Source organism: Candidatus Enterococcus courvalinii, assembly GCF_017315945.1.
GTDB classification, from domain to species: Bacteria; Bacillota; Bacilli; order Lactobacillales; family Enterococcaceae; genus Enterococcus_B; species Enterococcus_B courvalinii.
Genome location: NZ_JAFLWI010000006.1, coordinates 230,687 through 288,357, shown reverse-complemented (window position 1 = coordinate 288,357; position 57,671 = coordinate 230,687). Strand labels below are relative to the sequence as shown.

59 protein-coding genes, 1 tRNA gene, 1 other RNA gene and 2 pseudogenes (2 of these 63 running past the window's edge) are annotated in these 57,671 nt (G+C 35.9%); 18 read left to right on the top strand and 45 right to left on the bottom strand.

The annotated features are described in order from the left end of the window. Together pfkA and dnaE are read right to left on the bottom strand one after the other, a co-directional pair. Positions 1–470, bottom strand: partial view of a 6-phosphofructokinase gene (gene pfkA / locus JZO71_RS05740; RefSeq protein ID WP_067484127.1) — the 5' portion only. Its footprint begins 493 nt before the window's first position; 470 of the gene's 963 nt are visible here — the first part of the coding sequence; its start codon is at positions 468–470; the stop codon falls past the left edge of the window. Positions 471–636: 166 nt separating this feature from the next. Next, complete coding sequence (gene dnaE / locus JZO71_RS05735; protein ID WP_206898588.1) at positions 637–3,951, bottom strand: DNA polymerase III subunit alpha; 3,315 nt, start codon at positions 3,949–3,951, stop codon at positions 637–639. A 118-nt stretch (positions 3,952–4,069) separates the two neighbouring features. Here dnaE and JZO71_RS05730 point away from each other — a divergent pair, with 118 nt between their 5' ends. Continuing rightward, positions 4,070–4,258, top strand: a complete 189-nt coding sequence (locus tag JZO71_RS05730; RefSeq protein ID WP_206898587.1) for a YjzD family protein — start codon at positions 4,070–4,072, stop codon at positions 4,256–4,258. A 63-nt stretch (positions 4,259–4,321) separates the two neighbouring features. On the opposite strand, the gene JZO71_RS05725 is transcribed toward JZO71_RS05730, so the two are convergent. Together JZO71_RS05725 and JZO71_RS05720 are read right to left on the bottom strand one after the other, a co-directional pair. After that, positions 4,322–5,518: a multidrug efflux MFS transporter gene (locus JZO71_RS05725; protein WP_206898586.1), complete on the bottom strand. Its 1,197-nt coding sequence runs from the start codon at positions 5,516–5,518 to the stop codon at positions 4,322–4,324. Between the two features lie 234 nt (positions 5,519–5,752). Continuing rightward, positions 5,753–7,189 (bottom strand): NCS2 family permease, encoded by a 1,437-nt coding sequence (locus tag JZO71_RS05720; protein ID WP_206898585.1) that lies wholly within the window; start codon positions 7,187–7,189, stop codon positions 5,753–5,755. Positions 7,190–7,466: 277 nt separating this feature from the next. On the opposite strand from JZO71_RS05720, the gene JZO71_RS05715 reads away from it, so the two are divergent. After that, entirely contained in the window at positions 7,467–8,276 is an 810-nt protein-coding gene (locus JZO71_RS05715) for a Cof-type HAD-IIB family hydrolase (RefSeq protein ID WP_206898584.1), read from the top strand. A gap of 242 nt (positions 8,277–8,518) precedes the next feature. On the opposite strand, the gene asnB is transcribed toward JZO71_RS05715, so the two are convergent. From asnB to JZO71_RS05630, 17 genes are all read right to left on the bottom strand, one after another. Continuing rightward, positions 8,519–10,414 (bottom strand): asparagine synthase (glutamine-hydrolyzing), encoded by a 1,896-nt coding sequence (gene asnB / locus JZO71_RS05710; RefSeq protein ID WP_206898583.1) that lies wholly within the window; start codon positions 10,412–10,414, stop codon positions 8,519–8,521. A gap of 603 nt (positions 10,415–11,017) precedes the next feature. Beyond that, complete coding sequence (locus JZO71_RS05705) at positions 11,018–12,010, bottom strand: hypothetical protein (RefSeq protein ID WP_206898582.1); 993 nt, start codon at positions 12,008–12,010, stop codon at positions 11,018–11,020. Next, entirely contained in the window at positions 12,004–12,516 is a 513-nt protein-coding gene (locus JZO71_RS05700; RefSeq protein ID WP_206898581.1) for a Panacea domain-containing protein, read from the bottom strand. Before JZO71_RS05700 ends, JZO71_RS05705 begins: the two co-directional genes overlap by 7 nt. Positions 12,517–12,647: 131 nt before the next feature. After that, positions 12,648–13,235, bottom strand: coding sequence for a hypothetical protein (locus JZO71_RS05695; RefSeq protein ID WP_206898580.1), 588 nt, complete (start codon positions 13,233–13,235; stop codon positions 12,648–12,650). A 608-nt stretch (positions 13,236–13,843) separates the two neighbouring features. Continuing rightward, positions 13,844–14,281, bottom strand: a complete 438-nt coding sequence (locus tag JZO71_RS05690; RefSeq protein WP_206898579.1) for an ArpU family phage packaging/lysis transcriptional regulator — start codon at positions 14,279–14,281, stop codon at positions 13,844–13,846. Then, positions 14,278–14,535 carry a hypothetical protein gene (locus tag JZO71_RS05685; protein WP_206898578.1) on the bottom strand — a complete coding sequence of 86 codons (258 nt, stop codon included), beginning with the start codon at positions 14,533–14,535 and terminating at the stop codon, positions 14,278–14,280. Before JZO71_RS05685 ends, JZO71_RS05690 begins: the two co-directional genes overlap by 4 nt. Positions 14,536–14,675: 140 nt before the next feature. Continuing rightward, positions 14,676–15,272, bottom strand: a complete 597-nt coding sequence (locus JZO71_RS05680; RefSeq protein ID WP_206898577.1) for a positive control factor — start codon at positions 15,270–15,272, stop codon at positions 14,676–14,678. Positions 15,273–15,363: 91 nt separating this feature from the next. Continuing rightward, entirely contained in the window at positions 15,364–15,513 is a 150-nt protein-coding gene (locus JZO71_RS05675) for a hypothetical protein (RefSeq protein WP_206898576.1), read from the bottom strand. A 34-nt stretch (positions 15,514–15,547) separates the two neighbouring features. After that, entirely contained in the window at positions 15,548–16,096 is a 549-nt protein-coding gene (locus JZO71_RS05670) for a hypothetical protein (RefSeq protein WP_206898575.1), read from the bottom strand. A 2-nt stretch (positions 16,097–16,098) separates the two neighbouring features. Beyond that, positions 16,099–16,443, bottom strand: a complete 345-nt coding sequence (locus JZO71_RS05665) for a hypothetical protein (RefSeq protein ID WP_206898574.1) — start codon at positions 16,441–16,443, stop codon at positions 16,099–16,101. After that, positions 16,434–17,306, bottom strand: coding sequence for an ATP-binding protein (locus JZO71_RS05660; RefSeq protein WP_206898573.1), 873 nt, complete (start codon positions 17,304–17,306; stop codon positions 16,434–16,436). Before JZO71_RS05660 ends, JZO71_RS05665 begins: the two co-directional genes overlap by 10 nt. A gap of 2 nt (positions 17,307–17,308) precedes the next feature. After that, the gene (locus JZO71_RS05655; RefSeq protein WP_206898572.1) at positions 17,309–18,043 is read right to left on the bottom strand and encodes a DnaD domain protein; all 735 of its coding nucleotides are present in this window, start codon (positions 18,041–18,043) and stop codon (positions 17,309–17,311) included. Further along, positions 18,030–18,326, bottom strand: coding sequence for a hypothetical protein (locus JZO71_RS05650; RefSeq protein ID WP_206898571.1), 297 nt, complete (start codon positions 18,324–18,326; stop codon positions 18,030–18,032). The genes JZO71_RS05655 and JZO71_RS05650 overlap by 14 nt, the downstream gene beginning before the upstream one ends. Next, entirely contained in the window at positions 18,326–18,610 is a 285-nt protein-coding gene (locus JZO71_RS05645; RefSeq protein ID WP_206898570.1) for a hypothetical protein, read from the bottom strand. Before JZO71_RS05645 ends, JZO71_RS05650 begins: the two co-directional genes overlap by 1 nt. A 138-nt stretch (positions 18,611–18,748) precedes the next feature. Next, positions 18,749–18,916, bottom strand: coding sequence for a hypothetical protein (locus JZO71_RS05640; RefSeq protein ID WP_206898569.1), 168 nt, complete (start codon positions 18,914–18,916; stop codon positions 18,749–18,751). A 78-nt stretch (positions 18,917–18,994) separates the two neighbouring features. Then, positions 18,995–19,294: a DNA-binding protein gene (locus JZO71_RS05635; RefSeq protein ID WP_206898568.1), complete on the bottom strand. Its 300-nt coding sequence runs from the start codon at positions 19,292–19,294 to the stop codon at positions 18,995–18,997. Positions 19,295–19,305: 11 nt separating this feature from the next. Further along, on the bottom strand, positions 19,306–19,482 hold the full coding sequence (locus JZO71_RS05630; RefSeq protein ID WP_206898567.1) for a hypothetical protein: 177 nt from the start codon (positions 19,480–19,482) through the stop codon (positions 19,306–19,308). A 169-nt stretch (positions 19,483–19,651) separates the two neighbouring features. Between JZO71_RS05630 and JZO71_RS05625 the strand changes: the two genes are divergently transcribed. From JZO71_RS05625 to JZO71_RS05615, 3 genes are all read left to right on the top strand, one after another. Next, positions 19,652–20,449, top strand: a complete 798-nt coding sequence (locus tag JZO71_RS05625) for a helix-turn-helix domain-containing protein (RefSeq protein ID WP_206898566.1) — start codon at positions 19,652–19,654, stop codon at positions 20,447–20,449. Between the two features lie 73 nt (positions 20,450–20,522). Next, entirely contained in the window at positions 20,523–21,419 is an 897-nt protein-coding gene (locus tag JZO71_RS05620) for an Abi family protein (RefSeq protein ID WP_206898565.1), read from the top strand. 197 nt (positions 21,420–21,616) lie between these two features. Then, a complete protein-coding gene (locus JZO71_RS05615; RefSeq protein WP_206898564.1) occupies positions 21,617–22,765 on the top strand; it encodes a site-specific integrase in 1,149 nt (382 codons plus the stop codon). 104 nt (positions 22,766–22,869) lie between these two features. On the opposite strand, the gene JZO71_RS05610 is transcribed toward JZO71_RS05615, so the two are convergent. Next, positions 22,870–22,957, bottom strand: a tRNA-Ser gene (locus JZO71_RS05610). A 128-nt stretch (positions 22,958–23,085) separates the two neighbouring features. Then, entirely contained in the window at positions 23,086–23,652 is a 567-nt protein-coding gene (locus JZO71_RS05605) for a TetR/AcrR family transcriptional regulator (RefSeq protein ID WP_206898563.1), read from the bottom strand. 481 nt (positions 23,653–24,133) lie between these two features. Here JZO71_RS05605 and JZO71_RS05600 point away from each other — a divergent pair, with 481 nt between their 5' ends. Then, positions 24,134–24,730, top strand: coding sequence for a TVP38/TMEM64 family protein (locus JZO71_RS05600; protein WP_206898562.1), 597 nt, complete (start codon positions 24,134–24,136; stop codon positions 24,728–24,730). Positions 24,731–24,833: 103 nt separating this feature from the next. After that, positions 24,834–26,633, top strand: a complete 1,800-nt coding sequence (locus JZO71_RS05595; RefSeq protein WP_206898561.1) for a glycerophosphoryl diester phosphodiesterase membrane domain-containing protein — start codon at positions 24,834–24,836, stop codon at positions 26,631–26,633. 232 nt (positions 26,634–26,865) lie between these two features. Here JZO71_RS05595 and JZO71_RS05590 read toward each other — a convergent pair whose 3' ends face one another. Further along, the gene (locus tag JZO71_RS05590; RefSeq protein ID WP_206898604.1) at positions 26,866–27,078 is read right to left on the bottom strand and encodes a hypothetical protein; all 213 of its coding nucleotides are present in this window, start codon (positions 27,076–27,078) and stop codon (positions 26,866–26,868) included. A gap of 503 nt (positions 27,079–27,581) precedes the next feature. On the opposite strand from JZO71_RS05590, the gene JZO71_RS05585 reads away from it, so the two are divergent. Continuing rightward, positions 27,582–27,731 (top strand): hypothetical protein, encoded by a 150-nt coding sequence (locus tag JZO71_RS05585; protein ID WP_169819341.1) that lies wholly within the window; start codon positions 27,582–27,584, stop codon positions 27,729–27,731. A gap of 170 nt (positions 27,732–27,901) precedes the next feature. Here the strand turns inward: JZO71_RS05585 and JZO71_RS05580 are convergent, their stop codons facing one another. Continuing rightward, positions 27,902–29,248, bottom strand: coding sequence for a glucose-6-phosphate isomerase (locus JZO71_RS05580; protein ID WP_206898560.1), 1,347 nt, complete (start codon positions 29,246–29,248; stop codon positions 27,902–27,904). Positions 29,249–29,357: 109 nt separating this feature from the next. Then, the gene (gene gdhA / locus JZO71_RS05575; protein WP_206898559.1) at positions 29,358–30,707 is read right to left on the bottom strand and encodes an NADP-specific glutamate dehydrogenase; all 1,350 of its coding nucleotides are present in this window, start codon (positions 30,705–30,707) and stop codon (positions 29,358–29,360) included. 107 nt (positions 30,708–30,814) lie between these two features. Between gdhA and JZO71_RS05570 the strand changes: the two genes are divergently transcribed. After that, positions 30,815–32,086, top strand: a complete 1,272-nt coding sequence (locus JZO71_RS05570; RefSeq protein WP_488349795.1) for a BaiN/RdsA family NAD(P)/FAD-dependent oxidoreductase — start codon at positions 30,815–30,817, stop codon at positions 32,084–32,086. A 91-nt stretch (positions 32,087–32,177) separates the two neighbouring features. Here JZO71_RS05570 and ybaK read toward each other — a convergent pair whose 3' ends face one another. The 3 genes from ybaK to JZO71_RS05555 are packed head-to-tail and all read right to left on the bottom strand — an operon-like array spanning position 32,178 to position 34,666. Beyond that, entirely contained in the window at positions 32,178–32,663 is a 486-nt protein-coding gene (gene ybaK, locus JZO71_RS05565; protein WP_206898557.1) for a Cys-tRNA(Pro) deacylase, read from the bottom strand. 60 nt (positions 32,664–32,723) lie between these two features. Beyond that, positions 32,724–33,473, bottom strand: a complete 750-nt coding sequence (aroD, locus tag JZO71_RS05560) for a type I 3-dehydroquinate dehydratase (RefSeq protein ID WP_206898556.1) — start codon at positions 33,471–33,473, stop codon at positions 32,724–32,726. Between the two features lie 17 nt (positions 33,474–33,490). Beyond that, positions 33,491–34,666 (bottom strand): class I SAM-dependent rRNA methyltransferase, encoded by a 1,176-nt coding sequence (locus JZO71_RS05555; RefSeq protein WP_206898555.1) that lies wholly within the window; start codon positions 34,664–34,666, stop codon positions 33,491–33,493. Positions 34,667–34,902: 236 nt separating this feature from the next. On the opposite strand from JZO71_RS05555, the gene JZO71_RS05550 reads away from it, so the two are divergent. The 3 genes from JZO71_RS05550 to JZO71_RS05540 all read left to right on the top strand — a co-directional run bounded on the left by JZO71_RS05550 (position 34,903) and on the right by JZO71_RS05540 (position 38,411). Further along, on the top strand, positions 34,903–37,032 hold the full coding sequence (locus JZO71_RS05550; RefSeq protein ID WP_206898554.1) for an LTA synthase family protein: 2,130 nt from the start codon (positions 34,903–34,905) through the stop codon (positions 37,030–37,032). 154 nt (positions 37,033–37,186) lie between these two features. Further along, positions 37,187–37,915: a hypothetical protein gene (locus JZO71_RS05545; RefSeq protein WP_206898553.1), complete on the top strand. Its 729-nt coding sequence runs from the start codon at positions 37,187–37,189 to the stop codon at positions 37,913–37,915. Then, a complete protein-coding gene (locus JZO71_RS05540; protein ID WP_206898552.1) occupies positions 37,899–38,411 on the top strand; it encodes a hypothetical protein in 513 nt (170 codons plus the stop codon). The genes JZO71_RS05545 and JZO71_RS05540 overlap by 17 nt, the downstream gene beginning before the upstream one ends. An 89-nt stretch (positions 38,412–38,500) precedes the next feature. On the opposite strand, the gene JZO71_RS05535 is transcribed toward JZO71_RS05540, so the two are convergent. The 3 genes from JZO71_RS05535 to JZO71_RS05525 are packed head-to-tail and all read right to left on the bottom strand — an operon-like array spanning position 38,501 to position 41,008. Next, on the bottom strand, positions 38,501–39,961 hold the full coding sequence (locus tag JZO71_RS05535) for a sensor histidine kinase (RefSeq protein WP_206898551.1): 1,461 nt from the start codon (positions 39,959–39,961) through the stop codon (positions 38,501–38,503). Further along, the gene (locus tag JZO71_RS05530) at positions 39,961–40,677 is read right to left on the bottom strand and encodes a response regulator transcription factor (protein WP_206898550.1); all 717 of its coding nucleotides are present in this window, start codon (positions 40,675–40,677) and stop codon (positions 39,961–39,963) included. Before JZO71_RS05530 ends, JZO71_RS05535 begins: the two co-directional genes overlap by 1 nt. Beyond that, a complete protein-coding gene (locus JZO71_RS05525; RefSeq protein ID WP_206898549.1) occupies positions 40,658–41,008 on the bottom strand; it encodes an SdpI family protein in 351 nt (116 codons plus the stop codon). Before JZO71_RS05525 ends, JZO71_RS05530 begins: the two co-directional genes overlap by 20 nt. A 144-nt stretch (positions 41,009–41,152) precedes the next feature. Here JZO71_RS05525 and JZO71_RS05520 point away from each other — a divergent pair, with 144 nt between their 5' ends. The 5 genes and pseudogenes from JZO71_RS05520 to JZO71_RS12485 form a co-directional block, all read left to right on the top strand. Continuing rightward, positions 41,153–41,926 (top strand): Cof-type HAD-IIB family hydrolase, encoded by a 774-nt coding sequence (locus JZO71_RS05520; RefSeq protein ID WP_206898548.1) that lies wholly within the window; start codon positions 41,153–41,155, stop codon positions 41,924–41,926. A 229-nt stretch (positions 41,927–42,155) separates the two neighbouring features. Beyond that, positions 42,156–42,578, top strand: coding sequence for a MarR family winged helix-turn-helix transcriptional regulator (locus JZO71_RS05515; RefSeq protein WP_206898547.1), 423 nt, complete (start codon positions 42,156–42,158; stop codon positions 42,576–42,578). A 27-nt stretch (positions 42,579–42,605) separates the two neighbouring features. Beyond that, complete coding sequence (locus JZO71_RS05510) at positions 42,606–43,955, top strand: MFS transporter (RefSeq protein ID WP_206898546.1); 1,350 nt, start codon at positions 42,606–42,608, stop codon at positions 43,953–43,955. Between the two features lie 191 nt (positions 43,956–44,146). Continuing rightward, positions 44,147–44,514: a transfer-messenger RNA gene (ssrA, locus tag JZO71_RS05505) on the top strand. Between the two features lie 239 nt (positions 44,515–44,753). After that, positions 44,754–44,882 (top strand): annotated as a pseudogene (locus JZO71_RS12485) (IS3 family transposase); the annotation flags it as partial. A gap of 145 nt (positions 44,883–45,027) precedes the next feature. Here JZO71_RS12485 and JZO71_RS05500 read toward each other — a convergent pair. The 6 genes from JZO71_RS05500 to JZO71_RS05475 form a co-directional block, all read right to left on the bottom strand. Continuing rightward, positions 45,028–45,465, bottom strand: a complete 438-nt coding sequence (locus JZO71_RS05500) for a GNAT family N-acetyltransferase (protein WP_206898545.1) — start codon at positions 45,463–45,465, stop codon at positions 45,028–45,030. Between the two features lie 156 nt (positions 45,466–45,621). Beyond that, on the bottom strand, positions 45,622–45,858 hold the full coding sequence (locus JZO71_RS05495) for a hypothetical protein (RefSeq protein WP_206898544.1): 237 nt from the start codon (positions 45,856–45,858) through the stop codon (positions 45,622–45,624). Positions 45,859–46,127: 269 nt separating this feature from the next. Continuing rightward, positions 46,128–47,345, bottom strand: a complete 1,218-nt coding sequence (locus JZO71_RS05490; protein WP_001291561.1) for a tyrosine-type recombinase/integrase — start codon at positions 47,343–47,345, stop codon at positions 46,128–46,130. An 81-nt stretch (positions 47,346–47,426) separates the two neighbouring features. After that, positions 47,427–47,630: an excisionase gene (locus JZO71_RS05485; protein ID WP_000814511.1), complete on the bottom strand. Its 204-nt coding sequence runs from the start codon at positions 47,628–47,630 to the stop codon at positions 47,427–47,429. Positions 47,631–48,090: 460 nt separating this feature from the next. Next, positions 48,091–48,321 (bottom strand): helix-turn-helix domain-containing protein, encoded by a 231-nt coding sequence (locus tag JZO71_RS05480; protein WP_000857133.1) that lies wholly within the window; start codon positions 48,319–48,321, stop codon positions 48,091–48,093. Continuing rightward, the gene (locus JZO71_RS05475) at positions 48,318–48,740 is read right to left on the bottom strand and encodes a sigma-70 family RNA polymerase sigma factor (RefSeq protein WP_000804885.1); all 423 of its coding nucleotides are present in this window, start codon (positions 48,738–48,740) and stop codon (positions 48,318–48,320) included. The genes JZO71_RS05480 and JZO71_RS05475 overlap by 4 nt, the downstream gene beginning before the upstream one ends. 504 nt (positions 48,741–49,244) lie before the next feature. On the opposite strand from JZO71_RS05475, the gene JZO71_RS05470 reads away from it, so the two are divergent. Next, positions 49,245–49,598, top strand: a complete 354-nt coding sequence (locus JZO71_RS05470; RefSeq protein ID WP_001227347.1) for a helix-turn-helix transcriptional regulator — start codon at positions 49,245–49,247, stop codon at positions 49,596–49,598. Positions 49,599–49,657: 59 nt separating this feature from the next. On the opposite strand, the gene JZO71_RS05465 is transcribed toward JZO71_RS05470, so the two are convergent. From JZO71_RS05465 to tcpF, 7 genes and pseudogenes are all read right to left on the bottom strand, one after another. Next, a complete protein-coding gene (locus JZO71_RS05465; protein WP_000336323.1) occupies positions 49,658–49,825 on the bottom strand; it encodes a cysteine-rich KTR domain-containing protein in 168 nt (55 codons plus the stop codon). 118 nt (positions 49,826–49,943) lie between these two features. Further along, positions 49,944–51,863: a tetracycline resistance ribosomal protection protein Tet(M) gene (gene tet(M) / locus JZO71_RS05460; RefSeq protein ID WP_000691749.1), complete on the bottom strand. Its 1,920-nt coding sequence runs from the start codon at positions 51,861–51,863 to the stop codon at positions 49,944–49,946. A gap of 15 nt (positions 51,864–51,878) precedes the next feature. Next, positions 51,879–51,926 (bottom strand): annotated as a pseudogene (locus tag JZO71_RS12625) (hypothetical protein); the annotation flags it as partial. A 313-nt stretch (positions 51,927–52,239) separates the two neighbouring features. Then, complete coding sequence (locus JZO71_RS05450; protein WP_001224318.1) at positions 52,240–53,172, bottom strand: conjugal transfer protein; 933 nt, start codon at positions 53,170–53,172, stop codon at positions 52,240–52,242. Next, the gene (locus JZO71_RS05445; RefSeq protein ID WP_000769868.1) at positions 53,169–54,170 is read right to left on the bottom strand and encodes a bifunctional lytic transglycosylase/C40 family peptidase; all 1,002 of its coding nucleotides are present in this window, start codon (positions 54,168–54,170) and stop codon (positions 53,169–53,171) included. The genes JZO71_RS05450 and JZO71_RS05445 overlap by 4 nt, the downstream gene beginning before the upstream one ends. Next, on the bottom strand, positions 54,167–56,344 hold the full coding sequence (locus JZO71_RS05440) for a CD3337/EF1877 family mobilome membrane protein (RefSeq protein WP_000804748.1): 2,178 nt from the start codon (positions 56,342–56,344) through the stop codon (positions 54,167–54,169). The genes JZO71_RS05445 and JZO71_RS05440 overlap by 4 nt, the downstream gene beginning before the upstream one ends. 2 nt (positions 56,345–56,346) lie before the next feature. Further along, positions 56,347–57,671, bottom strand: partial view of a conjugal transfer ATPase TcpF gene (tcpF, locus tag JZO71_RS05435; protein WP_002338091.1) — the 3' portion only. Its footprint extends 1,123 nt past the window's final position; only the last 1,325 of its 2,448 coding nucleotides appear in the window; the start codon falls outside the window, past its right edge; the stop codon is at positions 56,347–56,349.

Here is a 57,671-nt window from a genome sequence, read left to right as displayed (position 1 = left end):
GCTGTGTCACGAATGCGGTCAATTGATTCAAGCACTGTATTGATTGCTGTATCAAAACCGATTGTGAAGTCTGTACCAGGAATATCATTATCAATTGTTCCAGGAATTCCCACTGCTGGGAAACCGCGTTTAGTTAAAGCCATCGCTCCGTGATAAGAGCCATCGCCACCGATAACTACTAATCCTTCAATACCGAATTTTTTCAATTGTTCGATACCCTTTAATTGTCCTTCTTCTGTAGCAAATTCTGGGTAGCGAGCAGAGTACAAGAAAGTACCACCGCGTTGGATTTTATCACCAACGTCAGCAACGTCAAGACGACGAATATCTCCGGCAACTAATCCGGCAAATCCGTAGTTGATTCCATAAACTTCTAGACCTTCATAGATTCCTTTACGAACAACTGCGCGAATCGCTGCGTTCATTCCAGGTGCGTCTCCGCCACTGGTCAAAATTCCGATGCGTTTCATATAAACATTCACCTCATTAAAATACTTTATCCTAAGAAGACTTAGGCTATAACCGTTTGTTTGCAATAACCACGTCTAACATTCTAACATTATTTTTCTAACTTGTCTTGGTTAATAGCTAAAAAAATGAAAAAAAATGAAAGCACGTAGTATTTTTTACCGTAACTTATTTGAAAACAACATTTTCCTCCTGAAGCAAATAAGAAAGCTGCCCTCTCAGACTCTTACTCCCATCTACCCAGTTTTCCTCTGATAACACAATTTTCCGTTGATTTTTTTCATAGTATAAAACAACTGGAATGTAGCCAGGGTGTTTCTGAAAAATTGTTTTCAATTGACGCATGGTTTCATGGTCTTCTTGTTTTTCCGTAATTCTTAAATAACAAGTTTGATCCGGAAACTGTTTTTCAAATTCTTTTGCATCTGCAAATGTTTCACCAATCAATTGTAACTCTTGGTTATATTGGCTTATTTCACTACGCCCTTGTACAAACAATACTCGATTCATCTCAAAAAGATTTCTGAATTGGCGATACAGCTTAGGAAAAACAGTGACTGTTACTTCGCCTGAGCTATCTGTCCCATCCACAAAGGCCATTCGTTCTCCTTTTTTTGTCCGAATTTCACGAATGCTTTTGATGTATAACAACAAACTTACTGTCTGTTGAGGCACGATTTCGGTAATCGATTGAATCCGTTTAGCTAAACGTAGTCGCTCATAGCCTTCCGTGGGGTGCCCGGATAAGTAAACACCTAGATATTCTTCTTCCAGGGCTAAACGTTCATCTAACGAATAGTCTGCAACTTCTTCTTCTTTCAACGCCATGATTTCCATAAGATCCAAACTGCCACTACTATATTGAACATTTTGAATTTTCCCCTCTAAATCAAGCATGAGCTGTTTTCGATTTTTTTCTAGCTCATCAAATGTGCCCACCGCAACTAAAGGTTTTAGAATCTCTTCTTTAAGCCAACGCTTATCTATACGAATCAAAAACTCATCAACAGATGTGAACGAGCCATTCGCCTTTCTTTCATTAATAATCTCTTCTACAAAGTCTCGCCGAACCCCTTTGACTGCTGTCAATCCAAAACGAATCATTTGTGAATCAACTAACTCAAACCCATAAGCACTTTGATTGATAGAAGGCGGACTTAATGTCAACTTGTTCTTTCTCGCCTCAGCAAGGTATTCTTTCAACTTGGCAGTATTGTGTCGAACAGCATTCATCAAGCTAGTAAAGAATGCGCCTGGATAATGTGCTTTAAGATAAGCCATTTGGAATCCAACAAATGAATACGCAAATGCATGCGACCGATTAAATCCATAATTAGCAAAACGTTCAATATAATCATAAACTTCAATCGCTTTTTCTTTAGAATAGCCCTGCTTTAGTGAACCAGCTACAAAATGTTCTCTTTCTCTATCAATAACTTCCTTTTTCTTTTTACTAATCGCACGACGCAAAATATCTGCTTGACCTAAAGAAAAACCAGCCATCGTTGAAGCAATCTGCATAATTTGCTCCTGATAAACAATGACACCATAAGTATTTTCCAGAATTGGTTTTAATGTGTCGTCCGGATACTTGATAAGTTCTTTTCCTTTTTTACGTGCAATAAATGTATCAATGTTTTGCATAGGCCCGGGTCGGTACAAAGCATTCACAGCAGCGATGTCTTCGATATTTTCAGGTCCTAATCGCCGTAAAACATTTCGAATTCCCGCTGATTCAAATTGAAAAACACCAGTTGTCTCACCTTTTTGAAATAAATGGAACGTTTTCGCATCGTTCAAAGGTATCTGTTTGAGTTGAAGATCAATTTTTTCTACACGTTTGATTGATTTAAGCGCATAATCAATAATTGATAAGTTCCGTAAACCTAAGAAATCCATTTTCAACAATCCGATTTCTTCCACAGCATTCATCGTGTATTGCGTTAAAAAAGCTTCGTCTGATCCCTGTTGTAAAGGAACCAGCTCTAATAGATTACGGTCGCTTAGTACCACCCCTGCCGCATGTGTCGAAACGTGGCGTGGCAATCCTTCTAAAATTGTTGCTGTTTGAAACAACAATTGATTTTTTTTATTTGCTTGCACCAATTCAACTAGTTTATTCGAGGATTGGTAAGCTTGTGACAAAGTGATTTTTAATTGATTAGGAATCGCCTTTGACCACCGATTTGCCTCACTTTGTGAAACACCAAACACTCGAGCAACGTCTCTCAATACCATTTTGGCAGCCATTGTTCCAAACGTTGCAATCTGTGCCATATGATACTGTCCGTATTTTTCTCGGACATAATTCAAGACTTCTTCACGTTTATTATCAGGGATATCCAAGTCAATATCAGGCATTGTGTAACGTTCTGGATTTAAAAAACGTTCAAAAAGCAAATGATATTTCAAAGGATCCACGTCTGTGATTGCTAAAACATAAGCAACTAATGAACCAGCTGCTGATCCCCGACCCGCCCCAGTAACGATTTTTTGTTTGTGAGCGAATGCCATCACATCCCATACAATTAAAAAGTAATCATCGAACCCCATTTGATGAATAATCGACAATTCATAGTCTAAACGTTCTTGATATTCTGGTGTCAAAGATTCCACTCTTTTTGATAACTGACTTTGGCATAACTGTTTGAGGTACACTGCTGCCGACTCATCATTTGGGACTGGATAATGTGGTAATAGCTTTTGATGAAATTGAAACTCAAAATTTACTGATTCAGCTAATTTTTGAGTTGTTTCAAGAACTTTGTGTGTATATCTCTCATTAAATTGCTGAATTCTCTTACTCTCTGGTTCAAGGAAATTTTTATTTTCTAATTGACTAACTTCTGCTAATTCATCAGGTGAAATCTGTGTTCCTTCTTTAATATGCTTCATTGTTTCTAATGCAAACAAATCTTCCTGATGCAGACTTGCAATTGGATGCAATGCACACAGTTGTTCCTCTTCAGTTAGCAAAAACTCATACCATTCTTGAGAAGTTGAAGGGGTTTGGACAGTCACACCTCCATAAAAATCTTGTGGGTGAACTTTTTCTTTTAGCATTTGCCAATGACTTGAAAAAGTTTCTCCCTTACCATAATCATTTGCAATAGAATGCTTATCCGGAACCACCAAGATTAAATGATCTGTTTTCGTCCACATGTTCAGTTCGATAGTACCTTCAATCATTTTTTTGCTTGATACATTCATCAATTGTTGGTAACCAATCTTGTCTTTTGCATAAACTAGCAGTCCGTAGTCATTGTCTTCAAAAGTATACTCAAGATGTACACCAATAATTGGTTTGATGCCCTCTTTGACACACTCTTGGTAAAATTCTGCAGCACCATACAAAACATCCTCATCCGTGATAGCTAAATAAGTGTAACCCAACTTTTTAGCCTCATGGACATATTCTTGGATGCGAATCGTGCTTTGTAATAAAGAATACGAAGTTCTCGTATACAGTTGTGGAAAAAACATCTTGCATTCCGCCTTTTTTTTCGTTAAAATTCACTATCGATAATACAATTAAGCCTTGTACCTTGCTTTACATTCAAAAAAATTCTGTTAAAATTGGGATAGAAAAGAGGTGTTCTTCATGCGATATATTGTAACGTTATTTTGGTCTCTAGTTTTAGGACAAGTTGTTGGTTACATTGGTGGTGCCTTGACACAAGGAACTTACGATTTTACTTTGACAGCAATTCTGTCATTAGTTACTGGTATCATTATCATCTTAATCGGTGCAGTTGCTCCAACAAAAAAAGAAGCCTCATCGCACTCATAGTAAATCAAAACAGATTGGGAAAGCAAGTTTTCCCAATCTGTTTTTTTGTCTACAATTCTTTTTTTAAAATTTACTACGCAAAACCTTTCTAAAATTAAAAAGCGAAAGGCCGATATTTGATAAGACAAAACAACTCGTTACTACGAAAACTGCACTGTAACCAAACGAGTGCGCTACAGTCGAACCAAGCATTGGGCCTAAAACCTGTCCAAAGTTACTAAACATTTGATTGTAACTATACACTCGACTTACACCCTCTTGAGGAGTGATTTTGCTAATCAACGTATTAATAGAAGGCATCAGCGCCCCAGTCGAAAAGCCCAAAATAAAACGTAATATCCCTAGCTGTAGTGGTGTTTGAACGAACGCCATAGGAAGGTAACAACAAAATGACAATACCAATCCAGCAAGCAACACCTTATGATTACCAATTCTATCGCCTAATTTTCCTAATTTAGGTGAAGATAACACCGCCGAAACCCCAGCAACTGAAACAATCAATCCACTAATAAAAAGAACATTATTGATATCCCCACTTAATTGACGAATATACAATGTTAAAATCGGACTGATACTAGTTACACCAATCTGTAAAATCAATGTGGTGATAAATAGTCCTACTAAAATAGAGAAGTGGTCCATTTTTGAAAAAATTTCTTTTGTGCTAACTAAATCTTTTTTCTCAACCGGATGAAAATCTTCTTTTACTAGAAAAATGGTTAATATCGTTGTTACTAAAAGTACCGCACCCGTGATAATAAACACATTTTCCATTCCAAACCATTGTGCTAATGCACCACCCATTGACGGACCAATCAAATTTCCTGCAATCGCTCCAGTCGAAAGTGTCCCTAGTGCCCAACCACTTTTTTCCTTTGGTGCTTGTGAGGCAATCATTGCTGTGGCATTTGGAATATACCCAGATAAAATTCCATTAAAGAAACGCATGATCAATAGCCAGTACACATTCGGAACAAAAGCCAGTGAGCCCATAGTGATCGTCATTCCCGCTGCCGCTCGAACCATCATAATTTTTCGCCCTTTTCGATCTGCTAAATTCCCCCAAACTGGAGCAACGATTGCTGCCGCAAAAGCAGTAACAGAAATCGCTAATCCAGAAAATAATTCAACTTGATCTTTAGGCGTCCCTAGTTGTTCGACGTAAACAGGAATAAACGGCATGACTAAACTAATACTTGCACCAGTGAAAAAACAACCAATCCATGCAATAATTAAATTTTTTCTCCATTTAATCCCCATTCATCATCCCTCTTTCATCTTTCTTCATCATACCTATTTTTAAAGCAACAAGCAACGAATGTGAAAGTAAAAATAAAAAAAGACAAAAAATTCTGACTTTTACAACTTTCAGCTAAAGAAAAAGACAAAAAGTAACGTCAGTAGACGCACCTTTTGTCTTAAAAGTTTTAACAAACAAAACATCATTCCTATTAATTTGTTTATTTTTTAATTGATTTGTTTAATTAAATTTAATTAGATAGTAGCTAAAATAATAAAGTTTAAGATAAACAAAATATCAACTACCCACAAAGCAAGAGATACTTCTTTTGCTTGTCCTTTAACTACCTTAACGATTGTATACATGATAAAACCAGCAGCAATCCCATAAGAAATACTATAGCAAAGTCCCATAAAAATTGAAGCAAAGAAAGCAGGTAGAGCTTCATCAAGATTTCCCCATTTGATATCCGCAAATGATGCCATCATCATCACACCTACTAAAACCAACGCAGAAGCAGTTGCTTGCGCCGGCACAATCGCGATCAACGGAGAAAATAAACTACTTAATGCAAATAAAATAGCCACAACTACTGATGTTAAACCTGTTCGTCCACCTGCCCCAATTCCAGCAGCAGATTCAACATACGTTGTTGTATTTGACGTACCAAATACTGCACCAACTGAAGTCGCAATTGCGTCAGCAAACAAAGCTTTATCCATTTTTGTTTTGAATCCTTTTCCGTCTTCCAACGCATCTTCATCTTCTTTTGAGAAAATGCCTGTACGACGTCCCGTTCCGATAAATGTACCGATCGTATCAAATGTATCTGATAAACTAAACGCAATGATTGTCATTAAAACTTGTGGAAGTCTTGAACTATCACTGAATAAAGATTGCATTCCCTCTGCTCCAAAAGCAGCACCAAAAGTTGTTCCTAATTCTTTAACTGAGTTTCCTAATGAATTAGCTTGCCAATCAATGGCTTGAAGATCAACCACGCCCATTAATACACCTAAGATAGTTGTCACAACAATACCAATCAACATTGCGCCACGAACATTCTTAACTACTAAAATTGCGGTAATAACTAACCCAATAACTGCTAATAAAATTGGTGCATTATTGAAATTGGCTAAAGCTGGTACGATTCCACCATTAATTGTTACGTTTGTTGCTTTGCCGCCTTCAACTACAGAACTCGTAATTGCTGATTGATCCGCACTGAAAGAAAGGAATCCAGCATTTTTAATACCCACATACGCAACAAAAATCCCAATACCGCCACCAATGGCATGTTGCAAACTTTCTGGAATTGCGTGAATAATCATTTTTCGAATTTTTGTTACTGTAATAAAAATATTGATCAAGCCACAAATAAAGACCATTGCCAAAGCTTCTTGCCAAGAATAACCAAGACCAAACACTACAGTAAAAGTAAAGAAGGCATTCAAACCCATTCCTGGTGCTTGTGCATAAGGAACATTTGCAAACAAACCCATTACTAACGTCCCGATAACCGAAGCGATAATCGTTGCCAAGAAAACTGCTTGAAACGGCATCCCTGAAGCTGATAAAATCGTTGGGTTAACAAAAAGAATGTAACTCATTGCAAAGAATGTCGTAACCCCCGCCATTATTTCTGTTGATACATTTGTTTTGTTTTCCTTCAATCCGAAAAACTTATCCATAAAAAATTCCACTCCCTGATTTTTTCTGATGAGGAAAGATAATAAATAAGACCAACAACTAATTTCCTCGAACAATTATTGATTATATAGTCGCTTCATTCGTTTTTCAACTAAAAAATGATATTTAAACATTAAAAAGCAAATAACGTTCGTGTTTTACGTCGGTTTTTTCAAAAAAAAATTATTTTTCATTCTTTGGTTATTGAGTTTGTCACTTGTTTATTACGGCAAATATGCTAGACTAAAACAAATATCAGCTGAGAAAGGACTATCGCCATTGAATAAAAAGCTAATTGCCATTGATTTAGATGGGACTACTCTGAATCAAGACTCTTTAATTACAACTAAAACCGAACAAACTTTAAAAAAAGCCATTGCAGCAGGTCACTATGTTAGTATCGCTACTGGCAGACCTTTTCGAATGAGTTATCAATTTTATCAACAGTTAGAATTAACGACCCCAATGGTTAACTTTAATGGGGCTCTTGTACACATTCCTAATCAACTTTGGAGTGGCGAAAAGGAATCACAAATCAACCGTGAGATTGCCTTTGAAATTGTCTCACAAAAAAAAGCATTGAATCTTGACTTCGTTGCTGCTGAAAATCGCGAAACATTTTTTATCGATAGCTTAGAATTTTTCGATGAAAAAATTTTTGCTTCTTCAAATCCAAGTGAAAAAAATCTGCTTTCTCCCCAAAACTTAATAACTAATCCGACTTCTCTATTAGTTCGTACAGAAAAACAATTTGCCGAGCAAGTATCAAATGAATTGACGCGGCAATTCGGTAGCTATGTAGATGTCCGCACTTGGGGTGGCCCAACAGCTATTCTAGAAATTGTTTCTAAAGGAATCGAAAAAGCAAAGGGCGTCCATCAAGTAGCTAATTATCTGGATATCAAACAAGAAGATGTCATCGCGTTTGGCGATGAACACAATGATCTTGAGTTATTAGAATATGCTGGTTGGGGAGTTGCTATGGCAAATGGCACAGACCAGCTAAAAGGAATTGCTAATGATATTACGGCAAAAACAAACCAAGAAGATGGTTTAGCTGACCATTTAGAAAAATTACTTCAACTATAATTTGTATCCATTAGAATAGATATAAAACAAAAAAGCCTAGGACAATCAATGGAGTAGCCTTCAAAAGTTAGACCAAACTCTAACTTTTGAAGGTCACTACATTCAATGCCTTAGGTTTTTTGTAATGAAAAACTAACTCATTAGAATAAATTCAAGTATTTCAACCATTGAAAAATAAGTTTTTCAATGGCTGAAATGCTTTTTCATTTATAAATAGTAACTCTCGTTTGTTTCTATCTTTCTTAAACAGTTACATAATCAATTGCTTCTGCTTGAGGGATTGTTTCATCAATGAAGTAAACTTTATACCAAGTCAAGAAGCTAAAAATAGTCCAAATCTTACGTTGCTCTTCTTTGATTCCTTCATGATGATTGTCTAATAATTCCATAATTTTATCTTGGTCAAAGAATTCTTTTGCAAAGTCTGCTTCAAATAAAGCTTTCACTTCTTGATAACCATGTTCTTCTTTTAACCAAGCTTTGATTGGTACAGGGAAACCTAATTTCACACGGTTTGACCATTCTTCTGGCAACTGTTTGTTTGCTGCTTGTCTGAAAATATCTTTCGTGTTGTTTTGGTTTAATAAATATTTACTTGGAATTTGTTGTGCTAATTTCATTACTTCGATATCCAATAATGGCACACGAACTTCCAAAGAACTTGCCATTGATAATTTGTCGGCTTTCAACAAAATATCTTTTGGCATCCATTGGTGCAGGTCAACATATTGCATTTTATTGACTTCATCCTTGATTCCATCCGTTTTTTCGTAATGGACGGTCATGATTTCATTCACAGATGGTGCATCCTGATAAGTCGCTGTCAATAAATCAGCAGCTTCCTTTTCCTCAAAGACACGTGCGTGACCAATGAAATATTCTTTAGCTGGCGCAAGCGATTCATATAAATGAATACGTCCGTGGAAGTTTTTCATTTTACCAATTTTACGGCCTAAACTATAGCGTGTTCCTTTTGGTAATTTTTTCAATCCTTGTGCAATCACACGAATAAATTTTGAATTTGTATGGAAACCATACGTTTGATAACCCGCAAATAATTCATCTGCTCCTTCACCGGATTGAACCACACGAACACTTTGTGAAGCAAGATTAGCTAAGAAATACAAAGGAACACAAGAAGGGTTTGAATCTGGCTCATCCAAATGATATTGGATTAATGGAAATGCTTTGAATGACATATCTCCGTCGATAACCGCCGCAGTATTATCTAAATCTAAAATCTCTGTCAATTTACGTGCTTCAATTGCTTCATTATATGTTTTATCATCAAAACCGATTGAAAATGAATGATCGGGTTTTAAAACAGAAGTTACGTAACTTGAGTCAACACCACTTGAAAGGAATGAGCCAACTTCAACATCACTGATTGTGTGTGCTTTGATTGAAGCTTTAACTGTTTCATCAATTTTGTCAATCCATTCTTGGCGAGAATGTGTACCTTTTGTTTCAAAATCAGCATCCCAATATTCTTGAATATCTAACTTGCCGTCTTTATAAGTAAAATAATGACCTTCTGGTAAACGGTATACGTCTTTAAAGAACGTTTCACCATTTAAAGGTGAATATTGGAAAGTCATATAAGGTTTCAACGCTTCCTTATTTAATTCTTTTTTAAAATCAGGATGTGGTAAGAAACTTTTGATTTCTGAGCCAAACATGAACGTGCCATTCATCTCTGCATAGTAATAAGGTTTGATTCCAAAATGATCACGGGCACCAAAAAGTTCATTTTTTTCATTGTCCCAAATAGCGAAAGCAAACATTCCACGAATTTTTTGTAATAATTCTGTTCCCCATTCTTCATAACCATGAAGTAGGACTTCCGTATCAGCATGTGTGCGAAAAACATGTCCTGCGGCAAGTAATTCTTCTCTCAATGGACGATAGTTATAAATCTCACCATTAAAGATAATGATCTTTGTTCCATCTTCATTATAAATAGGCTGTGTTCCGCCTTCTAAATCAATAATACTCAATCTTCTAAAACCTAAAGCAACGTGTTTATCGACATACTCACCAGAACTATTTGGTCCACGGTGTACAATGCGATCCATCATCGCGTTTACAACTGCACTCTTGTTATCTTTGTCATTGACAAAACCGACAATCCCGCACATTTAACTTTCACATCCTAATATAAATTACTTTTTCATTTTTTTATTTCATGCTTCTCATCTTAACACACTCGAAAAGTGCTTGCGAAAGGTTCTTCTCTAACAGTTTCGTCACATGAAAATAAGTCATGAAAACTTTTGCACATTTAATAAAAAGTTTTTCAATAACTAATTTAACATGTTTTCTTTTATGATGCTATCTTAATCACTCATGTTAAAAGAAATTTTTACTCTCTCATTTGTTCTATTCTATTTTTTTAATTACACGACGTCTAAAAAAGGATTTTTTTAACTTTCCCCTCATTTTTATTCTATTAAACCTGCATTTATTCACAATTATTTTTTGTTTAGTTGTTATGTGACAAAACAAAAAAGATTGAGACATGAGCCTCAATCTTTTTCTGTTTATTCTAGTGGCTTAAATAAGGAAGGTACAGGTTTAACTAAGAGCTTTCTCAGCTATACCCATACCTTCAAAAATCAGTATTCTAAAGCTATTTCAGTAAAACCGACATACCTGTATTTCTATCCACTGCAATCAAATGCAGTGGATATGCAGTAAAACTTCAATCTAACGTGGGGCGGCCGTTCACTTTGTGGGCGGTTTTATTTTTGCTTTCTGAAAGTTTTAAATAGATTAAAGTCCGGTTTTTTGAAAACTTCATATAAAACAAATATAATCATAATAATCATAACAATTGGAATTCCCCACGCTAGAACTTTAAACAGGTATTGGTGTGTTGCCTGAAACACATCAATTCCAGCAATATTTTCATAGGATTCAATATATTCGCCTATTAAAAACACAAATATGAAAGATAATACAAGTGAAAAGAGTGTTCTATGTCTTTGGAATAATGAATGTTCACATGGAAGACCTCTTTTATAGCAATCACATGATGTGAGTTTTCTATCAGTAATTCGCGCAACCCATTGTAATAATCCAAAAATCAATAAAGTTAAAGAAAGCATGATACCTGAGCTTATTATCAACATTCTTCCCATAGACCATTTACTTCCTAAACTTACTATGGCTTCAGACAAACCGTCAAAGCCACCAAACAATCCAAATATTAGAGCTGAAAAAATACCAAGTATAGCTATAAATTCAGTATAGATACTACCTTTTACTTGCTCCATTTTATCTATTTGCAATTCTGCATCAGATAATTTATCAGTAGCTTCTTTGATCTTTTCTTCTAAATTTAAAATTTTATCTTCTGCTTCTTTACTAATTTTAAGAGCTTCAAGTGAATTTTTTTTAATATACTCTTGCTGAATAACAGCAAGCCTGATATGTCTATTAATTGATTTAAAAAATAAATCAATATTAGGATGCAAACTGATATCATCTGGAATATCATCTTCATATAATTTTTGAGTAACATCAAAAAGAGCAATCAACTCATCTGGATTCTCTATTCCTTTTTCAAAAATATAGAGCGTTATCGCATCATAAGGTGACGGGCTTTTCTGGCTATCGATAGCTTCCAATATTTCTATAATGGCCTTTTTATTGGCAATAAGATAATTTTCATTTGAAGCTTCAAGAACTATTTCCACAAAGATTTTAGCTAAATCCTTATTTTCATTCACCATATTCTGGCTTCTTCATGTTCTATAAAATACTTTCTCATTAGCTCAGCATCATAAACCAAATGTTGCTCACCGTTCATAATCTTAGCTTCATCATTTCTCCATTCAGTATGCTTATGCGTTTCCTCAACTAGTTCAAATGGATTGAATGTTGATAAGTGCTCAATACTTTCATTTAAAATACTTTGCACATCTAATGGGATAGAATTAATATCAAATTCGTTAGCATTAAATAGAATGCCTTCATCTGTAATTTCAACACTCTCATGACTACTAAGTTCTGTAATCTTGTTTGCTTGACTATTTTTATACTCATGATAAACATCACTAACAACAGGACCAAACTTCCATTTTTCTAAAGGTTCTTCAAATAATGGTTCATTTCTTTCAAACAAAAATCTTGCATTTACAAAATATAAATATTTTTGTAACTCCAAATTTGAAATAGGCATCCCTGCATCAATTCTATTTTGTAAAATAAAATCAGCTATGTCCATTGCGCTAAACATAATGCATCACCTTTCTACTTTTCTTACTGTACATTTCATCTACACAAATAATATCACACAGTGTCAAGAAAGCATAAATGATATACGTTGTCAATGACTTAAAAAAGCCAGTCTCACGACTGACTTCGTACTTATTTTTGTAATACTTGGGTTTCTTTATTTTCAAGTTGATTATACCCATCAACTTTCCCTTGCATAAAATTTAAAGCAATCGTCAAACGTGTAGAAGTTCCACCAGAAATTGCATTAACTACACCTTGACCAGAATTCTTTACTCCATCCAAAAAATCCATTTCATTCATATACGTTTTACCAATAACTAAAAATCCTTTATCCTCAGCAATCTTTTCTAAACGGCGTAATGCTGGATAATTATCTCTAAATTTACGGAAATAAGCTCTCATCTCTGCTAAGTCTAGATTGCTATTCGCAATCATTTCTAACTCTCCAACGTGATTCGGTTGAATATCTGCAAAATACTTTTTATCTAATTCGTTTTGATAACCTGCTATTCCGTCATCTAAAAGTTGTTGTGCTCTTTCTTGTAACGCTGCTAATTTTTCTTTAGCTTCATTGTCAATTCTTTTATTTTCTTCCTGCAAATATTCACCTAAAAAACGTTGCATATTGATTTTAAGTTGTTCATCTAATTTTGTTGCTACTTCCTGTGCTTGTGTAGCGATATTAGCTAATACTTTATACATTGATTGATATTCCATTTCTATTCCTCTTTTCGTTTTATTAGGTTTTATTAGGTTTTCTATGTGCTGGTAATACAATTTAATACCATGTTTTACCAAGTTTTAGGTAAAGTTTAGTAAGGTTCGTTATGTGCTGGTACCATATTTCGTAATGCCGACATTTGCCTACATTTTATAAGGTTTAATGTCTGGTTTTCATTAAGTGTTTAAACGCTGGCTACATAGCTTTTTGCTCTAACATTTTCTAACATTCTAGACGCCGTCACTATAAGATTTAATAGTAGGTTTTCGTAGGTTCCATAAGTCCTAAAAACATAGGATTTAATGTCTGGTTTTGTCAGGTTTTAGGTAAGGTTTGGTAAGGTTCTTTATACGCTGATTCTATGGTCTTTGCTGACAGGTTTTGACAGGTTTTGACAGGTTTTGACAAGTTCCATCACCTCCTAAACTGTGTTTGTTTTGTAGATGCACATATGTTTGTTTTGAAACATTTGTTTTGTAATCACGACTGCTAACCAGTAAGCAGATGTTCTATTACCAAAGGATAGACAGAACTTTCAGCATAGTTGCATTCATTTTTTGTATGCAACCTTTTTGCAACCAGCCAATCAGAGCGCTCCGATTCACTATCCTGTAACGGAGCGTTCTTCTTCACACCACACAATAAGTTCTCCTGACTTATATGTCTCTGCAAAATGGATTAATGCCTGTGCTTTAAATCGTTGTACGCTTCTCTCGCTATAGCCTAGTTGTTGAGCGATTTGATAATTAGTTTGTGTATCTATTGCTAAAAAAGTTAAACGAAGGATTTCTCTCTCTTGTTCATCAAGACGATAGACTGCTTCAATAATCTCTTCACACTTCTTCTCAGCATCTAGTCGCCTAATTAACTGGTTTTCCATTGCATCATGTTTTGTTTGGCTCTTTGGCATATCGGATAGGTGTACACCTTGTAGCCTTACTCGGTGTCCGACTTGTCTTTCTAATCGTTTGTAATTTTTTAGTAGCTTCTTTGCTTTTGCCTTTGTTTCTTTCTCTTTGATCACACCAAACAATTCATTCAAGATGCATCATCCTTTTTTATTCTTTGAATCAACTCATTTTGCGTATGCTCAAATGCTTCACAAAGCGCCATGTAAGCCTGTTTAGGTTTTCTTAGAGATTTACCTATTCTTACGTCTATCTCTTTAGCAGTCAGTCGCCCTGGTCTCAAATCATCCGTAAGAAGATGAAAGGTCTCTTTTGGTTCATTGGGTAAGTAACTAACAATGTACTCAACTTGATTTAAGAAAGCCCAAAAGTTTAACTCAGTTTCCAACATAACTCGTTCTGTGGTGTACTTGTTTACTTGCTGGTAACGTTCATTTGCTTATTTTGAGTTATGATGTCGAACAAAACGCTTATACCTGATACAGGATTCTATGACCTCTTTCATCTTTTTACTGTCACCCAATCTACTCACCTCACACAATTGTTTTTTAATAAGTTCAATGGTTCATCATTAAAGTATTGATCCAGCTTATTTTTAATTCGTTGCGACGTTGATTTAACAGTTCCAAGAGCTAAATCCATTTCTTTAGCCGCTTCTCCATAGGTATATAAATCAATATGAATCAAATGAAATAGCAGTTTTTCTTTATCTGATAACGCTCCTTCTATCTCATTTAGTTGGGCTTTTATCCCTTCTTCTTTGAACTTGATTTCCTCCACTGGCTTATTCATCTCTTGCAGATAGACTTGATAACTCGTTTGATCAATGTCTCCCAGCTTCATTGCTCGTCTGTGCTTTGGAATCTTACTGGCTTGTTCTTGGTCATATGGTTTCTCAACGCCATGCTCCAGCCAATACAAAGCGTAGCGAGTAGAGGTGATTGCTCCAGCGATTGTCTTTTGGTCTGCCACTTCTTGAGCAGTCCGCTCATCAACAATTTGATAGACAGTCTTACCATCTTTCTTAATTGGTTCACGTACCTTTTTCGCTATAATTGCTTGATATTGTTTCGTTAATAACCGTAAATCTTGTTTATACTCTTCAATAAGTGCTGGAGTATCCACTTTTTTCCACCTTCTTTACAACAAAAAAACAGACAGATACACCATTAGCATTTAAGCTAAGTAGTTGTATCCGCCTGTTTTCAGGTAGGATCTATTTATATTGTGTTTTTCTATTCTCATCCACCGTTTTAAGTTTCCCCTCATGGAAAGTAAGATTTACTTGCCCATATTTAGGTGGCACAATCATGATGGTTTGTTTGTCTTCTTGGACTACCTTAATTATACTATTTTGTTCACTCAATCGCTATCCCTCGCTTACTACATTTTACTACATTTCATTTATCTATTATTTCAAATTTAGCCCAACTTATACCAGATGTTCGCCAGTTCTTCACAGTGTATACATTCGCATCTATTTGTTCTGCTATTTCTCTAATTGTTCCTTCTGCCACATCATGGCCATTAATACTCATTCTGTATCTATGATGCTTAGATAAGCCTAGTTTACTTATTTTATAGCTAATTTGCTTAGGCTTTCTATTGAGCTTCTCAGCTAACTCCTTCAAAGACATTTTCTGGTAATTTGCTTTAAGAAATTCAATGTCTTTTGGCTTCCATGTTCGGTTATCAGGATATTTATATAGCTTTAGCTTCTTTCTCTGAAACTTAACAGCATCTATTGTCTTCCCTAATGCATGAGAAAGTTCTTTATCCGTCATCTTTTGATAGTTCTTTCTTAGAAAAGTCTTCTGTTTACCTTCCCACTTTTCAGAAATTGCCTGGCGCTTTTTCCGTTGTGTCCGACTGGCACGCATATAAAGCTCGTACTCTTTAGTATTTCCATTTTCTAAAGCAATCATCGCTTTTTTGATGTATGGATTCATCTCTACGCACCATATAGCCGTTGCTGCCATGTATCTAATTCAGCCGCTTCGATATCTTCAATCAGTTTACTCATGTCTTGAACCTGTGACTTATACGCTGCTAGGCCCTCAGAGCGTTCCTGTTCGTTTGTGGCAATATAATACCCTCGTTCCTCTAGCTTGCCACTACGCTGTGCACAGACAGGTATGCCTTTCTTTCTAAGCCGATTAATAACCTCATAGATACTCCGTTCATCTAAATCAACTAAAGAGGATAGTTCTTTAATTGCTACCTTTCTTTCTGACCCCAGAGGGATGCATTGTAGCACCCCTTCTTCTATGATGGTCAATTCTTTATTCAGTTCCATTTAACCCCTCCCATACGTTTGTCTTCTGTTTGCTTAAAGCGAAACGCATTTATCTGCCCTTGATTTGTTGCACTGCTCATAATTCTTGAAACGATTCGTTCACCATACAAATCAAGCATCTGTTTTGAGTTTAGATTGCTGGTAAAAATAGTCGCCTTATTCATCCTCGCTTCTACAAGGGAAGTTAATGTATCTAAGTTATAGTTAGTAGGTTGAGAGGGGGCTGTAATCTTTCCCAGTTCTGCTCCCAAATCATCAACAATCACAAAATCAACCTTTTTCAAGTCACTGATAACAGATTGCTGTATTGCTTTATACACCTCAGAATCATTAAGTCCAATTTTCATCTGCTCAAGTAGCTCTCGATAGCTTATAACTAAGCAACTCATCTTGTAGTCTGATTGCTTTGTAACAGCATTAACCATTGCAAAACTAAGATGCGTTTTCCCTACTCCAGGTTTTCCTGTGAGTAATGCATGAATAGGCTCTTTCTTTAAGATGCAACTTACCCAATATTCCGCCTTCTTCTTAGCAATTCTAGTTTCTTCATCGCATACAATGTAATTACTAAACTCATAGTTCCAAGCCGTTGTATCGGTCACAACAGAGTTACTTTTCATTCGATTGATTGCAGCCGCTCTTTTAGCCTCTACAGACTTCTTTTGTATCTTCTGGTCATTTCTCTTAGTCATGTCTGTATAGCTACAATTCGGACATACAGGGGCTGTAGAGCGTTTGTTATTTTTATCCTTATTCTTCCAGTAAAACATTTCTTGTCCACAGATAGGACAAGGGCCAGCATCAACAAAAAACTTTCCATACCGATCACCAAAACTTTTTCCCATCTTCTTTAATTTATCCATAGTCAAAAGTCCAAATTTAGATACTCAGGAGAATACTCATAGTTTTCTATTTTTCCTGAATTCGTTGTTTTTTGTTTCTTGTCTTCTGCTTTTACTTGTTCTACTGTAAGATATCTTTTTTTCTCGAAGTTTTTAAGGATGCCATTTACATAGCGATAATTACAATGACCGCTACTTACCGCTATTTCTAAAGCATGGGTGAGTAATGGTGCTATGTTCTCTTCAGATGCACCAATCTTGATAAAATCATCTACCCAATGATCTAGATGTTCTACAGTTATAGGAGCAAGCATCCCAAATCCATTGTTTTCCCAAAAAGCTAATACTGGTTTCAAAATATCACCATGGCCGCTACTAGTATTAGTTGTAGTATTAAATGTATTATTAAAAGATGTATTATTATCTTTAGCATTTTTGTTAATAGGGTGATTAACATTTTTGTTAATAGGGTATTGATTAATTCTTAAATACCTATTAACAATTTCGTTACTGCCTTCTTTATAAATCATTTCTCTACTTACATATCCACACCTTATTAAATCACTGATCCACCTTGAAATAGTCACTTTATTAACATCGTAGAGTGAAGCAAAATAATCATTACTAGCCCAACAAAATCCTTTCTCATTGCATAACGCAGTTATTTCTCCATAAAGAAGCTTTGCGTTGGCCGTAAGGCTTTTATCATACCTAACATTTGCCGGTATCGTTGCATAGTAACTTTTATGTTCGCTCATAATAAACTCCTGGTAATTTCCCTTGGCATCCATCAATTTCAAACATTAACTCAGTAAGAACATCATCAGTTTTCAAAATGGCTAAATCTATATCAGATAAAGCCTTTAATTTTTCGGGGGATAAAATCTTGTTTTTCTTATCATTATTCTCTTTGATAATACCTTCTGTACCGGATTTTACTAAACTTAAAATTGAATGTGCTAATTCAATTTTGCTGTAAATTTCATGCAGTTTAAGAATTTTTTCTTCTGTTTTTACAATTACTTTTTTATTTTTTTCCATCACGCTACCTCCTTAACTAACTCTTTAAATTCCTTAAATGTACGCATCTCATATGCCAGTACTATATCTTCATCAATACTTTGTCTTTCTCTCATTGAACGCATAACAACCTCCAGTAAGCTAAGAATCTGTGTAAAAGAGCTGTCTACTGCATTATTTTCAGTTTGGTAGTCCATCGCTTTGTCCAATAAAATTTCTAAAGTATCTATAATTTGGCCGTGTTCAATTGTCCCTCTATTTAAATTTCTTACAAAAATATCTGTATTTTTAATAAATTCGTTCATTTCATACTCTCCTCTTATTCAAATACTTGATTTCTAAAGAATAGGAAGATAAAATGAGAGCATAACAAATATATGTTGAAACATGATTTGCCAGTCTTGAGTGTCCGCTCAAGGCTCTTTTTTTATCTTCTATCATCCTTAATCCTCCATTGGTTCTAAATTCCTAGCTACACAAATGTAGTTTGCTGAGTAGTCTGATAAACCAACTAAATAGATGTCCTTTTGAATCTCAGCCAAAATCTCAACAACTGATCCAGTTTCGATAAACTTACTTTTTAACACCTTACATAAATCGCCTTTTTTCATCTCTCTCACCACCTTTCAAGTATTTGTAAGTAAAACTATGTGCTTCTCAATCGGAACGTCCCTTGCCCCACGCTAGGTCTATTTTTTGTATAGATCTAAGAAAGCATCTGCATCTTTCTGATCAATTCTTTCGTACCCTTCAATCATTACTACTTTCAAACCCTTTTTATCGATAAATACTTTCTTCAATGTGTTGTAACTTGTTGACATATAAGATGCTGCTTGCTTGTAGTTCATAAATCTAGGAAATTCTAACTTCTTTTTGTAAGCATTGATAAATGCTAGGGCTTGTTGCTTTCCTTCCTCTGCTGCAGCCATCTTCACCATTTCTTGTAAAGATGGTGACAAATCAAGTTCATCAATCTGTATTTTTGCCATCCTCGCTCCTCCTATTTTTGTAGTAGTTCATTAATGGCTTTTTCTACTCTTTTTTTGCGATCTTCGCGCATTTCCGTACGTAACCATACAGATAAGTTTCCTTGGCTTATACCTACTTTTTCTGCTACCTCCCAATATAAAATTCTGTTTGATTCAATTTTTTCTCTAATTTCTAAATTTGATTTCACAATGTAACCTTCTTGTTGGTTATTTACTAAAAAAACAACCCTTTCGTTGTTCGTCGATATGTTAAACTCTTTTATGGTTATTGTCAACAATAATAACCATAATATTGATTAAAATATTTGCTGTGGTATAATTTTGATAATAATAAAAAGAATTTTAGGAGACGATTTGATGATACGTTTTTCTTTAAAGGAAGTAATGAGCGATAAAAAAGTTTCGATTCAAGAGTTGTCTGATAATACTGGTTTATCACGAACAACTATTTCCAACATTAGCAATAATTTAGCACAGGGAATACAACTAGATACATTAGATAAAATTTTAAAATATTTAGAGGTTTCCGTAACAGAAATAATAGAATTCCAAAGTGATTACAGCTTTAATATTGATACAGTTTCTATAGATTATGAAATGAATACTATATTTTCGAAATTCAATTTTAAGAACCATATTGATATGCAAGATGCATCAATTCCTTTTTATGTGAATTTTGAACATATAAATAGAATGACACATTTTTATTTTTTTAATGAGCAAACAAAAGATAATGATATAACTTTCATAATGGCAGCGATATTAAAGCAAGGATATGACACTCCTATTCAACCTATACCCGATTTTTTGGAAATGAAACTTACAGATGATTTAGAAAACTTAGATAAAGAAAATCCTGAATCCCTTTTATCTTTACTAGAAAATGTAACCAGCATAAAAAAATTAATAAATGACTTGTTCGAAACATTCAATTTCAAATTTGCTCTATCTTTTTCCGATAAGATAAAAGATGATTATAATTCTGGTAATAGCTTTGCTTTAAATTGGAACAGTAATAACCGAACCATTGACCTTGCATACTCATTTAGTTGGGATGTAATGCCTGAAGGTTTGCCTTTATCCGATCAATCACTAACCAATGTATTAACATACGAAGACATTATGAACTATGCTCAAAACGCAATACAAAATTAGTATCTATCCGCCCTACATACCCAAACGCCCCACGTTAGGTAGTAAAAAAATAAATTTATAGAAAGGAGTATTTATGGTACATCAGCAACGAAAACTTCCTTTTCAAGAAATGTACACTCACATGGAATCTAAAGGAATAACCTTTAAATATCTCGGTAAAGCAGAAGCTATCAATACACTGGAAAATAAAAACTACTATTACAAGCTAACAGCTTTTAGAAAAAATTTTACGAAAAAGGACGGGCTGTATCATGATTTAGATTTTTCATATTTAATTGATCTAGCTTCAATTGATATGCAACTTAGGTATTTAATAATGGATATGTCCCTAGATGTCGAACATAATATCAAGACCATCCTTTTACGTCTAATTACTACAAATAATCAGGAAGATGGTTTCTCAATCGTTAAAGAATTTGAATTATATGATGATTATTCATTTACTAAAACTTTGAATACATTTAAGAAAAGTAGATATCTAAATGATATGTATCAAAAACGTGGAAATGATATTCCTATATGGACTTTAATTGAATTAATGGATTTTGGTAGTCTATGTAGTTTCGTAAAAATGTATTACAAAAAATATGGAAATGTACAATTAGAAAAAGCTGCAAAATTAATGATGTTTGCAAAATATTTAAGAAACTCTGCAGCTCATAGTAATATCCTCTCTATAAATGTTTTCGGAAAGACTAATCGCATCAACGGGAATCCTCAAGCCATGGTTTCTTCCTTTGCAAAACTGATTTCTATCGATTCTTATCAAGTTGGTTTCAAAAAAGTTCACGATGCAATATGTTTATTCTCATTATTCAAAACTTATGTATCTGGCCACGTTAGATATCTAAGAAAAAAAGAAGGTATCCGTCTATTAAAACGTTCTCTTAGACATAAGGATTGGTACAAAGCAAATTGGCAATTAAACTATATGTTTATAATTTTATACAAATTGGTTGACTTTCTATAAAACAATCTATATCATTTTAGATGAAGAAAGAGCAGGTAATGCTGCCGCTCTACACTTATGCGTGCATAAGAAAGAGTGCTAGGCTACATGTTTAAAGTCAACTATCATATTTGGTAGTTGGCTTTTTTATTTATCTTAGAACGACAAGCCTTCTTTTATACCCAAACGCCCCACGTTAGGTACTGGGAGGAAAAACAATGGCAACAATAAAGAAATATACAAAAAAAGACGGTTCATCCGCCTACATGTTTAAAGCATATCTTGGTACTGATCCAGTAACTGGCAAACGTATCAATAAAACAAAGCAAGGCTTCAAGACAAAGAAAGAAGCTCAGCTTGCATTATCCAGACTACAAACAGAGATAGAGAACTCTGGTTTTCGACAAGCAGAGAAGATGACCTTCCAACAAGTTTATGATCTATGGGTTGTGAACTATGAATTGACGGTTAAAGAATCAACGTTTGTTAAACAGACAGAGCAGTATAGATTGCATATACTTCCCTTCTTTGGCTCTCGTTTGATGGATAAAATCACTCCTGCTATCGTGCAGAGATTTGCTAATCAAAACGTTCAATACAAGCGATACAGAGAGTTTATAAGCAATACTTCACGTATCTTTGAATATGCTATGAAGACGGAACTTATTCGTGAGAACCCTGTAAAGAAAATCATTATCCCTACTCCACCAGAAAAATTGGATCGTGAGGATAAAAAGAATTTTTTTACGAAAGATGAGTTAAAGATATTCTTACAAGCATTAGATGATAGCAGCTTTCCAAAGCAAGCAACATTTTTACGGATACTTGAGATGAGCGGATGCCGTAGAGGTGAGATTTTGGGGCTTGAGTGGCGTTCAGTTAATTTTGAGGATAATTATATATCTATCACTCAAACGCTCTCCAGAGGAAAGAACAGACGGCTTTATTTGGAGTTACCTAAAACGAAAAGTTCTAAGCGTGAAGTCCCTTTAGATTCTAAAACAATGGATATGCTAAAGCAGTGGCGATTTCAGCAACGAAAAGACTTGCTACGCTTTGGCCATAACTCTATCAATCGCCATCAGCTTGTATTCTCAAGTCTAGAGGACAATTCATTTATCGAACTTGCTACACCTCGCAAATGGCTGCACACTGTTCTTAAACAAGCTGGGCTAAGAAAAATTACTTTGCACGGCTTACGACATACTGCAGCAACGATGATGCTTGAATCTGGGTTAACCTTAAAAGATGTATCTGATCGCTTAGGTCATGCTTCTATAGAAATCACCAGTGATTTATACATTCACATAACCGAAAAAAGGAAGCGTGAAAGTGTTGATCAAGTGATGAATTATCTCGAAAATTAGACCATATGCAGTGGAAATGCCGTGGAAAGCAAAAAAAGAAAGCTGAGGACATCAACAGAATGGCTCTGTATCAATGTTCTCAGCTCTCTATTTACAAATTAAAAAGGAAGGTACAGGACTTGAACCTGCGCGCCGGTATTAGCCGGTTCGGCGGATTTCGAGTCCGCTGCATTACCACTCTGCCAACCTTCCGCGATTTCTATTTTTAATCTTTTCAGCCAAAATGTCAAGTAACATTTTTTCAGTCCAGTCTTTGCGTTTCAGGTCAAAAGAAAAAGGCCACACGTAGTCAAACATCTACGCTAGCCTTTTATAAATTTTTAGCGGATAATTTCTGGATTGTCTAAGGACAGCACAGAGTCAATTGTTCTGGAAATCAAGGAAATGATTTGTTCTTCTGTCGGCTGCATGATGTTTGATGACATCAATGAAGCTAATCCAGTTACGACTACCCAAGTACCCGTATGTAACGCATCTATATATTCGTCAGATAAATGACTATATTTTTCGTCTTTCTTTGCGGCTTCATAGAAATAATTATATGAAAAATCATGCATTTTTTTACCATCGCCATGCTCATCGATATACAATGCCATGTACAGACTATGATGTTTTTTTGCAAAATTGATATAATTTAACCCTAAATCGATAATTTTGTCGCCAGTATGCTCCACAGGAAAAACTTCCTCTTTGAGTTGATCAAAAATGGAATCTAAAAGTGTATTCTTTAAATCCTCCATATTCTTAAACTCTAAATAAATAGGTTGCGTCGAAATCCCCATCTTCTTTGCAATGTTACGAGCAGTAAATCCCTTGAAGCCTTCTTTAGCAACAACTTCGTATGCTGCTTTTAGAATTTGATCTTTAGTATAGACTTTTCTTCTCATAAAAACTCCCCCACTTTGTACTGCGTATATGTTCTTTAATTGTAACCGATAACTAACCATCTTTGCAAACATTTTACTCATAATTGTTATATTTAAATCAAATGAAGATAAACTATTTAATCAAATTCTAATAGGGAAATGTTTCTTCATCAAATTATGCATTCCCTTTCATTTTTTGAGCATTCTATTTTTCCTTATTTTTTCACTCTTTTTTTGTCAGCTATGGTGAAAACATCGTTACTAACCAGATAAGGAAACTGCCGTTATTTATATTTATTTTCAAAAAGAAATAATTACTAAAGAAATTTCTCCGATAAAATTTAAATAAGTCTTTAGTAGGATGCAATTTCTTCACAAATCTTTTATACTTACTTCGAACTTACAAAACTGTTTGAGTAGTGTCATCTAAATAAGTAGCGTCTTTGCCACTTTATCGCGTATAGTAATCTTAGATTAAAAACCTTCAAGGAGATGATTCAAAATGAGCGTTGCAGCATCAAGAAAACTTATAAACTTTATTTCAATTATCGGTTTAGGCGTGTCGATCGCACTGACTGTTTACTTTATCAATCTTGGAGTCTTCAAAGACATCAATACATTGAGAGGTCTTGTTGGCCACTCAGTTATTCTTGGACCCATTGTTTTCATTTTGATTCAGATTCTACAAGTAGTCATTCCGATTATCCCCGGTGGTATCAGTACCGCAGCTGGTGTTCTGATTTTTGGTCCTTATGCTGGTTTTGTTTATAACTACGTTGGGATTTGTATTGGCTCAATCATTATCTTCTTATTAGGTAGACGCTACGGAAAACCATTTATTTTGTCTTTAATCAGTGATAAAACATACGACAAATATATTGGTTGGTTGGATAATCAAAGTCGGTTTGAGAAACTTTTTGCGCTTGCAATTTTCTTGCCAGTCGCGCCCGATGACGCACTTTGTCTGATGGCTGGTTTAACAAACATCTCCGTAAAGAAATTTTCACTAATTATTCTCCTTGCTAAACCACTTTCTATTTTCTTATATAGTATGGCATTGATTTACGGTGGACAATACTTGACTGGTTTACTTGGATAATGAGATTAAATAAATGAAAACATTCTGACACAGATTAGTGGTCTGACCTCTAACCTGTGTTTTTTTTCTTTTTAAGATACAATAGAATTAGTAGGTGATAAAAATGAATTATTTAAAACATAGTTTAGGGAATGCTTGGGATTTTCTCAAAGGAACACAAAATTATTTTCGTGATGTTTTACTAATGCACGGCTTCATTTTATTTGTTTGTCTGCCGTTATTGAATAGTACAACTCGCTTCATTTTACATCGTGGTGCAATTGATTATTTATCTTATGACAATATCGCAACTATATTTTCTCAGCATCCTGGCGTATTAGGCGCGCTTTGTTTAGTCTTGTTGCTGATTTTACTTCTGGTCTATTTTGAGTTCACTTTTTTATTAATCAGTGTTTATTTCATCAAAAAGAGAAAACCTATTTCCTTAAAACAATTGCTTCGCATGACCATCTTACAACTAAAAAAGGTTCGTCCCGTTACATTTCTCTTTTTCTTAGCTTATTTTCTACTGATTTTACCGTTAAGCGGATTGAGTTTTAATTCTGATTTATTATCAAAAGTTAAAATCCCTTCATTTATTATAGATTTTATTTTTGAAAATCGGCTCGTGATTGTTAGTTTATTCGTTTTAGTTTACCTTTTCTTAGCATACATCGGCATTCGGCTGATTTTTGCGTTACCAGAAATGATCTTGCGGGATCGACCATTTCGCGAATCAATTCGAGAAAGCTGGCGACTTACGAAATCACGTTTCTTTGCGATTCTAGGGCAATTTATTATCATTGGTGGTAGTATCTTACTGATTTCCTCACTCGGTTATCTGTTGATTATCCTTTCACAGACAGCTGTTGAGAATTTTTTACCTGATTATTCATTGATTAGTGCTGTTTTTGCAATGACACTATTACAATTGATACTTTTGTTTAATATAGTTATGTCAACCGTTGGAATATTTTACATTATTGTCGACTTCATGGATGATGAAGGCTTCTTGCCAGAAATTCCTGAATGGTTCACTCCTGAGCCGCCTTTACATCGACATTCTACCTTAAAGAATACTGGACTGATTCTTTTTTGTGTTTTCTTTGGCGTTGGCGTCTGTTTATATAATATGAACTACTTGACTTCTGCTGCACAGACTACACCTTTAACCATCTCTCACCGTGGTGTCAGCAATCAAAATGGCGTTCAAAATACTTTATCTGCCCTAGAACAGACGAGTCAAACCTATCATCCCGATTACGTTGAAATGGATGTTCAAGAAACAAAAGATGGCCAGTTCGTCGTGATGCATGATTTCAATTTGAAGAATTTGACTGGTCTCAATCAGATACCACAAAATTTGACTTTAGAAGAACTAGAAAAGCTAACAGTCAAAGAAAATGTTCAAGAAGCACCGCTTGTTTCTTTTGATAATTATTTGGCAGCTGCTAAAAAAATCAATCAAAAATTACTGATTGAAATTAAAACAACGAAACATGATTCAAAGGATCTTGTTGAGCGTTTCACTAATAAATATCGCTCAGAGATTTTGGAACAACATCATATTTTACAGAGTTTGACTTACCAAACCGTCGAAGACTTGAAGAAAATTGAACCAAAATTTTACGTTGGCTATATTTTACCTTTTAATATTGTGGGTCCACCGATTACTTCTGCAGACTTTTTAACAATGGAATATAGTACAATTAACCGAAACTTTATTTCATCTGCTCATGAGGATAATAAAAAAGTTTATGTTTGGACAGTCAACGACTCAGACGCAGTCAGTCGTATGATGTTTTATGGTGTAGACGGAATCATTACCGATCAGATGGGCATTTTAAATGAGGAAGTACAATCACTTGATGAGGAGATAACTTATTCAGATAAATTACTTAACTTCGTACTAGGTGTTGGCTAAATCAAGAATAATAAAAAACAGCGATCGCTATGTGTCAACGATCGCTGTTTTTATTATTCTCTTTTCGCGTCTTTAACTGCCCGAAAGATGGCTAAAACTGCGGGAATTGCTGAGACAACTGCGAGAAAAATTCCTAGTTTCCCTGAATTTCTTTTCTTTGTCATAACATCTTCTCCCTTCTCTTTCCTTAAGTATAAAAAATTTTTTCAAATTTCTCAAAAGAAGCGATTCATCACGATACCATTTCAACTGGTGCGTAAATATCATTCAGCTTAACTAGTACACGATATTGTTTCTCATCAATAACAGAGTGGTCGCATTGCTCGTAGCTTTCAACTAAAACAACAGCTGTGTTGGTATAGGTATGTTCGATGTAACCAACGATTTCGTTAGTTACACCAATAGGTTTGCATATGTAAGACTTTCCAACTTCGATATCTAACATCAAAATTCACTTCCTTAATTATTATTTGTTTTATTTATAATAACAGAAAACCAACTGATTGAAAACGTTTTATTTTATTTTTTCGTATTTTTTTCTTTAAAATATCAGGAATTTAACCAAATATAAAGTTATCTCACTTTTTATTTAATATCACTTAAATCCCCTATTTTTTCGTCACGTAAGAAAGGTGACAAAACTGTTCTTTTTTAGTTGCTTCTTGTTCGTGTAGTTTTTTCTGTTTTTTCATACACTGAGTAAAAGGAGGGATAAGCATGGTTCTTATTCAAGCAGTAATCTTTATTACTTTAACAATTGGTCTACTCATTGGATTAACAGAAGATCGTTGATTTCTTTTGTTTTAAATAAAACATTCGTTTATAGATACCTCTTAATTGCAAGAAAAATAAGTTGGTGCTACACTACAGATGAGTTTGGAAGTTTACAGAGAATTTAACTGAAAATTTCTCGACTTTATCTCAATAAATTGAAAGGAGGAACGAAACATGACTTTTAACAAAACAAATATGACTTATCGCGTAGCCTTCGACACTTCAACCAATCGTTTTATGGCAATTGACGCAAAAAATGAACACAATGTCGCTTTCGGTATTACAATCGAACAAGCTGTCCGAGCATTACATGAATCTAATTAAGGAGCTGGCCACCCCCATGATATCTAAATCATTCTCGGAAAAAATCTAAAAGAGGTTTGTACGTCTTAGACGATGCAAACCTCTTTTTATTTTGCTATATAAAATTCTTTTTCTTTACTAAAAAAAGAAGCTGTGACATAAGCCACAACTTCTTTCATTTACTACAACTATTATAGACGTTCGTTCAATTCTTTTGCTAAGTCTTCAAAGCCTGGTTTGCCTAGTAGGGCGAACATGTTCTTTTTGTAGGCTTCTACACCTGGTTGGTCAAATGGATTGATTCCGTTCAAGTAACCAGAAATTCCGACAGCAATTTCAAAGAAGTACATGGTATAACCTAAAGTGTAAGCATCCATTTCTGGAATTTTAACTAGTAAGTTTGGCACATCGCCATCTGTATGTGCTAATAATGTTCCTTCAAAAGCTTTTGTGTTAACAAAGTCAACTTCTTTTCCTTGTAAGTAACCTAACCCATCTAAGTCAGCTTCTTGTTCAGGAATAGTGATTGATTTGCGAGGTTTTTCCACTTTAACGATTGTTTCAAAGATATTGCGACGACCTTCTTGGATATATTGGCCTAATGAATGTAGGTCAGTAGAGAAGTTTGCACTTGAAGGATAGATTCCTTTTTGGTCTTTACCTTCAGATTCCCCAAATAATTGTTTCCACCATTCTGAGAAATATTGCATTCCTGGTTCATAGTTGATCAACAATTCTGTAACTTTGCCTTTACGGTAAAGAATGTTACGCATTGCTGCATATTGATAAGCTTCGTTTTCTTCTAGTTTATCACTTGTATATTCTTTACTTGCATCAGCCGCACCTTGCATCAAAGCATCAATATCTGCTCCGCTAACCGCAATTGGTAATAGACCAACAGCAGTTAATACAGAAAAACGTCCGCCAATATCATCAGGAATAACAAATGATTCCCAACCTTCAGCATCTGCTTCAACTTTTACAGCACCGCGTGCTTTATCAGTTGTTGCATAAATACGTTTGTTTGCTTCTGCTTGACCATATTTTTTCACTAATAATTCTTTGAATACACGGAAAGCAATTGCTGGTTCTGTCGTTGTTCCTGATTTAGAAATAACGTTCACAGAAAAATCACGATCACCAATTACTTCGATCAAGTCAGCTAAGTATGTTGAGCTGATTGAATTTCCTGCATAAAAGATTTGTGGCGCTTTACGTTTGTCACCATCTAATAAGTTGTAGAAAGTGTGGTTCAAGAAATCAATTGCAGCACGTGCACCTAAATATGAACCACCAATACCGATTACTACTAATACTTCTGAATCAGATTGGATTTTTTTAGCTGCTTCTTTGATACGTGCAAATTCTTCTTTATCATAATTTGTAGGTAGATCGATCCAGCCTAAGAAATCGCTACCTGCGCCTGTACCTTCACGTAATAATTTGTCAGCCGCTGTTACTTGACTTTGCATGTAACCTAATTCATGTTCGTTGACAAACGGTGCTACTTTTGAATAGTCAAAATGAATGTGTGCCATTTGTTCTCCTCCTTAAAAGTTCACTATACAGGTATACTTTACGTTTTTTTTACTTTTTTTTCAAGCAAATATCTACGAACCTTTCAATATTTCCAAGAAAATTTCACATTTAGACCAATCCTTGTGCAGACATTGCTTCCGCAACCTTTGCAAAACCGGCAATGTTCGCGCCAAGTAATAGATTTTTTTCTTCATCATACTCAGCAGCAGTTTGACGACATGTTTCATAAATTGTTTGCATGATTTCATCTAATTGTTGATCTACTTGTTCACTTTCCCAAGTTAAACGTTGAGAGTTTTGGCTCATTTCTAAGGCAGATACTGCGACCCCTCCCGCATTTGCAGCTTTTCCTGGACAATACCAGACTCCTGCATCATGAAAAGCGGAGACAGCTTCAACTGTTGCTGGCATATTCGCACCTTCCGCCACAATTTGTACACCATTTTTCACTAAGATTTCAGCTAGTTCACCTGTGATTTCGTTTTGGGTAGCACATGGCAAAGCAATCTCACATACTTCTTCTAAGGACCATACCGATTTTCCTTCATGATAAACAGCAGATGTTTTTTGAGCTGCATACTCAGTTAAACGTTGACGATTTTTTTCTTTTACTTCTTTCAATAAATCTAAGTCAATACCTGTTGGATCATAAATAAAGCCACTCGAATCAGAACAAGTCACTACTTTTGCACCAAGCGCTTGCGCTTTTTCAATTGCATAAATCGCAACATTTCCACTACCAGATACAAAAACTGTTTTATCTGTAAAAGAATCTTGCTCTTGAGCTAACAAGTGTTTTACAAAATAAACTAATCCATAGCCCGTTGCTTCTGTGCGAACTTTGCTTCCCCAAAAATTCAACGGTTTTCCGGTTAACACACCTGCATCATATTGTTTGATTCGTTTATATGCACCAAACAAATAACCTATTTCTCTTCCACCAACCCCAATGTCGCCAGCAGGAACATCTAACGAAGGGCCAATATGTTTAGAAAGTTCAAGCATGAAACTTTGACAAAAACGCATGATTTCGCCATCTGATTTTCCTTTAGGATCGAAATCACTCCCACCTTTTCCGCCACCAATTGGAAGCCCAGTCAAACTATTTTTAAAAATTTGTTCAAAAGCTAAGAATTTCAAAATACTCAAGTTGACACTTGGGTGAAATCTCAGACCACCTTTATATGGACCTAAGGCTGAATTGTATTGAATGCGATAACCTCGGTTCACGCACCAATTTCCTTGATCATCTTGCCAAGGTACTCGAAATTGAATGATTCGTTCAGGTTCTACCAGAATTCCTAAAATATTTTGTTCGATGTATTCAGGATGGTTTTCTAAAAAATGCGTAACTGTTGGAAGTACTTCATCAATTGCCTGTAAAAATTCGACTTCGCCACGATCTTGTTGATGTAATTTTTCTTGAATCGTTTGAACATATTTTTTTGCATTTGTCATTGTGTCACACTCCTTCGATTAGCTAGTTTTTATTTTAGCTTATTTTGGGTCGCCACTCAAAAATTTTTCTGCGTTTATTTTTGAAATATGCTACACTCACTTGTGAGGTGAAGCGAATGGAAACGAACTACGATGTAATCGTTGTTGGCGCTGGTACCAGTGGAATGATGGCAGCTATTAGTGCCGCAGAACAAGGTGCCAAAGTGCTATTAGTTGAAAAAAATAAAAAAGCTGGAAAAAAATTGCTAATGACTGGTGGTGGGCGTTGTAACGTTACAAACAATCGACCAGTGGAAGATTTAATCGCACATATCCCCGGAAACGGAAAATTTTTATATAGCACTTTTTCACAATTTGATAACTTTGATATTATGAATTTTTTTGAAACACAAGGTGTACATTTAAAAGAAGAAGATCATGGCCGAATGTTCCCCGTTACAAATAAATCAAAAACAATCATCGAAGCATTGATTACTCGTCTTAATGAACTTGGTGTCACGCTAGTTTTTGGTACTAAAGTTGAAAAACTGGTGCACAATAATGGACAAATCTATGGCATTCGAACAGAATTTGAAGAATTCCAAGCTCCTTGTGTGATTTTAACAACTGGTGGACGTACTTATCCATCAACTGGCTCAACTGGTGATGGCTACAAAATGGTAAAAAAAGTTGGTCATACAATCACACCATTATATGCGACTGAATCTCCCTTGATTTCCGAAGAACCATTTATTCAAGAAAAAACCTTACAAGGATTGTCTTTACAAGATATTTCTTTAAGTGTCTTGAATAAAAAGGGACGAGTAATTACTGAACACGTTATGGATTTACTTTTCACACACTTTGGTATTTCAGGACCTGCTGCCTTACGCTGTTCAAGTTTTATTAATCAGGAACTAAAGAAAACGGGCGAATCAGTTACAATTTCTCTAGATTGTTTCCCAACTCGATCCAGTCATGACTTGATTCAAGAACTAACTGCTAAGAGTCAGCAATCGAAAAAAACATTGGTCAATACTTGGCACGGCTTTTTACCCGAACGATTACTGACTTTTTATTTAAATCGCCTAAATATGGAACAACAAACTGGCCAACAGACAACGGAAAAACAAATTCAAGACTTTGTCCAATTATGTAAAGAATTTCATCTTTTGATAAACAAAACTTTTCCGATAGAAAAATCTTTTGTAACTGGCGGTGGTGTGTCGTTGAAAGAAATTAATCCTAAGACCTTAGAAAGTAAACTAGTAGCTGGATTATATTTTGCAGGTGAATTACTGGATGTCAACGGTTATACTGGTGGCTTCAATATCACTGCGGCTTTTGCTACGGGTCATGTTTCTGGCATGAATGCTGGTCAACAAGCACAATCCATGTAAAGCACTACGCACCCAATGAAATGATTAATTGATTGCGCATAAAAATAACCCCCTTCAAGTTAGATGAGATGCTAACTTGAAGGGGATTGTTTTATACCTTGATAGCGACAAATTTTCCATTTGTCAATTGGCAAATAGCTTGTGGGGCTAACTCCATTTGTAAGCCTCGTTTGCCAGCAGAAATAATGATTTGTTCATAGTTTTCCGCAATTTGATCGAGATAAGTTGGAAATAATTTTTTCATCCCGATTGGTGAACAACCACCACGAATATAACCAGTAGTTGCTTCTAGCTCACGTAAATGAAGCATTTCTACTTTTTTATTTCCAGAAACTTTTGCCAGCTTTTTCAAATCCAGCTCATTTTCTCCCGGAATGACAGCGACTAGCGGACCAGTTACATTTCCTACAGCCACCAATGTTTTAAAAATTCGTTGTTCACTCCCAGGAATCTGATCAAAAATCGCTGTCGCACCTAAATGATTTTCATCCCATTCATATTCGTGTTCCGTATACGCGATTTTTTTTTGCTCTACGAGTCGAATTGCATTTGTTTTTACTTGTTTTTTCTTTGCCATATTTCCACCTCATTGCAACCAGCATGATAAATTCAAAGTACCATTAGTTACTATAATCAATCATGCTAAACTCTTAATTATTTGTTGCAGTTCTTTCACAGGTAATTGTCCTGGTGCCGAGGCAGCCGCTTTTGAAATTGCCCCAAAAGTAACTGCTGAACCCGTTAAGCATCCTGCTACTCTTGATAACTTACCCATTTCTCCCATTGACACAGTAATCAACGGAATTGAAACAAAGGCACTTGCTCGTTTAGTCAATTCAAGCAAGCGAAAAACATCTTGTTCTGTTTGTGGCATCATCGCTAATTTTCCGATGCTAGCACCAAAGTGTTCCATCATATTTAAGCGATAAAGCAAGACCGGATCAGCTGGTGTCTCTTCAAATTCATGATTACTGATAATGATTGGAATGTGATGATCTTTGATGCGATCAATCATTCCGCGTCCTAAGCTTTCAATCTGAAACAATTCAATGTCTACCATATCGACCAGCTGTTCAGTCACCACTATTTCGTACAAATCATGATATTCTCTAATCGATAAATCTCGTTTTCCGCCCTCAGCCAGCGTTCGAAATGTAAAAAGTAACGGTAATCCTTGAAGTTCATATTGAAGAAGGACTAGAGTTTCTAGCACCTTCTCTAATTGCAAGATTTCTTGATAAAAATCGACGCGCCATTCCACTAAGTCAGCACCTGCTTCGCGCGCGAGACGTGCTTCACTTAAGATTTCTTCTTGGTTCACGCCAGTTAATGGCGCACAAACTTTTGGTCGGCCAGTCCCGATTTGCAAATTTTTCACTTGGATCATCCGTAACGACTCCCTTCTTACATCTGATTGATTTTATAAATAAATACCTTTAAGTAATTTCCTTCAGGAAAAGTGTTGATCGTTTGAAAATCATTTGGTAAGCGATAAAATCCGATTTGCTCATAGGAGACACCTTTTGCAATGAACTCATCTTCAATCATTTTTTGAAATTGTTGAATCGTAACGTTCGCCGCATTTGTTGAGGCAATCAGCACTCCTTCATCTGCTAAAATTTCCAGACTGTCTTTGACCAATTCACCATAATTTTTTGCCACTCGGAAAACTTTCTTTTTGTTGCGGGCAAAACTTGGCGGATCTAAAACAACGACATCATAAGTCAATTGTTTACGACTCGCATACTTAAAGTACTCAAAAACATCCATAACTATGATTTTTTGTTGTTCAAGATCTAAACCATTGACTTCAAATTGTTCCTGCGTTTTTTTCAAGCTTCGTTTAGCAAGATCAACACTAGTCGTCTCAACAGCACCACCCATTGCAGCCGCAACCGAAAAAGCACCTGTATAACTAAACATATTTAGTACCGATTTCCCTAACGCTAACCCATCAACTAACATCCCGCGAACTTCCTTTTGATCTAAAAAGATACCCGTCATCAAACCTTCATTTAAATAAGTTACAAACTGAACACCATTTTCTTTTATAGTCAACGGTTCTGGTGCTTTTTTTCCGTAAATAAACTGACTTTCTGGCAAATCTTTTGTATCAAAACGAATTTTTTCATACGCACCTAAAATTTCTGGATATGTCTTTTTAAATGCTTCAATCAGTAACTCTCGATGAAGATACAGTGTTTGGTTATACCAAGAAAAGACAGCAAACTGATCGTAATAATCAATGATCAAACCACCGATGCCATCCCCTTCACCATTGAACAAACGAAAGGCATTTGTTAAGTCATCACTAAAATAAGTTGTGCGTTTTGCTTTAGCTGTTGCAAATTTCTCCTCAAAAAATGCCATATCAAATGGTTCATCCACTCGGCTTAATACCCAACCAATTCCTTTGTTTTGCTTTCCTAAATAACCTTTTGCCACAAATTGATTTTGTTGATCTACCAAATCGATCCATTCAGTAGTGTCCACTTGTGTATCGACTAAGTCTTCTGTTTGAATGAGCGGATAGCCTTTTCTGAACTGGGTGCTTGCTCGTTTTTTTACTTTTATTTTCATTCATTCACCTGCTTTTACTTTCTCACCTTTCAGTATAACAAAAATCAAACGGCTTGTCTTAAGGCACAAACCTCTAAGAAAGCTTAAAGAATCCCTTAACCAACTGCCATAAATCATCGGTTAGAATTGACACTAAAATCTTCGACTAGTAAAATAGATTAGAATACGTAAGTTGTGTATTATGGGTTTTACGACACTCTTATCCTTATTTTTTGAGTGTAGAAAGGAAGGTTACTTTGAAACATATAAAAACGCCCGCTTTTTTAAATAAGCGGCTCGGATTTTTTTCTTTGTTAGCTGTTTTAGTTTGGCTAAAAACAATTTTCGCCTATTTGATTGATTTCAATTTAGGGATTGAAAGTGGAGTACAATACTTCATCCTACTTATCAATCCAATTGCGACTACTTTATTATTACTTGGTATTGCTTTGTATGTGAGACGGGCAAGAGCTTCGTACATCACGATGATGGTGATTTTTTTCTTACTCACTTTGTGGGTATTTTCAAATGTCACTTACTATCGTGAATTTACAGACTTTATTACCATCAATACTATTTTAGGTGCTGGAAAAGTTGCTAGTGGTTTGGGTGAAAGCGCCCTCCGTTTGTTCCGACCTTACGATTTATTGTATTGGATAGATTTTATAATCTTAACCGTTTTATTAGTCACTAAAAAAATCAAAATGGATGAACGTCCTATTCGGGCACGTATGGCATTTGCCATTTCCACATTAGCGGTTATGATTTTTTCTGGAAATCTTTTCTTAGCTGAAGCTGATCGTCCTGAACTATTAACTCGAACATTCTCCCGTGATTATTTAGTTAAGTATCTTGGTCTTAATGCTTTTATGGCTTATGATGGTTTCCAAACGTATCAAACAAACCAAGTTCGCGCTGAAGCAAGCCCCAATGATATGAAAGAAGTTGAGAACTACGTTAAGGAACACTATGCTGAACCAAACGATGAGATGTTTGGCGTGGCAAAAGGAAGAAACGTTATCTATATCCATCTGGAAAGTTTCCAACAATTCCTGATTGATTACAAATTAAAAGATGAAACAGGCGCTGAACATGAAGTAACACCCTTCCTTAATAGTTTATTCCATAGTAACAGCACCTATAGCTTTGATAACTTTTTCCATCAAGTCAAAGCTGGAAAAACGAGTGACGCTGAAACACTTATGGAAAATTCTCTATTTGGGTTAAACCAAGGATCACTCTTTACACAATTGGGTGGGAAAAATACTTTCCAAGCTGCACCTGACATCTTAAATCAAACACAAGATTATACTAGTGCTGTTTTCCACGGAAACTCTGGTACTTTCTGGAACAGAAATGAGACGTATAAAAATCTTGGTTATGATTATTTCTTTGACTCATCTTATTACGATGTAACCGATGAAAACTCATTCCAATATGGTTTGCATGACAAGCCATTTTTTGACCAGTCCGTTCAGTATTTAGAACATTTACAACAGCCATTTTATTCAAAATTCATTGCGGTCTCGAACCACTATCCTTATTCAAAATTTACGAATGAAGAAGCAGGATTCCCGATGGCAGCAACCAGTGATGAAACAATTAATGGCTACTTCGCAACTGCCAATTATCTTGATACAGCAGTCGAAGAATTCTTTAATTATTTGAAATCAAGTGGATTATATGATAATTCTGTCATCGTTTTGTATGGTGACCACTATGGTGTTTCAAATTCAAGAAACAAAACTTTAGCAGAACTACTTGGAAAATCAAGTGATACTTGGTCAAACTTTGATAATGCACAAATGCAACGTGTCCCTTATATGATTCATGTTCCTGGTCAAACAAACGGCGGGATCAATCATACTTACGGCGGACAAGTTGATGCGTTACCAACATTACTTCACTTACTAGGTGTGGATACCAAAGATTATATTCAACTTGGACAAGATCTATTCTCTAAAGATCATGATCAAGTGGTAAGCTTCCGTGATGGTGATTTCGTTACCCCAACCTATACTTACTACGGTGGTACGATCTATGATAACGCAACAGGTGAAGCCATTACTGATCCTTCCCCTGAAGTTCAAGCAAAAATCGATGCATGGAAAGTTGAAGTTTCAAAACAATTAGCTGTTTCGGATCAAATCAATAACGGTGATTTACTTCGTTTCTACACCAATAGCAACCTTGATCCAATTGACTCTGCCAACTACGATTACAAAAAAGGCCTAGAAAAAATGACTGAAATCGAGAAAAAATTAGGTGATAAATCGACGAGCGTATTTAGTCAAAATGGTAACAAATCTACAACTGATCTTTATGAAACAAAAACCTACCAAGAAATAAACGGTACACCAACACCTGATGCTTCTTCAAAAGAATAAACAATCAAAAAAGCGTGAGAAACTAACTTCTCACGCTTTTTTGTACTCTCAAATAACAGATTCCCCCCTCTTTGAAAAATAACTCGTAATTTCTCAAAAAGAATTTCATACTTTATTCATATTCATTTTTTATACTTTAATAGAGGTGAAAAGTATGAAAATAATCCGTTATGCTATTGCGCGTTTAGCATATTATAAAAAGCAAACAATTGTATATACTTTATTTTCTAGTTTCTTTGCTTTTTTGTTACTCATCTCTTTTAATTTATATAATTTACAAACTACCCTACACGAACAAATCCAAAACCGTTTAACTATCTTTAGTTCAACTAGCCAAGAAGAAAAGATTCCACAACTGGATAGTGTTAGTCACTTCTATTCATCCGTTATTTTGGTTCTTGTCCTTTGCTTTGCGCTTTGTTTTTTCTTCTTTTTCATCCATATCTTAAAACAAAATCGACAAGAATTGATGAATTGGCGTTTGACTGGATTTTCTCAAAAAAAATTATTCTTCTTTGTCTACACGCAAATGTTTGTACCAATTGCTGTCGCTTGTTTAGGTTTATTATTATGGAGTATCAGTTTCCAACATCTCTACGAAACCCTGCTCCAAAAAATAAACTTAACTGTTCTTACCATATTTAAGTTTCCTGATTTCTCTATTCCTTCTTCAGTTAGTGGATTGACCATTCCTATCAATCAAGAAGCTTTTTTTCAGATTGATTTTACGACTGAGTTTTTGCTTGTTGATACATTTAAAGGAATCATTCAAACTCTTCTCACTTTAACTTTTGTTAGCTTATTTATAAGTGTTTTGTCCTTTCTCTATTTTTCTCGAAGATTGCAAAAAGGGAGGTTCACTCGCCATGAAACAACCAAATAATACGACTCATTTCAACTGTCTTACTGTTATTCTTAGTTCAAAAGAAAAACAACAACATTTACTTAATGAATGGAAAGAACATTTAGTGCTAGATGATACGCCAGGTTACACGATTATTCAAAAAAATTGGCCGATTTTTCCTTATTTAAAATTGAAAGATCATGTTTATCTAGATATTTCAAGTAAAGAAATCAAATCAACTAGTTCCGCTTATCAGGCACAATTGAAGCTTGATTCCTCATGGGAAAAGCAGTCAGCTGATGAACTCTCTTTATTAGAAAAAATCAAACTGCAACTCTTGCATTCTTTACTTGCTAAACGTACACAGATCATTGTGGAAGACGCATTTGACGACCTAACAATCACCGAAACTCAAGAATTGTTAGACATTCTTTGCTTGTTAGCTCGTCAAGAAAACCAAACAATCCTACTGTTCACCAATAATACCATCATTGCCCACAGTCCCTATATTGATCATTTAGAAGATGCTTCCTAAAGTATTTTTATGTGCTTTACTCAATTGTTCTTACTAATTAGATCTCATCAAAAAAAGCCAGAGGCGAACATTTTCACCTCTGGCTTTTTTTAGTTTTCTTGAGATTCTTCTTTTATTTCTACATCTGGCAGTCGGACAGTAAATGTTGTTCCTTTTCCTTCTTCACTCTCGACCTCGATTTTTCCTTTATGCAGACGAACTAGTTGTTGCACAATTGGTAATCCCAAGCCAGATTCACCATATTTTGTATTCTTTCTTGATGGATCAACCTTATAGTAACGTTCCCAAATATTTTTCATCTGCTGTTCTGAGATGCCGATTCCTGTGTCTTTGATTTTAATAATCGTTTCAAGATAACCTTTTTCTATACTAATAGTAATTTGACCATTCTCGGTAAACTGAATCGCATTTTGAATGATATTGACCATGATTTGCACGAAGCGATCATAGTCGGCATACACATCAATTTCTTCCTGCGCTTCTAAAATCAGCGTGTCTCCAGCTGCTTCTGCTTTTGCTTCAAGTTGCGTCACAAGATTTCTCAAGGTTTCCGTTCCATTGAATTTCTTGATGACCATCGTGATTTGGTCAGTCCGGATTTTCTCATAATCAAGATTCTCATTGACTAAACGAATAAGTCGCTCCGTTTCATTTTTCATTAATTTGATTGCATTTTCTCGTTGATTTTCTGGAATCGCATCATAGGCAAGACCTTCTAGCAAGCCATTGATCGTGGTCAAAGGCGTGCGCATCTCATGTGCTGCATCTGCCATGAATTGGCGGCGTCGATTCTCTTGTTCTTCAATTTCTGCTTGCGACTCTTTGAGCGAGTTCGTCATCTTATTGAAGTCATCTGCGAGCTCATCAAATTCATCTTTGTCGTGAACAGGTAGCTGGACATCAAAATTTCCATTCGTTACTTCTTTGGTTGCATTGCGCAAACGATTGATCCGTTTCACCTGAAACGCAGCAAATACATAACTAGCAATAATCGCAACAATACTGGAAAAAATAAACCCTTTGAAAAGATTCAACGTAACTGAACGTACACTATTATCAATATTTCGTGCGGGTTGGCTCACAACCAAAGCGCCATAAAATTCATGGTTTAAATTAAATGGTACTAGGGCATATGAGGTTGCTTGTTGCTGCCCTAAAATATTTTTATGATCGGTAAATTTTTGTTGTTCCCCGTTGCGCAAATTTTTCCATTGTTCTGGACTAATCGTAAAATCCAACATAGAATCGTCCGTTGGATAAATAAGTCGTTCATTTTTATCAATAAAAATAAAATTGACATTTTGCTCCGTCAACACTTGTTCTGTCAAAAGCAAGGCATTTTGAAACGCCTGATCTTGACTCAACTGTGGAAACGTATTGGCATATGTTTGTGTGGTTTTTTCAACAGATTCCGCATAACCAAACAGTTGTTGGTAATTATTTTCTTCAATCGTCTGCTTCGTCAATTGTGTAAATGAAACCCCGACAATCAAAATAATCATGGCAATCATACTACAAAAAGCAAGTAATTGTTGATAAAGATAACGCATTAGGCAACACCAGAATCATCAAACTTATAGCCGACGCCCCAAACTGTTTGGATGACTTGTGGACCGACTTTCTCAATTTTTTGACGAAGCTTTTTGATATGTGCATCAACTGTTCGCTCATCACCAAAATATTGATAATCCCAAACTAATTCCAATAGCTGTTCTCTTGAAAAAACTTGTCGTGGTTTTTTCGCCAAAGTAAATAAAAGATCAAATTCTTTTGGCGTCAACCCTTCAATCAATTGACCATCAAGATAAGCTTCACGAGTTTTGGTATTCATTTTAAAATGTTCTGTTTGAATGTCGAAATGATTATCTGATTCACTGGCTTCTTCTTTTGCATCGACCAGTTCGCTTCGACGATGCAGAGCTTTCATTCGTGCAATCAAAGTTAGTGGACTAAATGGTTTCGTTACGTAGTCATCTGCCCCCATTTCCAGCCCAATAACTTGGTCGCTTTCTGAATCGCGTGCAGTCAGCATAATGATTGGTACTGTACTTGAGATTTTCCGAATCTCACGCCCAACAACCATGCCATCCATTGTTGGTAAATTCAAATCAAGTGTGATCATGTCCCAATGTGCAGGATTTTCTAAAAACGCATCCAGACCGTCTTTCCCATCATACTTGAACGTTGCCTCCCAGCCTTCATTCAAAAAAAACATCTGCATCATTTCAGAAACAGATTGGTTATCTTCAATCATTAAAATGTTCATAGTCATCCCCTCCGGATTTCTGGTCAAATTTCTGTAATTTTTTTTCCGTTAAAATAAAGATCGGCATAATTGGAAAAACTAATACCAATAGTTCAATCAAAAAGTAATTCGTATTTCCTGTTACTTTTAATAAATAGCCGATCACAGCCATTATCAAGCCAAAAATAATAAAATAATTGCCACTAACTTTCTGGGCTAACTGCCAGTGTTCATCTGTTTTAGCAGCTAACGGTGAGTGGTAACCATAAAATGGCAAGTTTCCCTTGGAAGGAAACAAGCGAAAGAAAATACCAATAGTCGTTAAAGCAACGCCTACAACTAAAAAAATCATTGATTTCCTCCTAAAAAGTTCTCTTTCTAGTATACTCCAAATAGTCTTACGAACCAATATATTCAATAATTCTTCATGAAAGGTTTGTCTTTTGTTCATTCTTTGTTAAGATAGGTTTATTGAAAAGATAAAGGAGTTTTTTTTGTGTCAAACTATCAAGCAATTACTTTTTTTGACCTAGATGGAACACTGCTAGATGCGCATTCAACAATCACCCCAGAAGTTGCATCTGCTATGAATACCTTAAAAGAAAATCACGTTTTGCCTGTCATTGCAACTGGAAGAACAGAAATCGAAATCCAAAAGATCATGGGAGATGCTGGAATCACTTCAGCTGTTACCATGAACGGCTCTTATATTCGTGTGGATGGAAAAGAAGTCCATTCTGAACTTTTTTCAGAAGAAGAATGTCAAAGAATGTATGAACATGTACAGTCACAAGGTCATGAACTTTCGTACTACAATCACCAAAATATTTGGTGCACTGGCCACAACCAAATAATGATTGATGCCTATAACTTCATTCATTCTGAAGTCCCCCCAATTGAACCTTTTGCTTTTCGTGAAAATAAAATCAATATGCTCTTGATTCTTTCACAAAGTGGCGATGAATATTACCATGAACAGTTTCCTGAACTAACCTTTTATCGAAACGGTCCTTATTCAATTGATACCGTAAAGAAAGGAATCTCTAAAGGTGCTGGCGTCAAGCGACTAAAAGACGAATTAGGATTGACCAATGTCCCCACGTTTGGATTTGGTGATGGACCGAATGACTTCGCCCTTCTAGAAGCTTGCGACAATAAAATTGCAATGGGCAATGCCTACGATGGACTAAAAGAGTTAGCGACTTTCGTTACTAAGAAAAATACTGAAGGTGGTATTGTCCACGCATTGAAACATTTTGATTTGATTTAATTTTTTAAAATAAAAAATCCGTAATTAATCTCAAAGCAGATAAGACTGTTTTGAGATTTTTTTCTTTCTATTGAGAAAAAGAAACGGTCCGAAATACCAACAAACAACTCAATCAATCATTGCCTAGTCGAATAGGAGAATCCAAAAAATTGACAAAAAAAAGAAAAAATCTTTTAATAGACATATCCACTAATGGATATGTCTATATAAAACTTACGAGGTGACTTTTATGAATGAAATAGATTTAAGTAAATATTTAGCTGCCATTTATCGCCAAACAAAAAAATCATGGAACCATCAAAATAGTTTTGACTTTTTGAGGGCAACACAAACAGATATTATTATGTTTGCTCTAAAAAATCCTCATCAAATCCAAAAAGATATTGCGCGCCGGATGGCAATCGATCCAAGCTTATTGACAAAAGATTTGAAGTTTTTAGAAAAAGAAGAAATTATTACTCGATCACTAAGCAATGAATCACGTGCTTATCATATTGATTTAACTGATAAAGGAACAAAAATTGCTGAACAACTAGGAAATGAAATGGAAGAATGGTGGATTTCGTTCTTTCATGCTCACCCAGAGATCAATCAAGAACAGTTTACTGAACAATTAAAATTGGTTTATGAAGCATTTAATGCGAACGAATAGTGTAACGTAAGGAGACCTGAACCGAAAATGGAAAAACAACTTCTCGTAAAAAATCGGAAATCGATTACTATCATCATCTTACTAGCAACATTTATCAGTATGATGAGTCAAACAATGATGGTTACAGCTTTACCATTACTCAAAGACATCATGCAAGAATCGTTAACTACTGTTCAATGGCTAACAACTGGCTACACATTAATGGTTGGCGTTGTTACACCACTGACCTCTAATGTTTATGAAAAATACTCCAGTCGTACCATCTTTTTATCCTTATTGATTGCTTTTACTGTGGGAACGTCAATTGGTGCAATCGCACCGAATTTTTGGTTTTTATTATTAGGTAGGTTACTGCAAGCTGCAGCAGGTGGCTTTTTGATGGCTTTTCAAATGACTACTATGATGACGATCTACCCTCCAAGCCAGCGTGGCATGATTATGGGCCTCTCTACTTTTGTCATTGCTTTTGGACCTGCCGTAGGGCCAACAATTGCGGGAATCATTTTGAATTATTTAAATTGGCGCTACTTATTTATTAGTATCTTACCAATCATGCTCTTAATCCTTCTCATCAGCTTTTGGCGATTTCCTAACTATTCTCAGCGAAAATCAGTTAAGATCGATTTTATTTCGGTCATCGAATCTTTCTTATCTATCTCGTTTATTATGTTAAGTATCACTATGATGAAAAGCCAACTGGTCCTAGGTATTTTTCTTTTTATTTTGGGACTTTTGATTGGCTGGATTTTATTGAAACGACAATTACGCATGAAAAAACCGCTAATTAATATCCATTTACTAAAACAACCCACTTTTGTAAAAATGACTGGCATTAGTATTCTAGCTTATATCATTTTGGTTGGGTTAGGACAGCTAGTCTCCATCTTTGCTCAAATGGCGCTTGCAGTTGATAGTTTGACGGCTGGTCTTATCTTATTACCAGGAGCGATTTTGAACGCTTTTTCTTCGATTATTGTTGGACGAATTTACGACAAGCATGGACCAAAGAAATTAATCATAACTGGCAGCTTTTTGATGCTCGTATCCTTTATCCCCTTCTTTCTTTCACGAGTAGAAATCAATTTAGCTTTGTTGTCCTTGACTTATGCGCTTTGTCTCTTAGGAATTGGATTGATTTTTTCACCTTCTCTAGCTGAGGCTTTTAAAGACATCGAGCCTTCACAAATCAGCCAAGCAACCGCTTTGAATAATACACTTCGTCAAATGTTTGCGTCTATTGGAATTACGATCATGATAAGTATCGTGACAATTCCTTCATCAATGACTGTTGGAATTACTTGGGTGATGACTTTATGTATTCTTTTGACTATTGCGATTCCACTTATCTTGTTCAGTTTAAAACCAGAAAGGAAGTGACTAACTCTCGAAGCAGGTAGTAGTGCTTCGAGAGTTTTTAATAAAACTACACATGATTCAGAGAGTGAAACTGATTTATCCTCTCTCTGATTTGATTTCTATTTTAGACACAACACATTTTTATTGAAAATAAATGAAAATGTGGTATACTGATTTTGTGCATAATGCATCTGTAACCCTTGTTACTTTACGGGGGCGTTACGGATTCGACAGGCACAGTTTGAGCTTGAATTGCGTTTCGTAGGTTACGTCTACGTTAAAACGTTACAGTTAAATATAACTGCTAAAAACGAAAACTATTCTTACGCTTTAGCTGCCTAAAAACAGTTAGCGTAGATCCTCTCGGTATCGCCCATGTGCTCGAGTAAGGGTCCTAACTTTAGTGGGATACATTTCAACTTTCCGTCTGTAAGTTGAAAAAGAGCGCATCAGACTAGCAATACAAAATGCCTGTCACTCGGCAAGTTGTAAAGCGAAACCTTAAATGAGTTGACTATGAACGTAGATTTTTAAGTGGCGATGTGTTTGGACGCGGGTTCGACTCCCGCCGTCTCCATATTTATATTGTTGAGACAAACAATAATCCGAAAAAACGTTGTTCAATCAACGTTTTTTTATTTTGGTCAAATAGAGAAAAGTAGCAAAACACAAACTTTTTGTATTTAAATCATAAACGAAGTGATAAATATACCACTTTAAAATGAGAAAATTCTACATCATCAAAAAATGAGCCCTTTTCTTGCTTAAAGTAAATGAATCTATATCTCAACAAAAAAACGTTATCTGAAGGCGTTCCATAAAGGAACATCTCCAGATAACGCACCGATAGAATCGTTTCATGCTTTATTAAAGTCTGAAACGTTCTACATTCTAAAAGAATCAATAGGCTCTAATAATAGAGTAATCGAGATCGTCAAAAATTACATTTTTTAGAATACTCATGGTAGCTAAATTAGACTCCTATTCTTCAATTGAATATTGTATGAAATCAACTATTTGACCTGCTCTTTTTATTTTGTAACAGAAAATAGTTATACTTTCTTCTTATGCTTTCCCTTTTTATTCAATTAATCTATAAAAATTTTTCCATTCGAATATGCTCAACTGGCGCAATCGTCATCAAATACGTATCCCCATACGCAACGTAACCCATTTTTTCATAAAATGATTGAGCACTTACCCGCGCTTCTAATTCGATTCTTTTGGCTTGCTCTTTTTTTGCATGAAGTTCCAGATGTATCAGTAATTGTTTACCTACACCTGCACTTTGCCTTTGCGAATCAACACATAGATACTCAACTTTCATTTTTGATTCATCCAGCTTCTGACTAAGCACACCAACACCTAAAAGGAAGTCATCATCAAATGCTCCAAGAATGTATTGCTCCGCCTCGTGTGAAAAATCCTCTTCTTCAATCGTTAACCCCAGTGGAGCGCGCATGACTTTATTTCGCAAGTTTAACGTTTGTTGATATTTTTCTGAGTCGTACTCAATTTTTTGGATATCCATTTTCTTCATTCCTTTCAAGTAATCAATAAAACTAGTTCCCAGTATAGCCATTCTTCGGTAAATTTTAAAGGGTAAATAAACACTACAATCATTTTTTCAAAAAAAAAAAAACCATTAAACACCTTTGCTAGGTGTTTAATGGTTTTACTTACTGAATTAGGCAATTTCAATCAAACAATACTCTGAAGCTTCTTGAGGATAAACTTCAGAATACTTAGCCATTACTTTTCCAGCTTTATCCTGAACTTCTGCATGATCGATACTATCGTATTCTTCTACACAAAGAATCACTGAGTTCTCTAATTTTTTTATGATTTCACCAGTCACTTTCTTTTTCAATCCGATCGCATGGCATTCATAAGTTTGTCCCAAAATGATTTCTTCTTTTTTCATAGTTAATCACCTTCTAATTATTTTATAATCTCATTGGAATTATATTAACATTAAAATCAAATGAAGAAAAATGATAACTTAAGTATTTTTCTATTAAACAAAGTATAAATTTCTAATTATCTTTTTATATTTTCTTAAATGCTCGTAAAGCCTTATTCTATGTGCTTTCGAGTATTTTTACTGTAGGAAGATACTTCACGTTTCTTTGCATATTTCCTCATGTCTTAGCTGTCAGAAGTGGTAAATAAGTAGTAAATTCATTTGTACTACTAAGCAACAAGACGCTCCTGTTGCTTCTCTTTATTCAAGCGTTTCATTTCTGCCATTGCAGAATCGAATGTTGCATGTGCGTAATAGTTCAGCGTCATGGCTATATTAGCATGTCCCATAATGTACTGTAATGCCTTTGGATTCATTCCTGCATTTGCATAGTTGGTACAGAATGTATGTCGCAAACTATGTGGAGTGATGTGTGGCAATTTATCCTCGTTATACTTATTGTATTTCTTAACAAGACCTTTCATCATGCCGTTGTAATCACTTGCCACTTTTGGATAGTTCTTTCTATTAAGAAAGAGGAAATCACTATATCCATCAATCTCAACACGCTTATCATTCTTTCGATTCGCTAACACTCGCTTAAATGCTTGATAGGCTTCTTCAACCATAGGAACTTGACGTTCGCCACTTTTGGTCTTTGGTGTTTCAATGTAGTACCCAATTTCAGTATCTCTCAATAGCTGATGGTCTATATTGACAAGACGATTCTCAAAATCTAAATCTGGAAGTGTCAAACCACCAAACTCTGAAATACGAAGACCTGTTTTTAAGAGTATCAGAATTTCATCATAATTTTTGCTGTAGGTTTTATCAGCTTTTGCAAAGGCTAACAGTTTTTCTTCCTGTTCTTCTGTTAGTACGGTCTTAGGGACAGTATCATCATCAAGAACTGCTTTCAGTTGAAAGTCAAATGGATTCTTCCGAACACAATCATCTTGTATAGCAATATAGAATGAAGCCTTTAAAGAACGTTTGTAGTTATTGATGGTTTGATAAGCATAACCATTTTCACTCATTCTAATAGCCCATTCTTTAGCGTCTGATGGCTTAATACTGTCAATACTTCTTACACCTAACTTGTCTTTCTTCAAAATATCCATAAGATATTTGCGTCCAGTTTCAGTGTTTTTTCTAACCTTTGGTCTTTGAGCGTTCTGTTTTGCGTAAAGCTGGCAGAGTGTCATTTTCTTTCCTACAACATCAATACCATCATGAATGTCTTTCTGTAACTCTGCGATTTTCTCTCTAAGTGAGATACAATCACGCTTTCCTGCTGGTACTCGGTCTGTAGCCACAAGTTTCCACGAGTAAACAAATTGCGGTTCTCCAAATGAATCTATATATTTGTATAAGTATCTTCCGTCTTTTCGTTGGCTCTCTCCAGTCTTTAAGATTCGACCTTTATTGTCACGTCTTTTTTCTGACATGGCATTTGCTCCTTTCCTTTATGGAAAGAGCCTTGATACGACTTAATACTATTTTATCATATACAAGACCCTTTGGCGACGCTAGATTGCGTCCAATGTATCTATAATTTTTTCAAATTGTTTTCGTTTAATCTGAATACGATTGCCATTCATAATCAGCCAATTTGCATTTTTATTTTCCTCTGCCAAGCGTCGTAGCTTGTTTTCGCCAATACGAAAATATTTTGACGCTTCTTCAATGGTTAGGGTATAACGTTCCCAAATAGGAATGTCAGTCTGCTTCATAAAATCCTCCTTTCCAAATCACTTATTTGGATTTCATAAAAGTTGTTTTACCAGCAATCGAACAGCTTTAGCAAAGCTCACGGGAGTTCCACCCCTGCATGGTTCTCATGTAGCCATACTCATTGCCTGCGACGGTTTTATCACGCTCGGACTATTGACTGTATGGGAGTATCATTATCACGATAAGAATGTCGTTGCAGGCAATCCTGCTAAAGATTGCTTCTCGGATCACTAACATGAATCGCTCGCTATCTTTATAAGATAGGTCATGGCGGTTAGTTCCGTTGGCTCTTTTCTTATCGAAACGTATTCGATTACTTTTATTCAGTTTTCAAAGAACAATGGCTCGTTAGCCTATCAAAACACATTGAAAGCTCAATATGCTTTGGTGGAATAACAAACCTCCCTGTTCGGGAAGCGTGGAATGGTTTAGCACGCTTCCACGAAAGGAGAGAGGATATTACTTAATTTCAAATGACAAAATCTTTGTAATCAGTCTGGTTTCCATTCTTCCACGTAAGACTTCATCAACGACCATACTTTGATTGCCATATTCATCTTTCATAAGTCGTAGGGAACGCTTCGTTATGTACCCTCTGTAATGATGTAGAATCTGGTTAATCGCTTCGGTATCGCCATCTGTTGCCTTTACAATGAGAGGAAAGGGAATCATAGGATATTGTGTTTTCATTCTTCAAATTCCTCCATAAACTTTTTAATTAAGGCTAGTCCACTGGTTCTATGCCGATAGACAGTAGAACGGTTCAATTTCAACAGGTCTGCAATTTCTGAATCGCTCATGTCCATAAAGTAAAACAGCAGTAGAATTTCACGTTTCTTGTCTGGCAACTCACGTAATGCTTCACTCAACAAATCATTTTCAACGCCTACTGATAACCCATTGAGTGTAAAAATCTGAAAGTCAGTTGAATAGTTATCTGTTGTCGCAAACTGGCTAACAAGATAATCGCCAACATCCGAAAAGGACACCTCACGCTTTGCAATCCTTGAAAGATAAAGCATATAATTCTTTCGCTCGTCTTCCATAGCACGTTTACAGATATAGTCAAACTGATTTTCTATTGTGGTCTGAAAAGAAGATGGTTTCATGTTTCTCACCCCCTTTCTGTCTAGGAAAGGAAGTGAGCCTTGCTCGTTTATCTCCTTTCACTCTTAGTCCCAATGTGAAAGGGGGATTTGTTGCATTACTGATAAATAAACTTTGTAAAAAAGTTCTGAATAGCCAAAAAAGCATATAAACAGATTTATTTCTCTGTTTACATGCTTCTGTTATTCTATCTATATGATTTATAAAACCACATTGGTGGACGTACTTATCTATTGCAGATAGACGACTTTTTTTGACAAGAACCCAATGTAAGGAAATTTATTGTATATGATGTACTTCATGGCGACGTTGACCTCCAACAAACCGCCATTTGGAAGTAATATACAATATTTTAACAGCGTAAATAGCACTACCATATAACGGTTTTTTTTATTGGCGTTTAGTAGTGCTTTTTATTAAATATAAACCTATAAACCATATAACACGTTTTTCTATACCTGTTTTTAATTCAGTAGGAACAATAAAATGTATAGAGGTGGTCTACTATGCGTAAAAAAGAAGATAAATATGATTTTAGAGCCTTTGGTTTAGCCATTAAAGAAGCTCGATTGAAACGAGGTTTAACTCGTGAACAAGTGGGAGCATTGATTGAAATTGACCCACGGTACTTAACTAATATTGAAAATAAAGGGCAACACCCCAGCATACAAGTTCTTTATGACCTTGTATCGTTACTTCATGTTTCCGTTGATGAATTTTTCTTACCTGCTAATAACTTGGTAAAAAGCACCCGACGATTACAGATAGAGAAATACATGGATAGCTTTACAGACAAAGAACTATCCTTAATGGAATCTTTAGCCAGCGGTATCAACGAAGCAAGAAACATCGAAGACTAATTAAAAGAATCCATACATAACGGAAAGAGCCGATAAAATGAGATTGTATTAATCTCATTTTATCGGCTCTGCGTCTTTGCGTCTGGCTCTGTAATCACAGTTACTTTGAACTGCTTTATTTCAATTAAATTTTCTTGTCTGCATTTCGGACAATAGAGGGGGAATTTTTTTAATTCAGTATCTTCCCTTATCTTTAATCGTGTTTTATTTCCACATACAGGACACAATATCCACTTGTAGTTTATAATAACTATCTCCTCCTTTACACTTTAATTCAAATCTTTATTAAAAAATATTTCATCTTATTTAACAAGAAACCATATTTATATAACAACATAAAATACACTAAGTTATTTTATTGAACATATATCGTACTTTATCTATCCGACTATTTGGACGACGGGGCTGGCAAACAGGTTCACCGGTAGTAACATGGTACCCTTTTAACTCTGTTAAACAAACACTACGTCCATTTGTAAAGAAAGTTAAATCACTACGATATTCTTGAATACACCGAGCAGGGATTTCTCCACTAAGAATGACCTCATTATTTTTCAATTGAGTGTCTACGATGTTCGCACAATATTTAGGAGCATCGTTGTATGCTCGTGAAAGATATTCCTGTGGCGCATAAATTTTAAAACTAAGATATGGCTCTAACAATTCTGTTCCAGCTTTTTTTAAGACTTGTTCCAATACAATAGGAGCAAGCATCCGAAAATCTGCTGGGGTACTAACAGGGCTATAGTATAAGCCATACTTAAAACAGATTTTACAGTCCGTCACATTCCAACCATACAATCCTTGTTCACAACCATAGCGTATCCCTTCCATAACTGCATTTTGAAATGATTGATTTAAGTATCCAAGAGAAACCGAGCTCTCATACTGCATTCCACTTCCCAACGGAAGCGGTGATACAGATAAACCAATGGAAGCCCAGAAAGGATTTGGCGGCACTTCGATGTGAATGGTATATTCTGCATTTTTTAACGGTCTCTCCATATAAATGACTGTAGGCTCTTTTAGTTCTATCTCCACATGATACTTTTCTTGCAACAGTGCACTAATCACTTCCATTTGTACTTTCCCTAAGAAAGAAAGTATAATTTCATGTGTCGTAGAATCCACGTAATATCGTAGAAGCGGATCACTATCTGAGATTTCCAAAAGGGCATCAAGCAACATTTCTCTCTGTTCAGGTTTACTCGGTTCAACAGTTGTTTGTAGTAGAGGGTGCGGATTTTCAATCTTTTTTCTCTGTGGCAATAGTTTTGTATCTCCAAGAACACTATTTAACTTCAAAAACTCATTTTGCAAAATAACAATTTCTCCAGAATAAGCTCTATCAATCTTACATAATTCACCATTTATTGAAGTATACATTTCTGTAACTTTTATTTTTTCTTTTTCTGATACTCTAACCGAATCTCGTAAATGTAGTACTCCACTATAAAGGCGTATATATGCAAGACGTTGTCTTTTTTTTGTATATTCAATTTTGAAAACATTTCCGCAAAGTTCAGACGGACCTCGATGTGTTGATGAATAAAATTTATTAGTAATAACTTCTATAAGGTTATCAATCCCTATATTACTTTTTGCACTTCCATGATAAAGAGGGAACAGAGAACAATTCTGAAATCTTATGCTTTCCTCTTGTTCGAGTTCCAATGCTTCTAATGATTTACCGGACATATATTTCTCTAAAAGGTCATCGTTTCCCTCTATTACCGTATCCCATTGTTCAGATTCGGTAAAGTTCGTCACACACACATTAGGATACAGTTCTACCTTCTGTTTGATTACAATTTCGGCAGAAAGTTTCTCTTTAATATCCTGATAAACCGTTGATAAATCAATTCCATTTTGGTCAATCTTATTGATAAAAAAGATTGTGGGAATCCCCATTTTCCTAAGTGCATGAAATAATATACGAGTTTGTGCTTGTACGCCATCTTTTGCAGAAATCAGTAGAATTGCCCCATCTAAAACTGATAATGAACGATATACTTCTGCTAAGAAATCCATATGTCCTGGCGTGTCTATGATGTTCACCTTCGTATTTTCCCACTGAAAAGAGGTTATTCCTGTCTGAATTGTAATTCCTCTCTGACGTTCTAAAAGCGTATTATCCGTCCTCGTTGTACCTTTGTCCACGCTTCCTAATTCTGTAATCGCTCCACTGTTATATAATAAGCTTTCTGTTAAGGTAGTTTTTCCTGCATCAACATGAGCTAAAACTCCAATATTAATAATTTTCATGTGATTTTCCTCCATTCAAAAGCCCAAAAGGGCATAAAAATCCCAGTGATAAATACTCTTATCACTGGGATTTTTATGCATAACCATAGGCATACAAAGCATACAGATATTCTCCGGATACTTTAGAATCACATGATAAAAGTATTCTTAAACTGGGTACAAAAAACTAAGCCCTCCTAAAAAAGGACATCCAATTATTTGTTCCCGCTATCAAATTGACAGTTTATTTAAGAATACCTTGCCGCATATTTATTAACTCCTTTTAAATAGATACTTAAATAATAGCACGTAAGAGCATATTTGTAAAGGAATCTCCAATTTTTTATCAAAGAGAGTACGTGATTACAAAATAGCTGTAATAATGTACCAATATTTGTTATTCTATAATCTTCCAATTACTCCCGTTCTTTTCAAGTACCAAATCAAATTGAGATACCTGCGTTGCTTTGGTCTGCTGGTCGATATACTCCACTGTCAGCGATACCGTGACTTGATTATCCTTACGATTGTGAATAGGATTTACCAGTTCTTGAAAGATGTACTCTTTTCCGATTGGTTTTAATATCCCGTCATTCACATAGTAGGAAAGTTCACTGGCTGTCGCTGTAGGATAGAGCTTGAAGAACGTCGTTAAAAACTCATTGATTTCATTGGTTGTAATGGAATCAACCGTCCCCTCACTTTCAATGGCTTTTGGTTTATAACTTGATTTCTTAGGTATGTTGGTAATGGTCGGATTCTTAACCAGTACCATATTTCCAGAACCATCTACATAGACACTCACTATATAAGCAGAGTGGACGGTCTTTGTATTTTCTCCCTCTGTAATGAGCTGGTCTACACTGTAGGTTACATTAAACTCATTGTCGCCAGTTGGCTCTACCGTCCATATCTGAAATCCTCTTACAGAAGACGATACAGGAATATCTTTGCGTACTGTATCAACATTGAGAGCTTGAAGTTCATCTGTCAGATAGCCTTTTAGACTTTCCATTCGATTATCAATGGACTTATCGGATTGCTCCCATGAATAGTAGACTTTCGCAAAGTTCTCTACAAAATTTTCTACATGATGAGTATCAACGTATTCCTTTTCTATGATAGTTGTTTCGTGAATAGTATGAGTATCTATAGCTGTAAAGTGCTTGAATATCGCAAAGCTGAAACTAAGCCCTAAAAGTACCCACAAGGCAATCACAACCTTTTTATGAGGATTGACCTTATAGACACGAGGTTTCTTTTCCTTTGGTATCTGTTTTTCTTTATTCTGATTTTTTCTAAATTTCATCATTAAATCTTCCTTTCTCATTGTTTGATTCGTCCTGCTCCCACTAAATGCTGTTGCCAGTAGGGGCTTGTTAAGTCGGCATAACCGATTGGGTCGCCTGCATGAAACATACGGTTATTGCCAAGGTATATCCCAACATGAGTAATATAAGAGCCAGCGTTATAGGTAGAATGAAAGAAAACCAAATCGCCAGCTTGTGCTTCCGATAGTGGGATATGCTGGGTCACATCATATTGCTGTTGTGCGGTTCGTGGTAAGTTAATTCCAGCTTTTCCATACGTCCATTGTGTCAGTCCGCTACAATCAAAAGAAGTAGTCGGGGAAGCTCCACCGTAAACGTATCGCCAGCCCTCATATTTCAGTGCTTCGTCCATGATGGCTTGTACCGTATCATCATCAAACTCTGTTGTGACAAGATACTGCGTTACCAGTTGCACATAAAACATATTGCCATAGTTGTATCGCCAGCCCCCATTGATAGGTATGGCTATGGGATTGGGGTAAGACACTTTTTCGCCACCTGAATACTCTTTTGAGAAACTTTGAGCCAGTTCAAAGGTATATTTATTTCCACGATTAGCCACATACCCTAAGAAACCACCACCATAATTGTAGGACTGGATAACCGATTCTAAATCTACACTGAGCCTTTCGCTACTGGCTAATAATTCACTGAAATACTTCACACCTTGCTTAATGGATTCTTCTGTACTCAATGAATTAGGTGGAAGACCGAGGGATTCCGAGGACTGCATAACATCTTCCGCAGTACCGCCCGATTCCACCTGTATAATCGCAAGAAGTATGTTGACATATTCTTCAACGCCATATTCTTTGGCATATTTTTCTACCATAGGCTTATGAGCCAGCACTTCTGCGGAAACATTCACACCTCCATAATGAATATTGGAAATTCCGCTGTCCTGTTCATCTGAAAATAAAATGGCAACAAACAGAAGCAGTGAGAAGACCATCAAGAATAATCCAGAACCACCAATCACTAAAGTTTTCAACTTCATGGTTTCTTACCGACTTTCTTAATGGTGGCGGTTTTGATTGGTGGTCTACTTCTTGTATTTTGTAGTGGTACTCTTTGAACAGTAGACGGACGTTCTTTTGTGATTGGACGTTGTGAAGTTCTATCTGCTGTAGTGGTTGAAGTTGCTGGCTTTTGAACGGTTTTTTCTTGAACGGTATTGCCTTGGCGTTCCACTTTTGGACTTGAAAAATCGGACTTAACTGCTGGACGCTCTTGTTTGGCTTGTTGAGATTCCTTATATGAAGTCTGAATATTAGACTGTTTTGAGGTCTGTTCATCATGATATTGTTCTTGTCTTGTAGTCGGTCTTTCATGAACAGAAGAAGCAGGCTGTTTTTTCTGTTTGACCTGTTCCATTTCAGAGCGACGCTTCGCAATGGTTTTTCGCCTTTGTTCCTGCTGTTCCTTGCGTCCACTGGCTCTGTCCGCTTTGGTTTGAGAAATACTACTGGTTAAATCACGGACATTCTCTTTTACTTTGGATTTTCCTTGATATACTGCATATCTTGCATTGGTCGGCAAATCTTTAACCTGTTCTTTCAAACCACTAGCAGTGTCTACCATTCTGTCTTTGGTATCAGCTACTGTACCGATGGTTTGACCGATACGTTTTCCAAGTGTTGATTTTTCCTTTCCGTCTGGTCGGGAGTGATCTGCTTGTGTCCTTGCAGAACTCCCCGAACCCGACTGTCCTTTTTTACCTGTAACAATGGCAGACCCAGCCCCTAGAGTAGTCATGGAACGTCCAAGTTTCCGCTGTAGACGGTGCATGTGAGCGTGCATAAGCATACGAGGTTTTCTCATCACACGACTTCCCACACTTTGAGAATCGTTACTCTGTAGAGAAAACATACTCATTAAATCGCCCAGCTTGAAGTAGATTCCTGCAAAGGTCACAATCTGTAGAAAAGCAATCAAAAAGAACGGATAACCAGCCGATAAGGTATAGAGCATGGTTGAAATACTAAATGCTGTCGTAATAATCAATGTGATTCCAGCTCGTGTCAAAATGGTATTAAAGAGCTTTGTTATGGCTCGTTTTGACATACCATCAAATGATGGAATCATGCTTAAAATAAAGCTCACAGGCAGAAACATAGCATAGATGATAAAAAGTACCTGCGAGAAAATCATGATTCCTGTTAATAGGAATACAAATATGGAAATCCCAATATTGAAGACAAATAGGAAGAAGACTGTACCTAAACGGTTAATGGTCTTTGTAATGGTTAGATTGGTATTGCTTCTGTCTTCAATTTCTTCCGCAACAATTTTTTCTCTGTCTTCGCCATTGTTGGAATCTGGGCTGGTGGAGAGCAGGCTTTCCACACGGTCAATACCGATACTTTCAATGTCTGAACTGTTGTATTGAAGCAGTAGCCACGGTTGCTGAACCTGTATGGAAAACAGGCTATCTCTGATTAAGTCCACGCTGTCCTTGCCTTGACTATCGGAATGGGGCATGACAATCTTCGTGCCAAGTGATAAACTGGCATTACTGATGTCTGATGAAAAGTCATTGATTTTTTTAATGTAGTCGGGAGCGTAGGCAATAAAGGAAGCCGATAGGATAAACACCAGCACAAAATTCATAATGGCATGAATTGCCTTTGTGGTTTCTCTCTTTATCAGTCCCGTATAGGCAACATAAACCCCAAGAACCAAAATCAAGAGTAAGAGGAATCCAACATAGAAACCCTCTGTTGAAAATCCGTTTGCACTCACACCAGCTAAGGTCTGCATATTCTTACCAATGGAATCTGCTGTAGCGGAAATGAAGTCTAAGGAATAGGCTTCCTGTACTAAGTAACCTGTCGCATTGGAAACATACAAACTGATTGTCCAAATAAAATTGGTAATGGCATATAGTCCATACATGACCTGTTTTCCAATCCCGTCCGACCAGTTCCACGGAAGCCAGCCCCAGCTATTATCCACATAAAAATCCAGTTGATAGTTTTCAAGTGGGTATCGGCTGTATTCATTTGCCACATTGACCGTATCATCTACCAAGCCCGCAGCTTGAACCACCGTTCCCAGCATGGCTAAAAGAAAAATGGCAATCACAAGTGTGAAAGCCACTGTCATTGCCACTTTACCTAGACGTTTCAGCGTCCAGTTTGATTTTATTCTGTTTACTATTGATGGTTTCACATTTACACCTCTTTTCGCACAGGTGGTCTGGTATCAAAGGCATGGAGCAGTTCTTCAAATACAGGGTGGAACTGTATCACACCGACACGACCATATAAATCACTGATAAGGCATTGCCCGTTTTCCAAATCACGCAATCGCTTCTGATTGTTTTCGTCCTCTGGGTCTACACCAAAAAAGGCTAAGGTCTTTTTAATCTCGTTAAGGTCAGTGGAACGAAATGCAAATTTTAAGCCGAGGTTATTTTTCAGTTTTTCATCTAAGAGGTCGTCTGTATTTTGGGTCACGAAATATACCCCAGCGTTCATAGCACGACCAGCCCGAACCAGCTTCATAGATAGTGTTTTTCCTTGTGCTACCTGTAAAAAGCTCCATGCTTCGTCTAAATCTACAATCTTGAAAATGCTTCGGTCTGTATGGATAAAGTCTAAAGCAAAGGTACTAATGACAATCAGCATAGCAACGGATAAAAGCTCCATAGTGGTATATTCCTCAAAGGAAGTTTCCTTGTCGGGAAGTACCAAGTCCGCAACCTGTATAATGTTCAGTTGTTTTTCTAAGCTGATAGACTGCTCCACATAACCATTACTGAATAATAAATGTGCAAAGTCATAGTCTGTAAAACTTTCGATATGGTCGGCTATACTGGTACTTAGTGGCGTATTCTCAACCCGTAATTCCTCAATCACTTTCATCAACCCTCGTACTTCACTATTGGTTACTGCACGAATGGCTTTTCTAAGGATTGGGAAGCGTTCCCCATCACGAGAGGAAATCCCCGTAAGGAATGTCAGAATATCAATAGCCAGTGATTCAGAATCTTTGGGATTTTTCATAATCACATAAGGGTCAAGTAAGCCTTTGTTTTTCTCATCAGAAGTCAGAGTGACGATATTGATTTCATGGGAAATCTCTGGCAAGGTTTCTTTCCATCTGCCACGTTCTGCTTTTGGGTCTACAATCACTGCTTGTGCCCCATAAAGCACCGCATAATAGACGATAAGGTTATTCGCAAAGGATTTACCACCACCCAGCGAACCAACAAAAGCCGACGCTAACGCATTGGTTACTGAACCCTTAACCCCTTGACTGGCAAGAGCAGGTTTCAGATAGACATTGCGTCCAGTATCTAAGCTGTAGCCAACATAAATCCCCTCATTTTCCCCCAGCATTTGAGTAGCACCAAAACCTAAACCAGCGAGGAAATCAGAGGTCACGTATTGAATATAATCATTCATATAACGCTTGCTGGCAGGTAAAAATTCTTCATGTAAGCCGAGCATATCCCCAAATGGTCGTACCAGTTTTACGCTTAAATCGTCATAAA

Coding starts and splice junctions, on each gene's coding strand:
- JZO71_RS05655 (WP_206898572.1), bottom strand. CDS start 18,043: ATGAGCGAACATAAAAGTTACTATGCAACGATACCGGCAAATGTTAGG.
- JZO71_RS05590 (WP_206898604.1), bottom strand. CDS start 27,078: ATGTTAGATATCGAAGTTGGAAAGTCTTACATATGCAAACCTATTGGT.
- JZO71_RS05525 (WP_206898549.1), bottom strand. CDS start 41,008: ATGATTTTTTTAGTTGTAGGCGTTGCTTTAACGACTATTGGTATTTTC.
- JZO71_RS05540 (WP_206898552.1), top strand. CDS start 37,899: ATGAAACAACCAAATAATACGACTCATTTCAACTGTCTTACTGTTATT.
- JZO71_RS05625 (WP_206898566.1), top strand. CDS start 19,652: ATGATACGTTTTTCTTTAAAGGAAGTAATGAGCGATAAAAAAGTTTCG.
- JZO71_RS05475 (WP_000804885.1), bottom strand. CDS start 48,740: ATGAAACCATCTTCTTTTCAGACCACAATAGAAAATCAGTTTGACTAT.
- JZO71_RS05600 (WP_206898562.1), top strand. CDS start 24,134: ATGAGCGTTGCAGCATCAAGAAAACTTATAAACTTTATTTCAATTATC.
- JZO71_RS05665 (WP_206898574.1), bottom strand. CDS start 16,443: ATGGAACTGAATAAAGAATTGACCATCATAGAAGAAGGGGTGCTACAA.
- JZO71_RS05695 (WP_206898580.1), bottom strand. CDS start 13,235: ATGGAATATCAATCAATGTATAAAGTATTAGCTAATATCGCTACACAA.
- JZO71_RS05660 (WP_206898573.1), bottom strand. CDS start 17,306: ATGGATAAATTAAAGAAGATGGGAAAAAGTTTTGGTGATCGGTATGGA.
- JZO71_RS05515 (WP_206898547.1), top strand. CDS start 42,156: ATGAATGAAATAGATTTAAGTAAATATTTAGCTGCCATTTATCGCCAA.
- JZO71_RS05580 (WP_206898560.1), bottom strand. CDS start 29,248: ATGGCACACATTCATTTTGACTATTCAAAAGTAGCACCGTTTGTCAAC.
- asnB (WP_206898583.1), bottom strand. CDS start 10,414: ATGTGCGGGATTGTCGGTTTTGTCAATGACAAAGATAACAAGAGTGCA.
- JZO71_RS05445 (WP_000769868.1), bottom strand. CDS start 54,170: ATGAAGTTGAAAACTTTAGTGATTGGTGGTTCTGGATTATTCTTGATG.
- JZO71_RS05645 (WP_206898570.1), bottom strand. CDS start 18,610: ATGAACGAATTTATTAAAAATACAGATATTTTTGTAAGAAATTTAAAT.
- JZO71_RS05720 (WP_206898585.1), bottom strand. CDS start 7,189: ATGGATAAGTTTTTCGGATTGAAGGAAAACAAAACAAATGTATCAACA.
- JZO71_RS05450 (WP_001224318.1), bottom strand. CDS start 53,172: ATGAGAAAGGAAGATTTAATGATGAAATTTAGAAAAAATCAGAATAAA.
- JZO71_RS05640 (WP_206898569.1), bottom strand. CDS start 18,916: ATGAAAAAAGGCGATTTATGTAAGGTGTTAAAAAGTAAGTTTATCGAA.
- JZO71_RS05470 (WP_001227347.1), top strand. CDS start 49,245: ATGCGTAAAAAAGAAGATAAATATGATTTTAGAGCCTTTGGTTTAGCC.
- JZO71_RS05495 (WP_206898544.1), bottom strand. CDS start 45,858: ATGAAAAAAGAAGAAATCATTTTGGGACAAACTTATGAATGCCATGCG.
- JZO71_RS05725 (WP_206898586.1), bottom strand. CDS start 5,518: ATGGGGATTAAATGGAGAAAAAATTTAATTATTGCATGGATTGGTTGT.
- JZO71_RS05555 (WP_206898555.1), bottom strand. CDS start 34,666: ATGAAAATAAAAGTAAAAAAACGAGCAAGCACCCAGTTCAGAAAAGGC.
- JZO71_RS05585 (WP_169819341.1), top strand. CDS start 27,582: ATGACTTTTAACAAAACAAATATGACTTATCGCGTAGCCTTCGACACT.
- JZO71_RS05485 (WP_000814511.1), bottom strand. CDS start 47,630: ATGAAGCAGACTGACATTCCTATTTGGGAACGTTATACCCTAACCATT.
- ybaK (WP_206898557.1), bottom strand. CDS start 32,663: ATGGCAAAGAAAAAACAAGTAAAAACAAATGCAATTCGACTCGTAGAG.
- JZO71_RS05620 (WP_206898565.1), top strand. CDS start 20,523: ATGGTACATCAGCAACGAAAACTTCCTTTTCAAGAAATGTACACTCAC.
- JZO71_RS05605 (WP_206898563.1), bottom strand. CDS start 23,652: ATGAGAAGAAAAGTCTATACTAAAGATCAAATTCTAAAAGCAGCATAC.
- JZO71_RS05510 (WP_206898546.1), top strand. CDS start 42,606: ATGGAAAAACAACTTCTCGTAAAAAATCGGAAATCGATTACTATCATC.
- dnaE (WP_206898588.1), bottom strand. CDS start 3,951: ATGTTTTTTCCACAACTGTATACGAGAACTTCGTATTCTTTATTACAA.
- aroD (WP_206898556.1), bottom strand. CDS start 33,473: ATGATCCAAGTGAAAAATTTGCAAATCGGGACTGGCCGACCAAAAGTT.
- JZO71_RS05480 (WP_000857133.1), bottom strand. CDS start 48,321: ATGAAAACACAATATCCTATGATTCCCTTTCCTCTCATTGTAAAGGCA.
- JZO71_RS05670 (WP_206898575.1), bottom strand. CDS start 16,096: ATGAATCCATACATCAAAAAAGCGATGATTGCTTTAGAAAATGGAAAT.
- JZO71_RS05595 (WP_206898561.1), top strand. CDS start 24,834: ATGAATTATTTAAAACATAGTTTAGGGAATGCTTGGGATTTTCTCAAA.
- JZO71_RS05730 (WP_206898587.1), top strand. CDS start 4,070: ATGCGATATATTGTAACGTTATTTTGGTCTCTAGTTTTAGGACAAGTT.
- JZO71_RS05705 (WP_206898582.1), bottom strand. CDS start 12,010: ATGGTGAATGAAAATAAGGATTTAGCTAAAATCTTTGTGGAAATAGTT.
- JZO71_RS05700 (WP_206898581.1), bottom strand. CDS start 12,516: ATGTTTAGCGCAATGGACATAGCTGATTTTATTTTACAAAATAGAATT.
- gdhA (WP_206898559.1), bottom strand. CDS start 30,707: ATGACAAATGCAAAAAAATATGTTCAAACGATTCAAGAAAAATTACAT.
- JZO71_RS05530 (WP_206898550.1), bottom strand. CDS start 40,677: ATGAACATTTTAATGATTGAAGATAACCAATCTGTTTCTGAAATGATG.
- JZO71_RS05615 (WP_206898564.1), top strand. CDS start 21,617: ATGGCAACAATAAAGAAATATACAAAAAAAGACGGTTCATCCGCCTAC.
- JZO71_RS05500 (WP_206898545.1), bottom strand. CDS start 45,465: ATGGATATCCAAAAAATTGAGTACGACTCAGAAAAATATCAACAAACG.
- JZO71_RS05545 (WP_206898553.1), top strand. CDS start 37,187: ATGAAAATAATCCGTTATGCTATTGCGCGTTTAGCATATTATAAAAAG.
- JZO71_RS05635 (WP_206898568.1), bottom strand. CDS start 19,294: ATGGCAAAAATACAGATTGATGAACTTGATTTGTCACCATCTTTACAA.
- JZO71_RS05490 (WP_001291561.1), bottom strand. CDS start 47,345: ATGTCAGAAAAAAGACGTGACAATAAAGGTCGAATCTTAAAGACTGGA.
- JZO71_RS05535 (WP_206898551.1), bottom strand. CDS start 39,961: ATGCGTTATCTTTATCAACAATTACTTGCTTTTTGTAGTATGATTGCC.
- JZO71_RS05650 (WP_206898571.1), bottom strand. CDS start 18,326: ATGGAAAAAAATAAAAAAGTAATTGTAAAAACAGAAGAAAAAATTCTT.